The sequence below is a fragment of the Rhodococcus sp. T2V genome, from assembly GCF_029269925.1.
In the GTDB taxonomy this organism is placed as follows: Bacteria; Actinomycetota; Actinomycetes; order Mycobacteriales; family Mycobacteriaceae; genus Rhodococcus_F; species Rhodococcus_F koreensis.
Window position 1 is genome coordinate 1 of the sequence record NZ_JARJBD010000039.1, and the last position, 56,201, is coordinate 56,201.

At 67.6% G+C, this 56,201-nt stretch carries 52 protein-coding genes and 1 tRNA gene (1 of these 53 running past the window's edge); 24 read left to right on the forward strand and 29 right to left on the reverse strand.

The features are described 5' to 3' along the window. Window positions 1-73 precede the first annotated feature (73 nt). Window positions 74-910 carry a class I SAM-dependent methyltransferase gene (locus tag P3H15_RS28400; RefSeq protein ID WP_276140295.1) on the reverse strand — a complete coding sequence of 279 codons (837 nt, stop codon included), beginning with the start codon at window positions 908-910 and terminating at the stop codon, window positions 74-76. Window positions 911-1,013: 103 nt separating this feature from the next. Beyond that, entirely contained in the window at window positions 1,014-3,716 is a 2,703-nt protein-coding gene (locus tag P3H15_RS28405; protein WP_276140296.1) for a LuxR family transcriptional regulator, read from the reverse strand. 122 nt (window positions 3,717-3,838) lie between these two features. Here P3H15_RS28405 and P3H15_RS28410 point away from each other — a divergent pair, with 122 nt between their 5' ends. Further along, on the forward strand, window positions 3,839-5,770 hold the full coding sequence (locus P3H15_RS28410) for a 2-oxoacid:acceptor oxidoreductase subunit alpha (protein ID WP_276140297.1): 1,932 nt from the start codon (window positions 3,839-3,841) through the stop codon (window positions 5,768-5,770). A gap of 5 nt (window positions 5,771-5,775) precedes the next feature. After that, complete coding sequence (locus P3H15_RS28415) at window positions 5,776-6,843, forward strand: 2-oxoacid:ferredoxin oxidoreductase subunit beta (RefSeq protein WP_276140358.1); 1,068 nt, start codon at window positions 5,776-5,778, stop codon at window positions 6,841-6,843. Here the strand turns inward: P3H15_RS28415 and P3H15_RS28420 are convergent. The 7 genes from P3H15_RS28420 to P3H15_RS28450 all read right to left on the reverse strand — a co-directional run bounded on the left by P3H15_RS28420 (window position 6,819) and on the right by P3H15_RS28450 (window position 14,962). Then, complete coding sequence (locus tag P3H15_RS28420) at window positions 6,819-8,171, reverse strand: aromatic acid/H+ symport family MFS transporter (protein WP_276140298.1); 1,353 nt, start codon at window positions 8,169-8,171, stop codon at window positions 6,819-6,821. The two genes, P3H15_RS28415 and P3H15_RS28420, sit on opposite strands and share 25 nt — an antisense overlap. 61 nt (window positions 8,172-8,232) lie before the next feature. Next, window positions 8,233-9,027, reverse strand: coding sequence for a 1,6-dihydroxycyclohexa-2,4-diene-1-carboxylate dehydrogenase (locus P3H15_RS28425; protein WP_276140299.1), 795 nt, complete (start codon window positions 9,025-9,027; stop codon window positions 8,233-8,235). Next, window positions 9,024-10,559 (reverse strand): benzoate 1,2-dioxygenase electron transfer component BenC, encoded by a 1,536-nt coding sequence (gene benC, locus P3H15_RS28430; protein ID WP_276140300.1) that lies wholly within the window; start codon window positions 10,557-10,559, stop codon window positions 9,024-9,026. Before benC ends, P3H15_RS28425 begins: the two co-directional genes overlap by 4 nt. 35 nt (window positions 10,560-10,594) lie before the next feature. Beyond that, on the reverse strand, window positions 10,595-11,104 hold the full coding sequence (benB, locus tag P3H15_RS28435) for a benzoate 1,2-dioxygenase small subunit (RefSeq protein WP_276140301.1): 510 nt from the start codon (window positions 11,102-11,104) through the stop codon (window positions 10,595-10,597). A gap of 14 nt (window positions 11,105-11,118) precedes the next feature. Then, window positions 11,119-12,495: a benzoate 1,2-dioxygenase large subunit gene (benA, locus tag P3H15_RS28440; protein WP_276140302.1), complete on the reverse strand. Its 1,377-nt coding sequence runs from the start codon at window positions 12,493-12,495 to the stop codon at window positions 11,119-11,121. Window positions 12,496-12,759: 264 nt separating this feature from the next. Further along, window positions 12,760-14,376, reverse strand: coding sequence for a 4-hydroxyphenylacetate 3-hydroxylase family protein (locus P3H15_RS28445; RefSeq protein WP_276140303.1), 1,617 nt, complete (start codon window positions 14,374-14,376; stop codon window positions 12,760-12,762). Between the two features lie 25 nt (window positions 14,377-14,401). Further along, window positions 14,402-14,962, reverse strand: a complete 561-nt coding sequence (locus P3H15_RS28450) for a flavin reductase family protein (protein ID WP_276140304.1) — start codon at window positions 14,960-14,962, stop codon at window positions 14,402-14,404. A gap of 166 nt (window positions 14,963-15,128) precedes the next feature. Here P3H15_RS28450 and P3H15_RS28455 point away from each other — a divergent pair, with 166 nt between their 5' ends. After that, the gene (locus P3H15_RS28455; protein WP_276140305.1) at window positions 15,129-16,067 is read left to right on the forward strand and encodes an AraC family transcriptional regulator; all 939 of its coding nucleotides are present in this window, start codon (window positions 15,129-15,131) and stop codon (window positions 16,065-16,067) included. Window positions 16,068-16,077: 10 nt separating this feature from the next. Here the strand turns inward: P3H15_RS28455 and P3H15_RS28460 are convergent, their stop codons facing one another. Together P3H15_RS28460 and P3H15_RS28465 are read right to left on the reverse strand one after the other, a co-directional pair. Beyond that, window positions 16,078-17,562 carry a multicopper oxidase family protein gene (locus tag P3H15_RS28460; protein ID WP_276140306.1) on the reverse strand — a complete coding sequence of 495 codons (1,485 nt, stop codon included), beginning with the start codon at window positions 17,560-17,562 and terminating at the stop codon, window positions 16,078-16,080. 52 nt (window positions 17,563-17,614) lie between these two features. Beyond that, window positions 17,615-18,562: an acyl-CoA thioesterase gene (locus P3H15_RS28465; protein WP_276140307.1), complete on the reverse strand. Its 948-nt coding sequence runs from the start codon at window positions 18,560-18,562 to the stop codon at window positions 17,615-17,617. Between the two features lie 233 nt (window positions 18,563-18,795). Between P3H15_RS28465 and P3H15_RS28470 the strand changes: the two genes are divergently transcribed. Then, window positions 18,796-19,335, forward strand: a complete 540-nt coding sequence (locus P3H15_RS28470; RefSeq protein WP_276140308.1) for an intradiol ring-cleavage dioxygenase — start codon at window positions 18,796-18,798, stop codon at window positions 19,333-19,335. Between the two features lie 14 nt (window positions 19,336-19,349). On the opposite strand, the gene P3H15_RS28475 is transcribed toward P3H15_RS28470, so the two are convergent. Beyond that, window positions 19,350-20,120 carry an IclR family transcriptional regulator C-terminal domain-containing protein gene (locus tag P3H15_RS28475; RefSeq protein WP_276140309.1) on the reverse strand — a complete coding sequence of 257 codons (771 nt, stop codon included), beginning with the start codon at window positions 20,118-20,120 and terminating at the stop codon, window positions 19,350-19,352. Between the two features lie 206 nt (window positions 20,121-20,326). Between P3H15_RS28475 and catA the strand changes: the two genes are divergently transcribed. The 3 genes from catA to catC are packed head-to-tail and all read left to right on the forward strand — an operon-like array spanning window position 20,327 to window position 22,617. After that, window positions 20,327-21,169 (forward strand): catechol 1,2-dioxygenase, encoded by an 843-nt coding sequence (catA, locus tag P3H15_RS28480; protein WP_276140310.1) that lies wholly within the window; start codon window positions 20,327-20,329, stop codon window positions 21,167-21,169. Between the two features lie 29 nt (window positions 21,170-21,198). Next, on the forward strand, window positions 21,199-22,320 hold the full coding sequence (locus P3H15_RS28485; RefSeq protein ID WP_276140311.1) for a muconate/chloromuconate family cycloisomerase: 1,122 nt from the start codon (window positions 21,199-21,201) through the stop codon (window positions 22,318-22,320). A gap of 15 nt (window positions 22,321-22,335) precedes the next feature. Further along, window positions 22,336-22,617: a muconolactone Delta-isomerase gene (gene catC, locus P3H15_RS28490; RefSeq protein ID WP_072947638.1), complete on the forward strand. Its 282-nt coding sequence runs from the start codon at window positions 22,336-22,338 to the stop codon at window positions 22,615-22,617. Window positions 22,618-22,683: 66 nt separating this feature from the next. On the opposite strand, the gene P3H15_RS28495 is transcribed toward catC, so the two are convergent. After that, window positions 22,684-23,871 carry an ROK family protein gene (locus P3H15_RS28495; RefSeq protein WP_276140312.1) on the reverse strand — a complete coding sequence of 396 codons (1,188 nt, stop codon included), beginning with the start codon at window positions 23,869-23,871 and terminating at the stop codon, window positions 22,684-22,686. A 151-nt stretch (window positions 23,872-24,022) separates the two neighbouring features. Between P3H15_RS28495 and zwf the strand changes: the two genes are divergently transcribed. The 5 genes from zwf to P3H15_RS28520 all read left to right on the forward strand — a co-directional run bounded on the left by zwf (window position 24,023) and on the right by P3H15_RS28520 (window position 30,874). Continuing rightward, window positions 24,023-25,501, forward strand: coding sequence for a glucose-6-phosphate dehydrogenase (gene zwf, locus P3H15_RS28500; RefSeq protein ID WP_276140313.1), 1,479 nt, complete (start codon window positions 24,023-24,025; stop codon window positions 25,499-25,501). Further along, on the forward strand, window positions 25,498-27,351 hold the full coding sequence (edd, locus tag P3H15_RS28505) for a phosphogluconate dehydratase (RefSeq protein ID WP_276140314.1): 1,854 nt from the start codon (window positions 25,498-25,500) through the stop codon (window positions 27,349-27,351). Before zwf ends, edd begins: the two co-directional genes overlap by 4 nt. Before the next feature lie 10 nt (window positions 27,352-27,361). Further along, a complete protein-coding gene (gene eda / locus P3H15_RS28510) occupies window positions 27,362-27,988 on the forward strand; it encodes a bifunctional 4-hydroxy-2-oxoglutarate aldolase/2-dehydro-3-deoxy-phosphogluconate aldolase (RefSeq protein ID WP_276140315.1) in 627 nt (208 codons plus the stop codon). Between the two features lie 28 nt (window positions 27,989-28,016). After that, window positions 28,017-29,195 carry an ROK family transcriptional regulator gene (locus P3H15_RS28515; RefSeq protein ID WP_276140316.1) on the forward strand — a complete coding sequence of 393 codons (1,179 nt, stop codon included), beginning with the start codon at window positions 28,017-28,019 and terminating at the stop codon, window positions 29,193-29,195. Between the two features lie 227 nt (window positions 29,196-29,422). Then, window positions 29,423-30,874 (forward strand): sugar porter family MFS transporter, encoded by a 1,452-nt coding sequence (locus P3H15_RS28520; RefSeq protein ID WP_276140317.1) that lies wholly within the window; start codon window positions 29,423-29,425, stop codon window positions 30,872-30,874. Between the two features lie 36 nt (window positions 30,875-30,910). Here P3H15_RS28520 and P3H15_RS28525 read toward each other — a convergent pair whose 3' ends face one another. Continuing rightward, the gene (locus P3H15_RS28525) at window positions 30,911-31,642 is read right to left on the reverse strand and encodes a FadR/GntR family transcriptional regulator (RefSeq protein WP_276140318.1); all 732 of its coding nucleotides are present in this window, start codon (window positions 31,640-31,642) and stop codon (window positions 30,911-30,913) included. A gap of 167 nt (window positions 31,643-31,809) precedes the next feature. Here P3H15_RS28525 and P3H15_RS28530 point away from each other — a divergent pair, with 167 nt between their 5' ends. The 3 genes from P3H15_RS28530 (at window position 31,810) to P3H15_RS28540 (ending at window position 34,876) form a co-directional block, all read left to right on the forward strand. After that, window positions 31,810-33,204: a GntP family permease gene (locus P3H15_RS28530; RefSeq protein ID WP_276140319.1), complete on the forward strand. Its 1,395-nt coding sequence runs from the start codon at window positions 31,810-31,812 to the stop codon at window positions 33,202-33,204. Between the two features lie 33 nt (window positions 33,205-33,237). After that, complete coding sequence (locus P3H15_RS28535; protein ID WP_276140320.1) at window positions 33,238-33,789, forward strand: gluconokinase; 552 nt, start codon at window positions 33,238-33,240, stop codon at window positions 33,787-33,789. 115 nt (window positions 33,790-33,904) lie between these two features. Then, window positions 33,905-34,876 carry an alpha/beta hydrolase gene (locus P3H15_RS28540; protein WP_276140321.1) on the forward strand — a complete coding sequence of 324 codons (972 nt, stop codon included), beginning with the start codon at window positions 33,905-33,907 and terminating at the stop codon, window positions 34,874-34,876. 47 nt (window positions 34,877-34,923) lie between these two features. On the opposite strand, the gene P3H15_RS28545 is transcribed toward P3H15_RS28540, so the two are convergent. Next, the gene (locus tag P3H15_RS28545; protein WP_276140322.1) at window positions 34,924-36,420 is read right to left on the reverse strand and encodes an MFS transporter; all 1,497 of its coding nucleotides are present in this window, start codon (window positions 36,418-36,420) and stop codon (window positions 34,924-34,926) included. Window positions 36,421-36,484: 64 nt separating this feature from the next. On the opposite strand from P3H15_RS28545, the gene P3H15_RS28550 reads away from it, so the two are divergent. After that, complete coding sequence (locus tag P3H15_RS28550) at window positions 36,485-36,865, forward strand: MarR family winged helix-turn-helix transcriptional regulator (protein WP_072947675.1); 381 nt, start codon at window positions 36,485-36,487, stop codon at window positions 36,863-36,865. A gap of 4 nt (window positions 36,866-36,869) precedes the next feature. Here P3H15_RS28550 and P3H15_RS28555 read toward each other — a convergent pair whose 3' ends face one another. From P3H15_RS28555 to P3H15_RS28595, 9 genes are all read right to left on the reverse strand, one after another. Next, the gene (locus P3H15_RS28555) at window positions 36,870-37,673 is read right to left on the reverse strand and encodes a transglutaminase family protein (protein WP_276140323.1); all 804 of its coding nucleotides are present in this window, start codon (window positions 37,671-37,673) and stop codon (window positions 36,870-36,872) included. A 49-nt stretch (window positions 37,674-37,722) separates the two neighbouring features. Then, window positions 37,723-38,562, reverse strand: a complete 840-nt coding sequence (locus P3H15_RS28560; protein ID WP_276140324.1) for an alpha/beta hydrolase — start codon at window positions 38,560-38,562, stop codon at window positions 37,723-37,725. Between the two features lie 70 nt (window positions 38,563-38,632). Further along, window positions 38,633-40,231 (reverse strand): NAD(P)/FAD-dependent oxidoreductase, encoded by a 1,599-nt coding sequence (locus P3H15_RS28565; RefSeq protein WP_276140325.1) that lies wholly within the window; start codon window positions 40,229-40,231, stop codon window positions 38,633-38,635. Between the two features lie 40 nt (window positions 40,232-40,271). Further along, on the reverse strand, window positions 40,272-41,495 hold the full coding sequence (locus P3H15_RS28570) for a cytochrome P450 (protein ID WP_276140326.1): 1,224 nt from the start codon (window positions 41,493-41,495) through the stop codon (window positions 40,272-40,274). A 104-nt stretch (window positions 41,496-41,599) separates the two neighbouring features. After that, window positions 41,600-41,676, reverse strand: a tRNA-Met gene (locus tag P3H15_RS28575). Between the two features lie 61 nt (window positions 41,677-41,737). After that, window positions 41,738-42,376, reverse strand: coding sequence for an LON peptidase substrate-binding domain-containing protein (locus P3H15_RS28580; protein WP_037230959.1), 639 nt, complete (start codon window positions 42,374-42,376; stop codon window positions 41,738-41,740). Next, window positions 42,376-42,849: a DUF309 domain-containing protein gene (locus P3H15_RS28585; protein WP_276140327.1), complete on the reverse strand. Its 474-nt coding sequence runs from the start codon at window positions 42,847-42,849 to the stop codon at window positions 42,376-42,378. Before P3H15_RS28585 ends, P3H15_RS28580 begins: the two co-directional genes overlap by 1 nt. 16 nt (window positions 42,850-42,865) lie before the next feature. Continuing rightward, entirely contained in the window at window positions 42,866-43,615 is a 750-nt protein-coding gene (locus P3H15_RS28590; RefSeq protein ID WP_276140328.1) for an ESX secretion-associated protein EspG, read from the reverse strand. Continuing rightward, complete coding sequence (locus P3H15_RS28595) at window positions 43,612-44,832, reverse strand: hypothetical protein (RefSeq protein WP_276140329.1); 1,221 nt, start codon at window positions 44,830-44,832, stop codon at window positions 43,612-43,614. The genes P3H15_RS28590 and P3H15_RS28595 overlap by 4 nt, the downstream gene beginning before the upstream one ends. Window positions 44,833-45,313: 481 nt before the next feature. Here P3H15_RS28595 and P3H15_RS28600 point away from each other — a divergent pair, with 481 nt between their 5' ends. Beyond that, window positions 45,314-46,600: an ISL3 family transposase gene (locus P3H15_RS28600; protein ID WP_276140330.1), complete on the forward strand. Its 1,287-nt coding sequence runs from the start codon at window positions 45,314-45,316 to the stop codon at window positions 46,598-46,600. Window positions 46,601-46,607: 7 nt separating this feature from the next. Here the strand turns inward: P3H15_RS28600 and P3H15_RS28605 are convergent, their stop codons facing one another. The 4 genes from P3H15_RS28605 to P3H15_RS28620 form a co-directional block, all read right to left on the reverse strand. After that, window positions 46,608-47,018 (reverse strand): DUF3558 family protein, encoded by a 411-nt coding sequence (locus P3H15_RS28605; RefSeq protein WP_276140331.1) that lies wholly within the window; start codon window positions 47,016-47,018, stop codon window positions 46,608-46,610. After that, window positions 47,015-47,356, reverse strand: a complete 342-nt coding sequence (locus tag P3H15_RS28610) for a hypothetical protein (protein ID WP_072947700.1) — start codon at window positions 47,354-47,356, stop codon at window positions 47,015-47,017. Before P3H15_RS28610 ends, P3H15_RS28605 begins: the two co-directional genes overlap by 4 nt. A 91-nt stretch (window positions 47,357-47,447) precedes the next feature. After that, entirely contained in the window at window positions 47,448-48,791 is a 1,344-nt protein-coding gene (locus P3H15_RS28615) for an HNH endonuclease signature motif containing protein (protein ID WP_276140332.1), read from the reverse strand. 92 nt (window positions 48,792-48,883) lie between these two features. Beyond that, window positions 48,884-49,483 (reverse strand): TetR/AcrR family transcriptional regulator, encoded by a 600-nt coding sequence (locus tag P3H15_RS28620; protein ID WP_276140333.1) that lies wholly within the window; start codon window positions 49,481-49,483, stop codon window positions 48,884-48,886. Window positions 49,484-49,623: 140 nt separating this feature from the next. Here P3H15_RS28620 and P3H15_RS28625 point away from each other — a divergent pair, with 140 nt between their 5' ends. The 6 genes from P3H15_RS28625 to P3H15_RS28650 all read left to right on the forward strand — a co-directional run bounded on the left by P3H15_RS28625 (window position 49,624) and on the right by P3H15_RS28650 (window position 55,064). Beyond that, on the forward strand, window positions 49,624-50,769 hold the full coding sequence (locus tag P3H15_RS28625) for an acyl-CoA dehydrogenase family protein (RefSeq protein WP_072947707.1): 1,146 nt from the start codon (window positions 49,624-49,626) through the stop codon (window positions 50,767-50,769). Window positions 50,770-50,810: 41 nt separating this feature from the next. Continuing rightward, the gene (locus P3H15_RS28630; protein WP_095862391.1) at window positions 50,811-51,572 is read left to right on the forward strand and encodes an SDR family NAD(P)-dependent oxidoreductase; all 762 of its coding nucleotides are present in this window, start codon (window positions 50,811-50,813) and stop codon (window positions 51,570-51,572) included. A 44-nt stretch (window positions 51,573-51,616) separates the two neighbouring features. Further along, window positions 51,617-52,312 (forward strand): TetR/AcrR family transcriptional regulator, encoded by a 696-nt coding sequence (locus tag P3H15_RS28635; protein WP_276140334.1) that lies wholly within the window; start codon window positions 51,617-51,619, stop codon window positions 52,310-52,312. 123 nt (window positions 52,313-52,435) lie between these two features. Beyond that, window positions 52,436-53,245: an SDR family oxidoreductase gene (locus tag P3H15_RS28640; protein WP_276140335.1), complete on the forward strand. Its 810-nt coding sequence runs from the start codon at window positions 52,436-52,438 to the stop codon at window positions 53,243-53,245. 67 nt (window positions 53,246-53,312) lie between these two features. After that, on the forward strand, window positions 53,313-54,071 hold the full coding sequence (gene fabG / locus P3H15_RS28645) for a 3-oxoacyl-ACP reductase FabG (RefSeq protein WP_206013288.1): 759 nt from the start codon (window positions 53,313-53,315) through the stop codon (window positions 54,069-54,071). A 3-nt stretch (window positions 54,072-54,074) separates the two neighbouring features. Beyond that, window positions 54,075-55,064, forward strand: coding sequence for an NADPH:quinone oxidoreductase family protein (locus P3H15_RS28650; protein ID WP_276140336.1), 990 nt, complete (start codon window positions 54,075-54,077; stop codon window positions 55,062-55,064). Here the strand turns inward: P3H15_RS28650 and P3H15_RS28655 are convergent. After that, on the reverse strand, window positions 55,061-55,519 hold the full coding sequence (locus tag P3H15_RS28655; RefSeq protein WP_276140337.1) for an SRPBCC family protein: 459 nt from the start codon (window positions 55,517-55,519) through the stop codon (window positions 55,061-55,063). The genes P3H15_RS28650 and P3H15_RS28655 overlap by 4 nt on opposite strands. Window positions 55,520-55,638: 119 nt before the next feature. On the opposite strand from P3H15_RS28655, the gene P3H15_RS28660 reads away from it, so the two are divergent. Continuing rightward, window positions 55,639-56,201, forward strand: partial view of a TetR/AcrR family transcriptional regulator gene (locus P3H15_RS28660; protein ID WP_276140338.1) — the 5' portion only. The gene runs 58 nt beyond the window's last position; 563 of the gene's 621 nt are visible here — the first part of the coding sequence; its start codon is at window positions 55,639-55,641; its stop codon lies off the right edge, out of view.

Consider the following 56,201-nt stretch of genomic DNA (forward strand, 5'->3'; position numbering starts at 1 on the left):
CGGTTACGCCCCGAACCGCCGTCCCGGCCAGGTCGGCTTCACCCAGCACGCCTGACCGGCGCGTGGTTGCTCGCTACCACTTCCGCGCGGTGAGCAGGAGGTACTCCCAGTTCATCACGGTGCTGTCGGTGCCGTGGTCGAAACGCCGTGCAAGGTCGGCGAGTTCGTGGTCCAGCTCGGCCACCCGGGCGGGGTCGTCGGCGATGTACCGATACGCCGCGATGGTCGGACCGTAGCGGGTCTTGAAGTAGTCGCGGAAGTCTTCGGGTGTCCGGAACTGATCGATGCGGACGGTGTGCCGCGTTGCCACGACGTCGGTCACCCGATGGCCGAACAACGCCCGGACGTGGTCCTCGCGACCCCACAGCGGCGGCGGCTGCGCGCCGGGAGGGGGCGGGGGTGCGTACGGTTTCATCGTCGCGAACATCTGGCCGATGAACCCCTCGGGGGTCCAGCTGAGCAGTCCGATCGTTCCGCCCGGCCTGCAGACACGGACGAGTTCGTCCGCGCTCTCCTGATGGTGCGGGGCGAACATGACGCCGACACAGGACATCACGGTGTCGAATTCGTTGTCGGCGAACGGCATCGCCTCGGCGTCGGCTTCGCGCCACTCGACCTCGGCGCCGAGTTCGGCGGCCCGGCGGCGTCCGGCGTCGAACAGTTCCGGGGTGAGGTCACCGGCGACGACGCTCGCACCGGACAGCGCCGCGGGGATGGCGGCGTTGCCGGAACCGGCCGCGACGTCGAGGACACGGTCACCGGGCCTGACCCGGCTCGCCCGGACCAGGGCGGGGCCGAGGCCGGCGATGATGTCGGTGGCCAGGGCGGGGTAGTCGCCGAGGGCCCACATGGCGCGGTGTTTGGTCTTCAGGTCGCGGTCGGCTCGTACTGCGTCGATCGTGTGATCCATCTCGGTACTCCGGAGGGTCGGCTGCTTCGGTCGAGATCCAGCCTGGCCGGTCGGCGGTGCCCGGAACAGGCACCCTCGGGGTGGGTTCCCGCCACCAGGGACGTCACTCCTGGTCGCGGAACTGCGCCGCGAGTTCGCTGCGTGAGCGGATGCCGAGCTTCGCGTAGACGCGGGTCAGGTGGTACTGCACGGTCTTGACGGACAAGAACAGCTCGCCTGCGGCCTCCTTGTTGCTGGCTCCGCCGGCGACGAGTTCGGTCACCGCCCGTTCCTGCGGGGTCAGTTCCTCGAGCGTGAACCGGCTGCGTTTGACGTTGAGGCCGCCGGCCTTCAGTTCGCGGTCGCACCGCTGCACGTAGGAGGCGGCGCCGAGCGCGGAATAGCCTTCGCGGGCGGCCTGCATGACGGCGTCGGCTTCGCGCCGTTTGCCTGCCCGGCGCAGGGTCTGGCCGTACGCGAAGTTCACCCGGGCGCGGTCGTAGGGGAGGGGCAGGGTGTCGAGTTGGGTCAGCGCATTCTCGAACACGTCTCTGGCGGTGTCGATGTCGCCGCGCGCACCGGCGATGCGACCGCGGGCGTAGCCGAGACGCGCCATCGCGGACCGGTGCCCGCGTTCCGCGGCCCGTTCCTCGTGCGGGGTGAGGAAGGCGTCCGCGGCGTCGACGTGCCCGGCCATCACGAGCGCGTTCGCGTACACGTCGGGCCACTGCCAGAAACCGGGCTCGTCGACGCCCTCCCGGGGTTCGAGACGGGTGAGGGGTTCCAGCGCCCTGATGACGGCGGCGTAGTCGGCCTCCACTTCGGCGCACTGGGCGCGTGCCAGGGCGGACGGGATGAACATCATCGGGTAGTCGTGCGAACTCGCGGCGGCGAGCCGGAGATGCTCGTGTGCGGCCGGCCAGTTCCCGCGCAGCGCGTGCGTCTGCGCGCCGGTCCAATGCACCAGGGGCCGGAGGAGATCGAGCGTGGCATCCTCGAGTTGGTGCGCGGCACGGTCGACGGTGGCGATGGCGCCGTTCCAATCGCCGAGCGCGAATTGTGTTCGCGCCAGCCAGGCTTGCGCCCACAGCGAGATGCGGGTGGAGCCCATCCGGAACGCCGTCGGCACGGCGCTCTCGAGTTCCTGGCGTGCCGATTCGGGATCGTCCAGCGCCAGGTCGAGCCAGCCCCGCGCCATGTCGAAGCGCTGGGACTGGGCGCCGAGGGCGATCTTCGCGGACAGTGTGTCGTAGTGTGCCCGCGCCTCCGCGATCCGGCCGGTGGCGGCGAGTCCGAGCCCCATGATCGCCGCGGATTCGACGGCCGACGGATCGGCCGAATCTACGAGAGCGACTGCCCGGGAACCCCATTCGACGAGGTCCGGTCCGTGCCAGCGGGCCAGCGAGTCGAGGACGCGCCGCTGGCAGATCAAGGCGGCGGTGGCCGGATCGGTTTCCGAGTCGCAAGCAGTCCAGGACTGGGTGAGCAGCGCATCGGCCTCGGCGCGACGACCGCGTTGGATCGCGAGGTAGCCGAGCACGGCGTCGCGCAACGGGCTCTCCGGGAAACTCTCGATCTCCGGAGCGAAAGCCACTGCCTGGGACAGATTTCCGGCGCCGAGGAGGGCGTCGACGGCGCGAATCAGCCGCTGCTCGCGTTCCCCCCGGTCCGCGGTGAGGCGGCTCGACTTGATCAGTGCGTCCGCGACCGCCGACCACGCCCCGACCGTCGCCCTGCTCGCGGAGTACCGGTCGAGTGCGTCCGCGAGCGCCGGGTCGGCGAACGGGGCGGCCGCGGCGCGGTGGTCCAGGCGCCTGCCCTCGTCCTCGACGATCCGCGCGGCGTGATCGTGCAGGTCGCGCCGTCGGATCGGCCCGAGGCTGTGGTACACGGCGGCGCGGGTGAGTGGCGACGGGAAGGTCAGCACGGTCACGCCGCGGTGCTCACCGGCGGTGAGGAGGCCTGCCCGGTGAAGTTCGTCGAGCGCATCCACCGGGTGTTCGATGCCGGCGAGTGCGGAGGCGTCGGCGAATCTCGGATCCCCGGCCAGGACTGCGGCCGCTTCGGCGAGCGCACGGGCGTGCGGTGAGGCCTCGGACAGCTGCGACCGTACCTTCGCCGCGAACGTGTGCGGCACCGGGAGGATCGCCTGCCAGCGTCCCCACAGAACAGGATCGACCTCCTGGAGGAGTTGCGTGAGGTGCCGCGGGTTCCCGGCCGTGTGCTGGACCAGCTGGTGCGCGACCGGGGTGGGAAGGTCGACGTGCGCGAGGCTGCTCGCGAGGGCGCGAGCGTCGGACGCATCGAGTGGGCGGACACGAACCCGATGGCGACTGTGCCGCTCGAGAACATCGAGGACGTCCGCGGGAACACCGTCGGGCGGATCCGGGTTCGTGACGAGGACGATCACGGCCGGGCGGTCGAGCAGATGCACGGCGGAGGTCAGCGACTGCAGCGACTCCAGATCTGCCCAGTGCGCGTCGTCGACCACGACGACGAACGGCGCGTCACCGGCGCGGGGAGCCACCGCCGTGACGAATTCACGGGCGACGTCGAGAGGTTCCTGCGACGTGACGGCCGCACCCAGTAGCTGTTCGGCGACTCCGAAGGGACGGCTCGACGCCCACGGGGCACACACCGCGGAGAACACGGGCACGTCGGAATGCGCGGCGAGGAAGCGTTCCACCAGAGTGGTCTTGCCGATGCCCGGCACGCCTTCGACGACCACGACGACGGGCGCACTCTTGGCGGTCTCGTGCAGGGCCGCCTCGAGTTCGGCGAGCTCGCGGGAACGTCCGACGAACTCGATAGTCCCTGGCTCACTCACGTCACTCACCGTATCGCGACGCGCTATTTCGGCGTCTTCCTGGCGAAAATTGGGAACGCTTGTAACGTGAGGTGAGAAGCTGCTGGTCAGAGCGAACACGAGTCGAAGGATTCGGTGAATTCATGACGGAGGCGAACTCCACGAAGCTGGAGCGGGTGGCGATCCGCTTTGCCGGAGACTCGGGCGACGGTATGCAGTTGACCGGCGACCGGTTCACGTCGGAGGCGGCGGCGTTCGGCAACGACCTCGCCACCCAGCCCAACTTCCCCGCCGAGATCCGGGCGCCGCAGGGCACGCTGCCCGGGGTGTCGTCGTTTCAGATCCAGATCGCGGACTACGACATTCTCACGGCCGGGGACCGCCCGGATGTCCTGGTCGCGATGAATCCGGCGGCGTTGAAGGCGAACGTGGCCGATCTGCCGCGCGGCGGCATGATCATCGTGAACACCGACGAGTTCACCAAGCGCAATCTCGCGAAGGTCGGGTATGCCACGAGCCCGCTCGACGACGACTCCCTCGAGGACTACGTGGTGCATCCGGTGGCGATGTCGACGCTGACGGCGGGCGCGGTGGAACCGGCCGGGCTGAGCCGCAAGGACGGCGAGCGGGCGAAGAACATGTTCGCGCTCGGGCTGCTGTCCTGGATGTACAACCGCCCCACCCACGGCATCGAACGGTTCCTGCAGATCAAGTTCGCGCAGAAGCCGCAGATCGCGGAGGGCAACCTGCTCGCGTTCAAGGCCGGGTGGAACTACGGGGAGACGACGGAGAGTTTCGCGACGACATACGAGGTGTCGGCGGCGACGCTCCCACCGGCCACGTACCGCCAGGTCACCGGGAACACGGCCCTGGCCTACGGGGTGGTGACCGCGGGGCGGCTGGCGTCGCGGGACGTCTTCCTCGGCACCTACCCGATCACCCCGGCCTCGGACATCCTGCACGAGCTGAGCAAGCACCGGAATCTCGGCGTCACCACGTTCCAGGCGGAGGACGAGATCGCCGGGATCGGCGCGGCGCTGGGCGCGTCGATCGGCGGCGCGCTCGGTGTCACGAGCACGTCCGGGCCCGGGCTGGCGCTGAAGAGCGAAGCGATCGGGCTGGCGGTGATGACGGAGGTTCCGCTGCTCGTCATCGACGTCCAGCGTGGCGGACCGTCCACCGGTCTTCCGACGAAGACCGAGCAGTCGGACCTGCTGCAGGCGATGTACGGGCGCAACGGCGAATCGCCGGTGGCCGTGATCGCACCGTGCTCACCCGCGGACTGTTTCGACGCGGCGGTCGAGGCCGCCCGGATCGCGTTCACGTACCGCACCCCGGTGCTGTTGCTGTCGGACGGTGCCATCGCGAACGGAAGCGAACCGTGGGCCGTCCCGGACGTGTCCGCACTGGACCGGATCGACCCCGGCGTCGACACGGCACCGCCGGTGGACGGCGAGTTCGCACCGTACGTCCGCGACCGGGAGACGCTCGCGCGTGCCATGGCGGTGCCGGGAACTCCCGGGCTCGAACACCGCATCGGCGGTCTGGAGAAGGCCGACGGCAGCGGCGACATCTCCTACGATCCCGCCAACCACGACCTGATGGTCCGGTTGCGCCAGGCCAAGATCGACGGAATCGCCGTTCCCGACGTGATCGTCGACGACCCGTCTGGGGAGGCCGACCTGCTGCTCGTCGGGTGGGGAAGTTCGTACGGGCCCATCGGCGAGGCCTGCAGGCGTGCTCGCCGTGAGGGCAAGAAGGTGGCCCATGTGCACGTGCGCAACCTGAACCCGCTACCCGCGAACCTCGGTGCGGTGCTGCGCAGTTACGCGACCGTCGTCGCCCCGGAGATGAATCTGGGACAACTCGCGATGATCCTCCGCTCACGGTTCCTCGTTGACGTGCAGTCGGTGACCAAGGTGAAGGGCCTCGCCTTCCTCGGCGACGAACTGCACGAGGTGATCGACTCCGCGCTCGCCGGGACGTTGCGGGAGCACGAACTCGCGAAGACCTCCGACGCGCTCGCGTCGGCGACCTATCGATCGACCGGACCCCGGCAGGAGGAGTCGGCGTGACACGGATGATCAGTCGGGTCGGTACGGATCTGGGCCTGAGCGCCACCGCGCACGTGCCCCGAACCGACGAACCGCAGAAGGCCAAGGACTTCACGTCGGACCAGGAGGTCCGCTGGTGTCCGGGGTGCGGAGACTACGTCATTCTCGCGACGATCCGAAGCTTCCTTCCCGAGTTGGGACTTCGGCGCGAGAACCTGATGTTCGTCTCCGGCATCGGATGCTCGAGCCGGTTCCCGTACTACCTGGACACGTACGGTCTGCACTCGATCCACGGCCGCGCGCCCGCCATCGCGACCGGTCTCGCGGTGACCCGGCCCGACCTGTCGGTGTGGGTGGTGACCGGCGACGGCGACGCGCTGTCGATCGGCGGCAACCATCTCATCCACGCCCTGCGCCGGAACGTCAACCTGACGATCCTGCTGTTCAACAACAGGATCTACGGGCTGACCAAGGGCCAGTACTCCCCGACGTCGGAGGTCGGGAAGGTCACCAAGTCGACGCCGCTGGGGTCGGTCGACCACCCGTTCAACACGCTGTCCCTCGCGCTGGGCGCCGAGGCCACGTTCGCGGCCCGAGCGATGGACTCGGACCGCAAGGGGCTGACGGAAGTGCTGCGGCAGGCGGCGGCCCACCGCGGCACGTCCTTCGTGGAGATCTACCAGGACTGCCCGATCTTCAACGACGGCTCGTTCGACGTCCTGCGCAAGGACGGTTCGGAGCAGCGCCTGATCCCGCTGGTCCACGGTGAGCCGATCGTGTTCGGGGGTTCAGGCGAATACTGCGTCGTCCAATCGGGTTTCGGTCTGAAGGTGGTCGCGACCGACGACGTCGACCGGGACGAGATCGTGGTGCACGACGCCCACACCGACGACCCCGACTACGCCTACGCACTGTCGAGGCTGTCCGATCAGGATCTCACGCACACCGTGACGGGTGTGTTCCGCAGCGTCGCGCGGGACACGTACGACGACATGGTGCGCCTGCAGAACGAGATCGCGCGGGAGACGGACCCGGTCGACGACGGTTCGCTACAGCGGTTGCTGACCGGTCACGACACCTGGACGGTGGAGTAGGTCTCCTCGCTCGTGTTCGCAACCGCATTCCGTTGGCGCGGGACGAAGAACGTCACGATCCCGCCCAGGACGGCGATGCCCGCGAAGACGTAGAACGCCACCTGGCTGCTGATGCCGGCGCTGATCAGCGCGCCCCCGATCAGCGGGCCGAAGATGCCGCCCAGCCGGCCGAATCCGGCGCACCAGGCCACCCCGGCGCCGCGCGCGGACGTCGAATAGTAGTTGGAGACGAATCCGTAGATCAGGACCTGGGTGCCGATGGTGCCGACTCCGGCGACGGCGACGGACGCGAGGAGCACTGGAAGCGGGAAGCCGAGAGTCAGGAGGATCAGGGCCAGCGCGGCGAGACCGAACGTGGTGGCGACGACGCGTTGCGGTCCGATGCCGTCGGCCACCTTCGAGGCGATCAGGCCGCCGAGGATGGCGCCGCCGTTGAGGACGAGCAGGAACGACAGCGACCCCTTCGCGTTGAACCCGGCGTCCTCCATGATCTTCGGAAGCCACGTGTTGAGCCCGTAGGTGAGCAGCAGGCCGGAGAAGCTCATCAGGCCGAGAAGCGCGGTGCCCCACACGTAACGGCGCGTCGCGAGTGCCGCGAAGCCGACCTTCTCGACCGACGCCCGGTCTGCGGCGATCTCTTCGGCGCCGGGCATCGGGATACCCGTCCGTTCGGAGACGCGACGGGCCTTGTCCTCCTGCCCGCGGGCGACGAGCCACTTCGGTGACTCCGGCAGTTTCGCGAGCGCCAGCGGAAGGAGGATCACGATGGGCAGGGCGCCGATCCAGAAGAGCCCGCGCCACCCGATCGTGTCGCGCAGGACGATCGCGAGGAGGGAGGCGAGCACTCCGCCTGCGGGGACGCCGCTGTAGACGATCGCGTTGTACAGGTTCCGCTTTCCGGGAGGGGCGAACTCCGCCACCATCGCGCCCGCGGTGGCGACGAGGCCCCCGACGCCGATGCCGGTGAAGAACCGCAGCAGGCCGAACATGGTGACGTTCGTGGCCAGCGCGGCGAGTCCCATGCCCACGGAGAACCATGCGATGTTGACGAGCATCATCCGGCGCCTGCCGAGGTAGTCGCCCACCGCGCCTGCGGTGAGTGCGCCCACCATGACGCCGATCAGCGCGTACGAGCCCAGTGCGCCGGCCTGCTGGGCGGAGATCTCGCCGAGCTGGCCGGGATCGTTCATCAACGTCGGGAGGATGGTGCCGTACACGACGAGGTCGTAGCCGTCGAAGATGATCGCGATCGTGGCGATCGCGACGATCCAGGTGACGGCGCGTCGGTGTCTCGGACTTGCCCAGGTGCCGGGGGTGGATTGAGTCATGGTGATCTCCGCTCGGTGGGTGTGACGGGGAACCGGGATCGAGGCGCGCGAGACTGCGGGGTCAGCCGAGGTCGCCACCGGCGACGGGCAGGACCGAGCCGGTGATGTACGAGGCCTCGTCCGAGGCGAGGAAGACGATCGCGGCGGCCTGCTCGTCGAGCGTGCCGTACCGCTTCATCAGCGACGAGTCGACCGTCTGGTCGACGATCTGCTGGTACCAGGCCCTTTCCTGATGGGTGTCCGCGCCGGGGCCGCGGGGAACACGGCGCGCCGGCGCCTCGGTGCCGCCGGGAGCGGTGGCCACCACGCGGATTCCGTACTGCGCCGCTTCGAGCGCGAGTGAGGCGGTGAGGGCGTTGACCCCGCCCTTCGACGCCGCGTAGGGCACGCGGTTGACGCCCCGGGTGGCCACCGACGACACGTTGACGACGGTGCCCGCCTGCTGTGCGATGAGGTGGGGGAGGACGGCACGGCAGGTCCACAGGGTCGGGAACAGGGAGCGCTGCACCTCCGCCTGGATCTGCTCGGCGGTGTAGTGCTCGTACGGTTTGGCCCAGATGGTGCCGCCGACGTTGTTGATCAGCACGTCGAGCCGGCCGTGCTGCTGCCGCGCCTCGTCGATCGCCGCCTCGGCGTCGGCGAACTGCTCCAGGTCGGCGGTGATGCTGTGCGCGTCGGTGCCGTTCTCGCGCAACCCCTTCGCGACGTCGTGGACGAGGTCGGCGCGGTCGATGAGGATCAGCGACGCGCCCTCCGCCGCGAGTCGGGTCGCGACCGTCAGCCCGATGCCCTGCGCTGCGCCGGTGACCGCGACGACCTTGCCGTCGAATCGGTGCGGAGTGACGAATCCGCTCATGCGACGGCACTCCTCTCGATGGCGCGGCACATGGTGGCCTTCGCGTGCGCGCTGTGGCTGACGATCAGGTCGTGGGCCGCGGCCCGGTCACCCCTCTCGAACGCGGCGACGATGTCGAGGTGGTCGTGCTGGATGTGCTCGTCCACCCAGTCCGCGGTGCGGAGCACCTTGGTCATCAGCTGGGTGACCTCGAGGCGGTTGTACGCCTCCAGCAGTACGTCGTTGGCGGTGCAGCGGAACAGGAACTCGTGGAACGAGGCATTGGTGTCGGTGAACGCGCCGGCGTCCGTGAAATGGTCGTTGTCGATCGATTGGCACGAGGTCTCGGCGAGGATCCGGTACTCGGACAGCTGCTCCGGGGTCATCCGGCCGATGGTCAGTTCCATCGCACCGAGTTCGAGCGCCATGCGGGCGTCGAACTGCGCGTCCGACTCGGACAGCGGCTGGTGTTCCTCGCCGATCTCGTACTCGGGGGCCGCCGGGGCCGCGTCCGCCGGCGGTGCGGATGGCTCGGACCCGCTCGGTGTCGCCGCATTGTTGAACTTCTCGAAGTAGAAGTTCGCCGGCGTGACGCCCTCCGCCTTCAGGTGGTCGCGCACCGCCTCGACCATCGGCGGCGGACCGCACAGGTACACGTCCACGTCGCCGTCGTTCAGGTGCGCGGGTTCGAACAGGCCGGTCACGTACCCCTTGTTCGGCGCACTGCTCGCCGGGTCGGACACGCAGTAGTCGAACGTGAACTGCGGCAGCGACTTCGTGTACTCCTCGAGCTTGTCCAGTTCCACCAGGTCCGCGTCGGACGACACACCGTAGATCAGGTGCACGGGGTGGTCGGCGGCGTCGGCGCGCATCTTGTCGAGGATCGACAGCAGCGGGGCCAGCCCGGTGCCGCCGGCGAGCAGCAGCGCGCGGCGCTTCTGCTCACGCAGGAAGAAACTTCCCATCGGGCCGGTGAACTCGAGTGCGTCGCCGACCTGGGCGCGGTCGCGGAGGTACTCCGACATCAGGCCGCCGTCGGTGATCTTGACCAGGAACGACAGTTCCTTCGACGTGGGTCCGGTGCTGAACGAGTACGAGCGCGTCGCCTCGGTCCCGGGAACGGTGATGTTGACATACTGCCCCGGCAGGAAGACGAGGTCGTCGCGGTTCGCGAGGTCGATGGTGAACCCGATGGTGGTGTCGGAGAACTTTCGGATCTCCGTGATCGTCGAGGTGAACGTGCCCGCCGCCGTCTTGGCGACGTCCGAGGTGGTCGGGATCTGCAGCACCAGATCGCTTTCCGGCATCATCTGGCACGGAAGGCAGTAGCCCTGCTCTGCCTCGTCGTCGGTGAGCGCTTCCTCGATGTAGTCGCCGCCGTCGTACGTGCCGGACTCGCAGAGCGACTTGCAGGTGCCGCACGCCCCGTCCCGGCAGTCGAGGGGAATGTTGATGCGTGCGCGGTAGGACGCGTCGGCGACCGTCTCGTCGCCGTCACACTTGATGAAGCGGGTGATCCCGTCCTCGAAACTCAGTGCAACTTGGAAAGTCATGGAAAACAGCTCGATTCGCGAAGAATGGGAGGAGATCAGATGTGATAGATGTCGACCACGTGGTGGATGTAGTCGTTCTTGAGCACGACCTTCTTCTTCAGGATCAGAGGCTGCTCACCGGAGAAGTCGATCGTGTAGAACGAATTTCCGAAGTACGTGTCGACCGTGTTGTACCGGAAGTACAGGGTGAACCAGTTGAACCGGACGTCCACGACGTCGCCGCGGCGCTCGATCACCTCGACGTTCGAGATGTTGTGCCCGGTGCGCGGTTCCGGGAGGCTCGTCGCGCTCGACCGGTCGGTCTTGATGCGGAACACCCGGTCCTCGATGCCGCCACGGTTGGCGTAGTAGATCAGGGAGATCTCGGTCATCGGGTCGGTGGTCAGTTCACCGTCGTCGGCCCACGCCGGCATCCAGAACTCGGAGTCGGGGTGATAGCACTCGATCCACTTCTCGAACTCGCGGTCGTCGAGGTAGCGGGCCTCACGGTAGAGGAACTGCTCGATGTCGTGCTGGGTGACGGTGCTTTCGGCTACTGCAGTCATGGTGATCGTCTCCCTCAGCGGTTGTTCGCGGCAACGTCGGCGTCGAGTGCCTTGGTGAGCGCCTGCACCCAGTAGCCGTGCTGGATCGGGTAGAGGCCCTCGTCCTCGGTCTTCACACCACTGGAGATGGGGTTGATGCCGATCTTCTTGGCGTCCTCGTCGGGGCCCCGGAGTTGGTGGGTGACACCGCGGCTGAGGTCGTTGAACGGTGCGGCGCCGGCCTGGTACGTCTTCTGGCAGGAGCGGAACTCCTCGAGATCGTCCGGGGTGGCCATGCCGGTGGCGTTGAAGAAGTCCTCGTACTGGCGGATGCGGGCGGCGCGCGCCGTCCGGCTCTCACCCTTGGGGGCGATGCAGTAGATGGTGACCTCGGTCTTGTCGACGGAGATCGGACGGAAATGCCGGATCTGCGAACCGAACTGGTCCATCAGGTACACGTTCGGGTACAGGCACAGATTGCGGGACACCCCGATCATCCAGTCGGCGCGGTCCTCGCCGTACTCGGCGACCAGTTCCTCGCGGCGCTCGTTGAGAGGACGGTTGGCGGGGTCGGCCCACTTGGTCCACAGCAGCAGATGGCCGTTGTCGAACGAGTAGTAGCCGCCCTGCTGCTTCGACCACTTGCCGGCGTCCATCGCCTTCGTGGCGTTGGTGGACTCACCGGATTCGCGCCGCGACGTGGTCGCCGCGTAGTTCCAGTGGGTGGCGGACACGTGGTAGCCGTCGGCGCCGTTCTCGGTCTGGAGCTTCCAGTTGCCGTCGTAGGTGTAGGTGGACGCACCGCGCAGCACCTCGAGTCCGTCGGGGGACTGGTCGACGATCATGTCGATGATCTTCGTGGTGTCACCGAGGTGTTCCTCGAGCGGCGGGACGTCGGCGTTGAGGCTGCCGAACAGGAATCCGCGGTAGTTCTCGAACCGCGCGACCTTGGTGAGGTCGTGGGAGCCGTCCTTGTTGAACTGCTCCGGGTAGCCGGCCTCACGCGGGTCCTTGACCTTTAGGAGCTTGCCGGAATTGTTGAACGTCCAGCCGTGGAACGGGCAGGTGAACGTGGTCCGGTTGTCTGTCTTGCGCCGGCAGAGCATCGCGCCGCGGTGGCTGCACGCATTCACCAGGGCGTTGAGTTCGCCCTCCTTGTTGCGGGAGATCACGATCGGCTGGCGGCCCATGTACGTGGTGAAGTAGTCGCCGACGTTCGGGATCTGGCTCTCGTGGGCCAGGTAGATCCAGTTGCCCTCGAAGATGTGCTTCATCTCCAGTTCGAACAGGTCCTCGTCGGTGAAGACGCTTCGTCGCACCTGGTAGCGGCCGGTTTCCGCGTCCTCGATGAGTGCGTCGGCCAGCTTGGCGCGCACGTCCTCGGACGGCGCTGAGTACAGGGTTTCAGTCATGGGATCCTCCAAGATCTCCGGGGGCTTGCGCCCTGCGGGGGCGCCCGGGTCCGGCAATGGATTCCACTCTTGCAGCCTGTGCGCTGCATCACACTAGGCATTTACCGAGTACTGACTAGGACGTGTTCGGCATGCGCACGCATGCCGCGATCGGACGGCAGGACCCCGGACGCGCAGACGCACCCCTTCTCCGTGTCCGCACCCGAATTCGAGAACTATTTCGGGTGCGGTTGCGGAGAAAGGGTGCGTCTGTGGGTCGATCGGTTACTTGTTGCCGAAGTACGAGACGTCGTCGTTGCCGATGAGGTCGGGCACCGTCCAGCCGTCGAGGTCGTACTCGGCGAGGCACTGCTCGGCGAGGCCCTTCATGGAGGTGACGTCGCCGCGGTTCTCGGCGGCGAACAGCAGCTCGGCCTTGACGTTTTCGTGGTTGCCGGAGTAGTTGCGCTCGTACAATTCGTGACGGCCACCGAACTCGCTGCCGATCGAATCCCACAGGGCCTTCATGATCTTCACCCGCTCGACGGCGGTCATGCCGTCGGAGCCGCGAACGTACTTGTCCAGGTACGGGCGGACGTCGGGGCTCTTGAAGTCGCGTGCGCTCGAAGGGAGGTAGATCAGGCCGGACGCGACGTCCTGCTCGATGATCTCCTTGATCCGCGGGTAGCCCTGGATCATGAACATGCGGTACGTGAGACCGTACTCGAGCTTGGGGATGACGGTGTCGCCGATCCACGGCTCGGGGTTGCGTGCCATCGATTCGGTGAGTGACCAGAACAGGTTTCGCCAGCCGATGACTTCACCGACGCGGGTCTGCACACCGCGGAATCCGCCGGCGCCGGTGGCGTCGAGGGCCTTCATCAGCATGCCGGCGATGAAGTCGAGCTTCACCGCGAGACGCGTGCAGCCCTGGAACGTGAAGCGGGGCAGGAACCCGGACTGCGGGAAGAAGCCGTTGATCTTGTCGACGTCGCCGTACATGAAGACGTTCTCCCACGGCACCAGCACCTTGTCGAAGATGAAGATGGTGTCGTTCTCGTCCATCCGGCTCGACAGCGGGTAGTCGAACGGGGAGCCCATCACGGCCGCGTTCTGGGTGAACGAGGACCGGCAGATCAGCTTCACGCCCGGCGCGTCCATCGGGACGGTGCAGATGAGCGCGAATTCCTTCTTCTTGATCGGCAGCCCGTAGTGGGCGATGAAGTTGTAGTTGGTGATCGCGGATCCGGTGGCCACGACCTTCGCGCCGGAGACGATGAGGCCGGCGTCGGTTTCCTTCTCCACCTTCATGAACACGTCGCCGACCTCGTCCGGCGGGAGCTGCCGGTCGACGGGCGGGTTGATGATGGCGTGGTTCCAGTACAAGACCTTTTCCTGCGATTCCTTGTACCAGCGCTCGGCGTTGTCCTGGAACGGCGAATACAGTTCCTTGTTGGCGTGCAGGGTGCCGAGGAACGAGGCCTTGTAGTCGGGGGAGCGACCCATCCAGCCGTACGTCATGCGTGCCCAGGTGGCGATGGCGTCGCGTTCCTTCAGCAGGTCGTCCGAGGAGGTGGGGGCCTTGAAGAACGGCATCGTGACGCCGCCGTTGCCGGTGTCGGTGGAGGTGGTGACCTTGTCGACGTGCTCACCGGTGTGCATCGAGTCGTACAGGCGGGCGGTCATCCGGATGGGGTTCCGGAACGCCGGATGCGTCGTGACGTCCTCGACGCGCTCGCCGTGCAGCCAGATCTCGCGGTCGTCCTTGAGGGACTCGATGTACTCGTCACCGGTCATCGGGCGGGTGGCGAAGTTCGCGGTGCGGTTGGCTTCACAGTCCGCGGCAGGGTTGACCTTCGTCGGGTCGAGCGTGGTCTCGGGAGCGCTTTCGGTGGTGGTCATGGTCGGTCCTTTCGGATTCGGCAAATCAGTGGACGGGCTGAAGGTGGAATGGGGTGAAGGAGGTGGTGGAGTCGAACCATCCGCTGTTCGGATCGTCCATCGATCCGTTCCACGCGGCTGACGCCGACGGGGAACCGAGGTCGTGGAACGTGCTCCGGTAGAACAGCAGTGGATCCTTGCCGCTCGATTCGGCGGCCACGATCTCACCGATGAAGATGATGTGGTCGCCGCCGTCGTACTCCGCCCACGGTTCGCAGGACAGCGTGGCGGCGGCGCCGCAGAGGACGGGGGCCGTCGGTCCGTCGGCCCACACGGGTTCGGGGGTCTGCGGGCGTCCGGCGAAATGCATCGCGGTGTCCACCTGGTCCGCGGCGAGGATGTTGACGGCGAACGGCGACTTGCTCAAGTAGTTGCAGGCCTTCGACTTTCGGGTCAGGGTGATCTGGCACAGCCTCGGCTCGATCGAGACGGCGGTGAAGGCGGTGACCGTCGCTCCGTGCGGCAGACCGTCGGAGTTGGCGCACGTGATGACCGTGACTCCGCTGGCAAACTGCCCGAAAATGTTCCGGAGTTCGCGCTGCTCCATGTTCGGAGCCTCCCTTCCTGTCCGGGGCGCTGTTGAGGTACGGAGAAACGTACGACCGCGGGAACGGGGCGTCGATCCGCTGAGCGCGGAGGTGATCCGCTTTGCGCGGCGAGTTGAGGCGGGGGCCTCGATTGCATTGCGAAGTGTGCGCGGTCACACTGGTGCCATGTCGGCCACGTCGAAGATTTCCCGCCCCGAGGACTGGGACGAGGCGTCGCACGTCGTGTCGGACGTGTACTTCCCGCACACCCTCACGCCGCTGAGCAGGTCGAAGGCCACCAATACGGTCGCGGAGGCCGTGGAGTTGGGCCCGGTGAAGATCACGCACATCGGCTGGGGTGCGGACGTGTCGATCCGGTCCGACCACCCCGGCGCGTACGCCGTCAACGTCCCGCTGTCGGGGCACCTCGAGTCGGTGACCGGCAGGAACGAGGTGCTGTCGGCGCCGGGTTCCGGGACGATCTGCCCGCCCGACACGTCGACGCTCATCACCAACTGGAGCGAGGAGTGCTCGATCATCGGGGTCCGCGTCGACCGGGACCACCTGCACCGGGAAATGTCGCGGATCCTGGCCCGGCCCGACATCCAGCTACCCCCGCAGATCGATGTGACCACCGAGAACGGCGCGAGTTGGCTCGCTCTCGTGCGGTCGCTGCTGAAGCAGATGCTGGAGTCGGACGGGGTGCTGAACAACGCGCTCGTCGCGGAGCAGTTGTCGGGGGCGGTCACCACCGCGCTGGTGCTCGCCGCCGTCCCGGACGACGGGGCCGGGGTGGGATGCGCGCGTCCGCGGATCGTGAAGCGGGTGGTCGACGAGATCCACGCCGACCCGTCCCGCGCCTGGACGGCGGCCGACATGGCCGAGGTCGCCGGGGTCAGCGTGCGCCGGTTGCAGGAGGGGTTCCGCGACTACGTCGGGGTGAGCCCCCGCGACTACCTGCTGGACGTGCGACTCGAACGCGTCCATGACGACCTGCTGCGCGCGAACGGTGCACAGACCGTCGCCGACGTCGCGATGCGGTGGGGTTTCACCCACACCGGCCGGTTCGCGGCGGCGTACCGCCGCAAGTACGGCGTGGCGCCGTCGGAGGCGCTCCGGGGCTGACGGCCCGGGCTCAGCCGACGTAGGAGAAGATGGTCGCCATGCCCGCGGCGAGGTGATAGTCGTTGTGGCAGTGCGTGATCCACTGGCCAGGATTGGTCGTGTCGATGTCGGCGGCGACGGTCTGGCCGGGGAGCACGATCACGGTGTCTTTCCGCGGTCCGGAGCCGTCCATCCGGGCCACCGCGAACGTGTGCCCGTGCAGGTGCATGGGATGCCACATCATCGTCTTGTTCGTGTAGACCAGCCGTACCCGCTGATCCGAGTGCACCGTCAGGGGTGTGTGGTCGGGATACGCCTGGCCGTTCACCGTCCACGAGTACGCCTTCATGTCGCCGCCGAGCGACGCCTCCAGGGTGACGGCCGGGTCGAGAACCGCTAGCCGCGCGGCCTCGGTGGCCCGCAGGTCGGCCACGGTGAGCGGCGGTGCCGCGAGTTCGGCGGGGATCACAGTGGGCGCGGGTGCCGCGCCGCCCCCGGTGCGGACCACCGCGAATCCCTGCGCCCCTTTCCCCTCGGCGACCGCGACCAGCGGGAACACCCCTTCCTGCAGGGTGACGACGGCGTCGTACCGCTCGCCCATGCCGATCAGCACCGAATCGGTGTCGACCGGGTCGACGGGGAAACCGTCCGTGTCCGTGACGGTCAGCCGGTGGCCACCCAGCGCGACCCGGAACGCCGTGTCGTCGCCGGCGTTGATCAGCCGGATGCGGGCGCGTTGCCCCGCTCGGGCGGTGAAGACCACCGGGTCGGCGGGAGTTCTGCCGTTCACGAGATACACCGGATACCGCACGTCGCCGGCGTCGCCGCCGAGCGCGGCCGACGTCATGTCGGGGCCCGATGCCATCCGCCCGCCGCGCAGCTCGTCGAAGACCTGCGTCGGCGTGCGATCGGTCAGCCAGTCGGACAGCACGACGACGAACTCGGCGTCGTAGTTCGCGGGTGCTGCGGGGTCGTCGACGATCAGCGCCCCGTACAGCCCGCGGCCGCGCTGGAGATCGCCGTGCGTGTGATACCAGTACGTTCCCGGGTCGGGCGGGATGAAGTCGTAGACGAATTCGTCCCCCGCCGGGATCGGGGCCTGCGTGACGTCCGGGACGCCGTCCATGTCGTTGCGGATGGCCAGCCCGTGCCAGTGCACGGTCGTAGGGTCCGGGAGCTGGTTGCGACACCGCACCTGGACCCGGTCGCCGACGTTCGCGCGCAGGACCGGGCCCGGCAGTTGCGTGTTGTACAGCCACGCCGCGGTGCGCGTGCCTGCAAGGTCGACGTCGGACTGCGCCGCGGTCAGCTCGTAGGCGACCGGACGGCCGCCGGGGAACCGCCGCGACTCGGCCTCGGCGAACGCCCGCACCTGCGGTGAATCCGGTCCGATCGCCGCCTCGGTGTTCTCGCTGCGGGCGCAGGCCGCGGTGAGTCCGAGCAGCGCGGCTCCCGCGCCCCACTGCAGCACCCGCCGCCGGGACAACTGCGCGTCGAGTGGACGGTCGCCGGGCATCCCCCGCTCCTTTCCGCGGGTAGACCTTTTCCCGTGACGCTACCCGGGCGGGTTACGCGAGGGCGCCGATTCGCGCCCGGTCGCGGAGGGCGATGAGTTCGCGGGCGTGCGCCTCCAGCTTGCGATCCTCGTCGGACTGCGGAACCCACTGCCGCGCAGCCGTGGCCGCGCCGTCGTCGTCGACAGCGGCGACGACGGTGAGGCAGTGGGTGGTGAGGTTCATTTCCCGGGTGCGCGGATCGCCCGACCGCACGTGCACCGAGATGTGCATGGTCTGCGCGCCCGTGTGCAGCAGGCGGGCGTCGACCTCGACGACGTGCCCGATCTGGATCGGGCGGTAGAACCGGACACCGCCGGCGTACACGGAGACGCACGGGGTGCCGTTCCATGACGTGCCGCACAGGTAGGCGGCCTCGTCGATCCAGCGCATCACGGTCCCGCCGTGCGTCTTGCCGCCCCAGTTGACGTCGGTGGGCGCGGCCAGGAAGCGGGTCAGCGATTCCGGTGCGGTGCCCGCGTCGGTGTAGCTCTGCTTGCTCATCGCCTCTTCGATGTCGGCCCGCAGGCCGATGCGCATGACCGCCTCCTCGGACTCGGCGTGGTCGGCGGCGGTGACGGGCTTCCACGGCGGCACGGTCGTCGGCTTTCCGGAGTCGTCGACGGCCACGAAGATGATCAGGCAGTTGCTGGCCTCGGTGAACTGGCCGGTCCGCGGGTCGGCGGACGAGACCGTGCACTGGATGTGCATGCTGGAGCGCCCGGTGTGGACGAGGCGCGCTTCGACCTCCACGAGATGTCCGGACTCGATGGACCGGGTGAATTTGATGTTTCCGACGTACGCGGTGACGCAGTAACTCCCGCTCCAGCCGACCGCGCAGGCGTACGCGGCCTTGTCGATCCATTCGAGGATGCGGCCGCCCTGGACTGCGCCTCCGAGCGTCGCGACCTCGGTGGGTGCGGCGAGGAAGCGGAGGGTGATGCTGCGGGGAGGGGTGCTCATCGATGTGTTCCTCGGGTATTCGACGTGGCCGGCGCGAGGGCGCGCACCGGGCGACGGCGAAACGTCGTTGTCCGCCGGTGGCCGGGAAATTATCCCACAGTTGCCCCGTACCGGCCCGTCCGCGATGTGAACGGCGCGCAGTTGACGAACGCCTGTGACTGCGCGCACACTCGATCACGACCGCACAGCGTTCCCTGTGTACGCACAGCGTGCACGAGTGATCGGATCAGGTGATGACTTCGACGTCGACGACGACCGCACCCCGGGCGGACCGGGCCTGCCTTGACTACGTGGACCGGGAGTTCTACCTCCCCGCGCAGCGGGTGCTGCCGTGGACCGCGAACCTCGCGGCACTGCCCGGCGAACCCGGAACGCCGCTGCGGATGACGGGCGTCGTCCGGTCCCGCACCGGCGAACCGCTGTCGGGTGCGGAGATCGAGATCTGGCACGCGGACGCCGACGGATGCTATTCCGGGTACTCCGTGGAGATCCTCCGCAACAACCTGCGCGGCATCGTCGTCACGTGCGCGGGTGGTCGCTTCGACATCTCGACGGTGCAACCCGCGCCGTGCGAATTCTCCAGCGCCCGAGGCGATGCCGACGTGGGGCACCTCAACGTGATCGTGCACGCGCGCGGGTTCCGCCCGCTCGCGACGAGGCTGGTGCCTGCACCCGGCGCGTCGAGGGAAGTGGGCGGTTCCGCCGTCGAGACGCTCGTCGACGTCGGTGCCGGCGGAGTGGTCTCCTGCGACTTCGTGCTCGATCCGATCTGATCGGTGTGCCGCCGTCAGCCGGCGTAACCCATGTCCGCGCTCAGGGCGGCCGCGGCGGCGAGGACGCACGGAACGGCCTGTTCACGGAACTGCGCCGGAGTGTTGCGCGCGGACGACGTGGAGCACGCGACCACGCCGACCACCGTGCCGCCGGCGTCGCGGACCGGTGCGGCGAGCGAGATCAGCCCCTTCTCCAGTTCCTCGGCCGTCAGGGCGAAGCCCTGCTCTCGGACCTTCGCGAGTTCGCGGTCGAGTTCGGCCGCGGAGCCGATGGTCTCCGGCCCCAGCTTCTGGAACGTGGACTCGGCGACCACCCGCTCGACGACATCGGTGGGAGCCCAGGCGAGGAGGGCGCGGCCCATGGACGTGGCGTACGCGGGGACGCGGGTGCCCACGGAGACGTTGATGCTCATGATCCGCCGGACGGGGACGCGCGCCGCGTAGACCACGTCGGCGCCGTCGAGCACGCCGAGCGACGCGGACTCCTGGGTCTTCTCGGCCACCTCGAGCAGCCGGGGCATCGCGGCCTCGATGAGCGCATGCGACTCCGAGTAGTGCTGTCCGATGCTGAGCACGCGAGGGGTGAGCGACCACCGGCCTCCCGCCCCCGCGACGTACCCCAGCTTCTGCAGGGTGAGCAGGATCCGGCGGACGGCGGGGCGCGACAGTCCCGCTTCGGTCGCGAGTTCGGCGAGCGTCGGGTTCGGGCGCTGGGCGTCGAAGGCCAGCAGCACGGCGAAACCGCGCTCGATGCTCTGGATGTAATCGCGATCGCTCTCGGTCATTGCGGCCTCCACCAGCGATTCGTGTGCTTCTTCGGACTCGGGGTTGACATTTCAATGTGACTGCGCGCACAGTAGTGGTGTACGCACAGCGTGATGTTAGTACGCACAGCGTACAGAAGCAAGGCCTTCCGGCGTGTGAACACCCACCGCGTCGCCCAGAACTCGATACCAGCCCTGTCCGAATTCCTTCAGCCCGAGGAGAAACGATGACCACCACCGAGAGCCCCACCGCAGCCGGATCCGGCTCCGCCGCCACCGACAAGTTCAAGGCCGAGCGCGTCAGCGCCGACACCTCGCCCGAGCGGCTCGCGGCGATCGCCAAGGACGCCCTCGGCGCGCTCAACGACGTGATCCTGAAGCACGGCGTCACCTACCCCGAGTACCGCGTGTTCAAGCAGTGGCTCATCGACGTCGGCGAGGGCGGCGAATGGCCGCTGTTCCTCGACGTGTTCATCGAGCACTCCGTCGAAGAGGTCCTCGCCCGCTCCCGCAAGGGCACCAAGGGCAGCATCGAAGGCCCGTACTACATCGAGAACTCGCCGGAACTGCCGTCCACGTGCACCCTGCCGATGCGGGACGAGGACCGGAAGATCACCCCGCTCGTCTTCGCCGGCCAGGTCACCGACCTCGACGGCAACGGTCTCGCCGGCGCGAAAGTCGAACTGTGGCACGCCGACAACGACGGCTACTACTCGCAGTTCGCACCGCACCTGCCCGAGTGGAACCTGCGGGGCACGATCATCGCCGACGACGAGGGCCGCTACGAGATCACCACGATCCAGCCTGCGCCCTACCAGATCCCGACCGACGGCCCGACCGGCCAGTTCATCGAGGCCCAGAACGGCCACCCGTGGCGTCCCGCGCACCTGCACCTCATCGTGTCGGCGCCCGGCAAAGAGTCGGTCACCACGCAGCTGTACTTCAAGGGCGGCGAGTGGATCGACAGCGACGTCGCGTCGGCCACCAAGCCGGAACTGATCCTCGACCCGAAGACCGGCGACGACGGCAAGAACTACGTCACCTACAACTTCGTGCTCGACCCCGCGTGACCCGTTCCACCCGTACAGAAAGTGATCCGATGACCGACCTGTCGATCGTCTCCGTCGAAACGACGATCCTCGATGTGCCGCTGGTGCGTCCCCACAAGTTCGCGACCACGTCGATGACCGCGCAACCGCTCCTGCTGGTCGCGGTCGAGACCGCGGGCGGCGTGACCGGCCACGGCGAGGGCGTCGTCCCCGGCGGCCCCTGGTGGGGCGGCGAGTCGGTGGAGACGATGCAGGCGATCATCGAGAAGTACATCGCCCCGGTCCTACTGGGGCGGCGTGTCGACGAGATCACCGGCATCATGTCGGACATCGAAAGGGTGGTCGCGAACGCACGTTTCGCGAAGGCCGCCGTCGACGTCGCGTTGCACGACGCCTGGGCGCGCAGCCTGGGTGTGCCCGTGCACACGCTGCTCGGTGGCGCCTTCCGAAAAGGTGTCGACGTCACCTGGGCTCTCGGCGCCGCACCCGCCGAGGAGATCATCGAGGAGGCACTGGGCCTCGTCGAGTCGAAGCGGCACTTCAGTTTCAAGCTGAAGATGGGCGCGCTCGACCCCGCCGTCGACACGGCGCGGGTGGTCCGGATCGCCCAGGCCCTCGAGGGCAAGGCCGGCGTCCGGATCGACGTCAACGCCCGATGGGACCGGCTGACCGCGCTGAAGTACGTGCCCCGCCTCGTCGACGGCGGCGTCGAACTGATCGAGCAGCCCACACCCGGTGAGCAACTCGAGGTCCTCGCCGAGCTGAACCGTCTCGTCCCCGTCCCGGTGATGGCCGACGAGAGTGTCCAGACTCCGCACGACGCGCTCGAGGTCGCCCGCCGCGGCGCCGCCGACGTCATCGCGCTCAAGACCACCAAGTGCGGTGGGCTCGCCAAGAGCCGCGAAGTGGTCGCCATCGCGAAGGCCGCCGGAATCGCCTGCCACGGAGCCACGTCCATCGAAGGCCCGATCGGGACCGCGGCGTCCATTCAGTTCGCCTGCGCCGAGCCCGGCATCAACTTCGGCACCGAACTGTTCGGGCCCCTGCTGTTCAGCGAGGAACTGCTGCAGGAACCGCTCCGCTACGCCGACGGCCAGGTGTCCCTGCCCGAAGGCCCCGGACTCGGAGTCGAACTCAACATGGACGCAGTCAAGACCTGGACCAGGAACTGAGGAGGACACCACCCGATGGCACTCTTTCACGTGCGCATGGACGTCGCCATTCCCCGCGACCTCGACCCGAAGGTCCGGGACGAGACGATCGCGAAGGAGAAGGCCTACTCGCAGGAGCTCCAGCGCTCCGGCAAGTGGCCCGAGATCTGGCGGATCGTCGGTCAGTACAGCAACATCAGCATCTTCGACGTCGAGTCGGCCGACGAGCTGCACGAGATCCTGTGGAACCTTCCACTGTTCCCGTACATGAAGATCGAGATCATGCCGCTCACCCGGCACGGTTCCGACGTCAAGTAGGCCTCCGGCCCGTGCGTGGTTGACGAGTCTCTGGACTCGTCAACCACGCACAGGCGGCGGAGCCGCCTATTTCTGCTGCGCGAGCAGTTGGTCCACGGCGCGCACGCTGAGGACGTGGTCGAGTGCCATGGTGGCGCTGCCGACGACGCCCGACAATTCCCCATGCGTCCAGGGGAGGATCTGAAGCTGTTGGGTGGCGACGGCGATCGCGTTGCCGTACAGGGTTTCGCGTAGCCCGGCGACGAACGTGTCGTACGCCTGCGCCATATCGCCCCCGACGATCACGACCTCCGGGTTGAGGAGGTTGATCGCCCCCGACAGGACCTCGCCGATCTGGCGCCCGCTCTCGCGGATCATCCGCCGGGCCTCGGCGTCGCCGGCGAGGGCGAGGGTGATCACGTCGCGGATGTGCGTCACTTCGCGTCCCTGCTCCTGCAGGTTGCGGACCAGCGCCCACCCGCCGGCGACGGCCTCGATACATCCCACATCACCGCAGCGGCACACCACCCCTTGTGCCGCTGCGGTTTTCGTGTGCCCGATCTCGCCCGCCGCGCCCAGGGCACCCCGCTGCAGCACGCCGCCGGACACGAGTCCGGCGCCGAGGCCGGTCGACGCCTTGATGAGCAGCATGTCGGCGAAGTCGCGGCGTTCCCCGCGCCGCTCGGCCAGGACCATGACGTTGGCGTCGTTGTCGACGAAGACGGGCGCGTCGGTGACGTCGGCGAGGAACGGCTGCAGCGGGACGCCGTCCCAGCCCGACATCATGGGGGAATTCAGGCTGCACCCGCGTTCGGTGTCGACGGTGCCGGGGAGACTGATCCCGATCCCGACCGTCCGCCCCGCGGTCTCGCCCAGGCCCTCGCGCAGCGCGAGGAGACGCCTCGCGATGACGGGCATCAGCTCGGCCGGGCTCGTGCCGATTTCCTGCTCCACGTCCTCGGCGACGATGACGTCGCCTGCGAGGTCGCAGATGGCCAGCTGGGTGCGGCTCCGGCCGATGGCGGCCGACAGCACCACGCCGGCCTGCACGTGAAACGAGAGTTTCACCGGCGGGCGTCCGCCGGTCGACACACCCTCTTCGCGTTCGACGACGAGTCCCGATGCCTGCAGTGACGACACCCGGGCCGCGACGGCCGTGCGGGACAGCCCGGTGAGGTTGCCGATCTCGGTGCGGGTGGTGGCTAGCCCTGCGCGAATGAGGGCGAAAACGTCGCCACCCGTCGCCGGGGAGGTCGTCGAGCGAGGCGTCCGCATGCAGGCCATTCAACCAACCGGACACGCGTCTGACAACGTAAGGTTCAGATCTTTGTTCGTCAAAATACTTAAGTCTGTATTGATCAAAAGCCAAAGGTCGCCTACTCTCGTCTGTGATGGCCCACACATCCGGCTTTCAGAGGGAGATGACATGTCACCAGCGACCACCGTGGAACCGTGCGATTTCGTCGTGTTCGGCGGCACCGGCGACCTGGCGGTTCGTAAGCTGCTTCCCGCGCTCTACCTGCGCGACAGGGACGGTCAGCTGCCCGCCGAAACCCGCGTGATCGGTGCCTCGCGAGCCGGTCTCGACACCGACGGCTACCGCGACAAGGTGCGAGGAGAACTCGCGCGGTTCGTCTCCGGCGATCAGCTGGATTCGGACACCTGTGAGCGATTTCTCAATCGCCTCGAATACGTCACCGTCGACGTCGCGGACCCGGCGAACTGGGCGGGCCTGCAGGACTGTCTCGCCGACCGGGACGGCGCCATCCGGGTGTTCTACCTGGCGTGCGCTCCCGGCCTGTTCGGGCCGATCTGTGAGAACCTCGCCTTGAACGGTCTCGCCGACGCGCAGTCCCGCGTCGTGCTGGAGAAGCCCATCGGCCACGACCTCGCCTCGGCTCGCGCCGTCAACGACGCGGTCGGCGCAGTGTTCGAGGAATCGCAGATCTTCCGCATCGACCACTACCTCGGCAAGGAGAGTGTCCAGAACCTGCTGGTCACTCGATTCGCCAACACGTTCCTCGAGCCGCTGTGGAACTCCTCGTCGATCGACCACGTGCAGATCAACGTCGCCGAGTCGCTCGGTGTGGGCAGCCGCGGCGGCTACTACGAGTCGGCGGGCGCGCTGCGCGACATGCTGCAGAACCACCTCCTGCAGCTGCTCTGCCTCGTCGCGATGGAGCCGCCTACCTACGTCGACCGCGAGACCGTGCGCGACGAGAAGCTGAAGGTACTCCAGGCCCTCAAGCCGATGAGCCCGCAGGACGTCGAACGCTGCACGGTCGCAGGCCAGTACGGCCCCGGGCTCGCCGACGGGAAGGCCGTCCCCGGATACCAGGACGACGTCGAGAACCCGGACAGCACCACCGAGACGTTCATCGCCGTCAAGGCCGAGATCCAGAACTGGCGGTGGGCCGGCGTGCCGTTCTACCTGCGCACCGGCAAGCGCATGGACCGGCGCTGCTCGGAGATCGTGGTGCAGTTCAAGCCCGTCCCGCATCCCATGTTCCCCGGCAGCGAAGGCCACAGCGAACCCAACCGCCTGGTCATCCAGTTGCAGCCCCACGAGGGCATGCGTCTGCACATGACGGCGAAGGAACCCGGCCCCGGCGGTATCCGCCTCAAGCCGGTGTCGCTGGACCTCAACTACATCGAAACGTTCAAGCGTCCGTCGCCCGACGCCTACGAGCGGCTGCTGATGGACGTGGTCCGGGGCAACCCGACCCTGTTCATGCGCCGCGACGAGGTGGAGGCCGCCTGGGAGTGGGTCGAGCAGATCCTCGTCGGGTGGGAGAAGTCCGAGCGTGGACCGCGGCGTTACCCGGCGGGCACCAACGGACCCACCGACGCGACCATCCTGATCGAGCGCGACGGCCGCGCCTGGCACGAAGGAGTTACCGCATGACCGACGCGCCCACACCCACCGCCGACGTACACCCCGTCCTCGCTGCCGTCACCGAACGCATCATCGAGCGCAGCAGGCCCGAGCGCACGATCTACCTCGACCGCATCCGGCAGGCCGCCGACCGCGGTCCGGCGCGCGGCAAGCTGGCCTGCGCGAACCTGGCGCACGGCTTCGCGGCGTCCGGCCCGGCCGACAAGAAGGCGCTGCGCGCGTTCGTCAAGCCCAACATCGCAATCGTCTCGTCGTACAACGACATGCTGTCGGCGCACCAGCCGTTCGAACACTTCCCCCGGCAGCTCAAGGCCGCGGTCATGGAGGCCGGCGGCATCGCCCAGTTCGCGGGCGGCGTCCCCGCCATGTGCGACGGCATCACCCAGGGCCGCGACGGCATGCAGCTGTCGCTGTTCAGCCGCGACGTCATCGCGATGGCGACGGCGATCGGACTGTCCCACGACATGTTCGACGGTGCCCTGATGCTCGGTGTGTGCGACAAGATCGTGCCCGGAATGCTCATCGGCGCACTCGGATTCGGCCACCTGCCGACGATCTTCGTGCCCGCCGGGCCGATGACGTCCGGTTTGCCCAACAACGAGAAGTCGCGCGTCCGCCAGCTGTACGCGGAGGGCAAGGCGGACCGCGAGCAACTGCTCGACGCCGAGGCGGCGTCGTACCACGGTGTGGGCACCTGCACGTTCTTCGGCACGGCCAACTCCAACCAGCTGCTCATGGAGGTCATGGGCCTGCACCTGCCCGGATCCAGCTTCGTGAACCCGGGCACCCCGCTGCGGGAGGCCCTCACGTGGGAGGCGGGAAAGCGCGTCACCGGTCTCACCTCGCTCGGCGACGACTACACGCCGGTCGGTGAGGTCGTGGACGAGAAGGCCGTGGTCAACGGCTGCGTCGCACTGCTCGCCACCGGCGGGTCGACCAACCACACGATGCACCTCGTGGCGATCGCCCGTGCCGCAGGCATCACCCTCACGTGGGACGACCTGTCGGAACTGTCCGCGGTGGTGCCGCTGCTCGCCCGGATCTACCCCAACGGCTCGGCGGACGTGAACCACTTCCACGCGGCGGGCGGCCTCGGCTACGTCGTGTCGTCGATGCTGGACGCGGGACTGCTGCACGAGGACGTGAAGACCGTCGTCGGCGCCGGACTCCGCCGGTACACCGAGGAGCCGAAGCTGTCCGGCGAGGGCGTCGAATGGCAGCCGGGCACCCGAATCAGCCTCGACACCAGCGTGTTGCGCGGACCGGAAGATCCGTTCGACGTCAACGGCGGCCTCAAGATGCTCACCGGAAATCTGGGTTCGTGCGTGATGAAGACGTCGGCCGTCCACCCGGACCACCGCGTGGTGACCGCCCCGGCCCGGGTGTTCGACGATCAGCTCGACTTCCTCGCCGCGTACGAGGCGGGCACGCTGACCGGCGACTTCGTGGCCGTGCTCCGGTACCAGGGGCCGCGCGCCAACGGCATGCCCGAATTGCACAAGCTCACACCGGTGCTCGGAGTTCTGCAGGACCAGGGCCGCAAGGTCGCGCTGGTCACCGACGGCCGGATGTCCGGTGCGTCCGGGAAGGTGCCCGCGGCCATCCACCTCACCCCCGAGGCGGCGGCGGACGGACCGCTCGCGCGGGTGCGGGACGGCGACGTCCTCACCGTCGACGCCGTGACCGGCGCCGTGAACGTGCACGTCGGCGACGAGGAACTGGCCGCCCGCCCGGCGACCGGTCGTGCGCCCGGTGCCGACGAATGGGTCGGCACCGGCCGCGAACTCTTCGCCGGCCTGCGTGCCGCCGTCGGACCGGCAACCCAGGGCGCCAGCGTTTTCCACCCCCAACCCGTCTAAGGAGTATTCAGTGACGAACAGCCCCTCCCTCCTCGACCGCGTCCCGGTCATCCCCGTCGTCGTCGTGGACGACCTCGGCGACGCGGTGCCGGTGGCCCGCGCGCTGGTGGCCGGCGGCATCCCGATGATCGAACTGACCCTGCGGACGCCGTGTGCCCTCGACGCCATCAAGGCGATCGCGAGCGAGGTGCCGGAGATCTGCGTCGGCGCGGGCACGATCGTGGAACCGGTGCAGGCCGCGCAGGCGGCCGACGCGGGAGCGCAGTTCCTCGTCTCCCCGGGCAGCACCGAAACCCTGCTGAAGGCGATGACGGACACCGGACTGTCGCACCTCCCGGGCGCGGCGACGGTCTCCGAGGTGCTGTTCCTGCTCGAGCACGGCTACCGCGAACTCAAGTTCTTCCCCGCGGAGGCGTCGGGCGGCGCGAAGTTCCTCGGCTCGATCCACTCACCCGTTCCGGCCGCGCGGTTCTGTCCCACCGGCGGCATCTCGACGTCGAACGTCGGCGACTACCTGTCGCTGCCCAACGTCGGCTGCGTCGGAGGATCCTGGCTCACGCCCGCCGACGCCGTGAAGCAGCAGGACTGGGACCGGATCAGCGGACTCGCACGTGAGGCGGCGGCACTCGCCCGATAGCGCGTGACGCGGCGCGGTACGGTGAATCGTGCGCGACAGTGACAACGGTGATTCCCAGCGGCCGGGTTCTCAGTCCTCGCTGAAATCCGCCAACCAGCACCGTGTGGTCCGCGCGCTCCAGACATCGGGTGAGCTCACCCAGGCGGAGATCGCGCGTCGCACCGGATTGGCCCCCGCCACCGTGTCCAACATGGTCAAGGAATTGACCGCGGCCGGGATGGTCGCCGTGCCGGGCGGCGACCACCCCGGTCAGCGCGGCCGGGCGGTGCGGCTGACCCGCCGTATGGGCCTCGCGGTCGGGATCGACTTCGGGCACCGCCATCTCACCGTGGCCGTCGCCGACATGGCACACGAGGTGCTCGCCGAGGAGCGCGTCGAACTCGGTGCGGGTCACCGCGCGGAGGACGGCGTGGTGCAGGCGGGCGCCCTTCTCGACGCGGCCCTCGATCGACTCGGCTGCGACCGCACGTCCGTCCTCGCGGTCGGCATGGGTCTGCCCGCACCGCTCGAGACCGACACGGGCGAGGTCGGCGGCCCGTCCATCCTCCCCGGCTGGGTCGGTGTCGACGCGGCCGCCATCGCGTCGGAGTATCTCGGCACCGCCGTGCACGTCGACAACGACGCGAACCTCGGTGTGCTCGCCGAACACATGTGGGGCGCGGGCCGCGGCACCACCGACCTCGCCTACATCAAACTGTCCGACGGTGTGGGCGCAGGCCTCGTCCTCGACGGCCGGCTGTACCGCGGAAGAGGCGGCACCGCAGGCGAAATCGGCCACCTGACCCTCGACGAGTTCGGGCAGGTGTGCCGCTGCGGCAACCGCGGCTGCCTCGAGACCCTCGTCGCCTCGCACGTCGTGATCGGGCTGCTCGCCCCGAGCCGCGGTCCCGATCTGAGCATCGCCGACATCGTCGCGATGGCCGAGCGTGGCGACGCCGCCTGCATCCGGGTGCTCGCCGACACCGGGCGCCACGTGGGTGTCGCGGCAGCGAGCCTGTGCAACCTCGTCAATCCTGAACGACTCGTCATCGGCGGCGAACTCGCGCTGGCCGGTGAACTGCTGCTCGGGCCGATGCGTGAGGTCGTCGGCCGTTATGCGGTGCCCAGCGCGGTCCGCTCCCTGGACATCCGCGTCGCCGAACTCGGCCCCCGCGCTCAGGTGCTCGGCGCCGTCGCACTGGGTCTGCGGTCCGCGCTTCCCGCCTGACTGTTTGCCGCTGAATTCCCGCTCCGCGTCAAGGGGTGAGGTCTGAGCTCTTCGCGCGCCAGATGTTCATTAGTGAATGCAAATCGGACAAACACGTCTTTGTATGTTCATGTCTTGACGATTCGTGGTTTCGTTGCCTACTGTGTTCCACACCACAACGACTGCGCACTCTGCGCAGGCCTCGGCCCGATCCGAGTGTCGATCACCCCTTGCTCACGAGGAGTCCCATGACTGAAAACGTCCTGTTGCCCGGCGCGGAATCGCCCGGCGACACCGCAGAGGGCACTTCGGTTCCCGTCCGGATCGCGGTCGTCGCCGCACTCGGCGGCCTGCTGTTCGGCTACGACAGCGCAGTGATCAACGGCGCCGTGTCGGCGATCGAGGGCAAGTTCCAGGTCGAGTCCGCTCTCCTCGGATTCGCGATCGCCTCGGCGCTGCTCGGTGCCGCGGCGGGAGCGATGCTGGCCGGGCGGATCGCCGACCGGTACGGACGCCTCGTCACGATGCGGGCCGCCGCGGTGATGTTCCTGCTGAGCGCAATCGGCACCGGATTCGCGGCCAACGTCGAGATGCTGGTGGCGTTCCGGATCGTCGGCGGCATCGGTGTGGGTCTGGCCTCGGTCATCGCCCCCGCCTACATCGCCGAGATCTCGCCCGCCCGGGTGCGTGGACGTCTCGGGTCGCTGCAGCAACTCGCGATCGTCACCGGCATCTTCGTCTCGCTCCTGGTCGACTACGCCCTCGCCGCGCTCGCCGGCGGATCGCAGGAAGAACTGTGGTTCGGGCTCGAGGCCTGGCGGTGGATGTTCCTCGCGATGTGTGTGCCCGCACTCGCTTACGGTCTGCTGTCGCTGACGATTCCCGAATCCCCCCGCTACCTGATCGCTCAGGGGCGCATCGCCGAGGCCCGTGGCATCCTCGCGGTCCTGCTCGGCGGGAAGGGCCTCGACCTCAAGATCGAGAGCATCCGTTCGACGCTGGCCCGCGAGACGCAGCCGTCAATCCGTGACCTGAAGGGCTCCGCGTTCGGCCTGATGCCGATCGTGTGGATCGGTATCGGACTCTCGGTCTTCCAGCAGTTCGTCGGTATCAACGTGATCTTCTACTACTCGAGTGTCCTGTGGCAGGCCGTGGGCTTCGACGAGGGCAGCTCCCTGCAGATCACGGTCATCACGTCGGTGGTCAACATCGCCACCACCCTCATCGCCATCGCCTACATCGACCGGGTGGGCCGTCGGCCGCTGCTCATCATCGGCTCCGCCGGCATGGCCGTCACGCTCGCGACCATGGCGTTCATCTTCGGAACCGCGTCCACCACGGTCGTGAACGGTGTCACGACGCCGCAGTTGACCGGGCTGCAGGGGCCGATCGCGCTCGTCGCCGCCAACCTGTTCGTGGTCGCCTTCGGAATGTCCTGGGGCCCCGTCGTGTGGGTTCTGCTCGGTGAGGCGTTCCCCAACCGCATCCGCGCCGCCGCCCTCTCGCTCGCCGCGGGCGCCCAGTGGGCGGCGAACTGGCTGATCACCGTGACGTTCCCGTCCATGAAGGACTTCTCGCTCGGAATCTCGTACGGCTTCTACGCCGTGTGCGCGGTGCTGTCGCTGGTCTTCGTGCTGCGCTGGGTCAAGGAGACGAAGGGCGTGGAACTCGAAGCCATGCACTCCGATTCGGTCGTGTAGGCCTTCCGTACCACCACGAAGACGCCCGCGAGGATCTCACTCGCGGGTGTCTTCGTCGTCCTTCATCTGCTCGACGGCCGTCGCGGATTCGCTCACGATCGCGCGCATGGCCGACTCCGCCGCGTCCGCGTCGCCCATCTGGATGGACGACGCCACCACGCCGTGCAGGCGAATCGCCTCGGTCTCCGCGACGTGCGGCATCAGCGAGTGCCGGGTGCGGCCCTCGAGCACCTCCACGACGATCTGCGACATCGCACGCAGCAGGGGATTGCCCGACGCGGTCAGCAGTGTGCGGTGAAAGTCGGAATCGTGGGCCAGGTACGCGTCCGTGTCCGCCGCGCGGGACGTCGCCGACATTCCGATGACGGCCGCCGTCAGCGCCCCGCACTGCTCCGGCGTCGCCCGGGTCGCCGCGAGACGCGCGGCGAGCGGTTCGATGCCCGACCGCAATTCGCTCAGGCTCGACAGCTGGTCGAACCGCTGCGGTCCGGCGAGTTTCCAGCGAATCACGCTCGGGTCCAGTGAATTCCAGTGCTCCTCGCCCAGCACGGTGATCCCGACGCGACGGCGGACCGCCAGAAGTCCGAGGGATTCGAGAACCCGGACCACCTCGCGGACGACGGTGCGGGAGACGGAGTACTGGGTGACCACGTCGTCGGCGGAAATGCGGGTGCCGGGTGCCAGGGCTCCGGCCACGATGTCGCCGCCGAGTCGATCGAGCACCGTTTCGTGCAATTGCCGGTACTCGGCGCCCTCTGCGTTGGTCATCCGCCGATGGTCCCACGGTTTCCCCCACTGAACACACGTTGGCGCACCCTTCACGCTCTAAGTAGTACTTAATTATCCATGGGCTTGAAATCGTATGGTTTATGAGGCACAGTGACCTGAGTCACGAACAACGGCCATGCCAACACCGATCTCCCTGGAGCAACAGAATGAGTACCGCGTCACTACTCGCAGCGGCCGACAGCGCCGGCACCGACGCGCAGCTGATCACGGCCGCCGTCGTCGGCGTCGCCGCCATCATCGCGCTGATCACCTGGCTCAAACTCCACCCGTTCCTCGCACTGTCGATCGGCGCCGTCGGCGTCGGCATCGGCGCAGGTCTCGGCGCCACGGACTCGGTGAAATCGTTCGTCGAGGGCTTCGGCGCCACGATGGGCAGCGTCGGAATCCTGATCGGCTTCGGTGCCATGTTCGGCAAGCTGCTCGCCGATTCGGGTGGCGCCGACCGTGTCGTCGACACGCTCGTCGGGCGCGCCGGACCGCGGACGCTGCCGTGGATGATGGCACTGGTCGGCGCGGTGATCGGCCTGCCGATGTTCTTCGAGATCGGCCTCGTGCTGCTGATGCCGGTCATCATTCTCGTCGCGCGCCGTTCGGGACTGTCGCTGATGCGCATCGCGATTCCCACCCTGGCAGGACTGTCGGCGATGCACGGTCTCGTCCCGCCCCACCCCGGGCCGCTGGTCGCGGTGGCGGCGCTCGACGCGAACCTCGGACTCACCCTCGCGCTCGGCGTCGTCGTCGCGATCCCCACCGTCATCGTCGCCGGACCGCTGTTCAGCAAGCTGGCCGCCCGCTGGGTGGACGTGCCCGTCCCCGAGCTCTACGTCACCGTCGAAGACCGGGAGGGCGCCGAAGCCGCCGCGGAGCGTCGCCGCCCCAGCTTCGCGGCCACCCTGTCCGCCATCCTGCTCCCGGTCGTCCTGATGCTGGGCAAGGCTGTTGCGGACGTCGTCGCCGCCGGCTCGGAGTCGCCCGCGAAGGCGCTGCTCGACTTCCTCGGAACGCCGGTCGTGGCCCTCGGACTCGCGGTGCTCGCCGGAATGCTGCTCCTCGGCCGGGGCGGCGGCATGGACCGCAACGCCATCGCGGCGTCGCTGGAGAGTTCGCTGCCCCCGATCGCCGGAATCCTCCTCATCGTCGGCGCGGGCGGCGGATTCAAGCAGGTCCTGATCGACACCGGCATCGCCGACGTGATCGCCGAAGCGATCAAGGGCAGCGCACTTCCCGTCCTGTTCCTCGCCTGGCTCGTGGCCGTGCTGATCCGTGTCGCCACCGGATCGGCCACTGTCGCGACCGTCACCGCGTCCGGCATCCTTGCGCCCGTCGCCGCCGAGCTGACGTCCACGCACGTCTCGCTGATGGTGCTCGCGATCGGCTCCGGCTCGCTGTTCCTGTCGCACGTCAACGACGCGGGATTCTGGCTCGTGAAGGAATACCTCGGGGTCACGGTGGTGCAGAACCTGAAGACGTGGACGGTGATGGAGTGCATCATCTCCGTCACCGGTCTGGCCGGTGTCCTCGCGCTGAGCGTGTTCATCTAAAGGGGGTCGAGAATGTCGAGTGAGGTTGGTGAGATGCACGTGAGTACGCGCGAACCGGTAGGACGCACGCCGCAGACCGCGGATCCCGTCCTGGTGCTGATGGGCGTGTCCGGCTCCGGGAAGTCGACGGTCGCGGGAATCATCGCCGGCGCGATGGGCTGGGACCTGCAGGAGGGCGACGCGCTGCATCCACCGGCGAATGTTGCGAAGATGGCGTCGGGGCAACCGCTGACCGACGAGGACCGCTGGCCGTGGCTCGATCTCGTCGCCGGGTGGATCCGGGACCACACCGACAACGGTCTTCCCGGGGTCATCACCTGCTCGGCGCTCAAGCGCAGCTACCGCGACGTGCTGCGCGGCGACAACGTCGTGTTCGTGCATCTCGCCGGGTCGCGGGCGCAGATCGGCGAACGGCTGACCGCCCGGCTGGACCACTTCATGCCCCCGTCGTTGCTGGACACGCAGATCTCGACGCTCGAGCCGATCGAACCCGACGAGGACGCCATCGTGGTGGACGTGGGCGGATCGCCGACGCAGGTGGCGTCGGAGATCATCGCTCGACTGGAGCAGCGGCTCGGCCGGTGAACTTCCGGTAATCGGACGGCAATTCAGTCGAAGTCGCTCGGTGACGGGCGGCTTCGACTTACCGTGGCGTGAGGTCTGTTCAGTTAGCTGGACGCGTCCGACAACGGAGGGCAGTATGCGAACGCGTGGATCGATCGTGTGGCACTGGGATGTCAGTGGGCGGGCGCGCATGACGTTCTGGTTCGCCAGGGCTTTCGTCAAACCGCTGTTCACGATGTGGCCGACGACGGACCGCGGCATCGAACTACTCGCGGCTCTCGACGAGTTGATCGACCGGCTACCCAAGCCGAAGGGACTCGACATCGAGGCGATCTCGCTCGGCGGGGTGCCGTGCGAGAAGATCACCCACCCGCGGCCCACCGTCACCTCGATGGACGGCGCCACCATCCTCTACTTCCACGGCGGCGGATTCGTGTTCTGCGGGCTCGCCACCCACCGGGCGCTGTGCGGACTGCTCGCCGCGCGGTCGGGTGCGCCCGTCGTCTCGGTCGAGTACCGGCAGCTCCCCAATGGGGCGATCGGGGCGTCGCTGGTGGACGCCATGACCGCATACACCGAGGTGCTGAAGGTCTGCGACGACCCCAGCAGGGTGATCGTCGCGGGGGATTCGGCGGGCGGGTACCTCGCGATGAAGGTCGCCGAAGTCGCCGCGCTGCGGGGCATCACCCGGCCGGCGGCCGTCATCGGATACTCCCCGCTGCTCAACCTCGACCTCGAGGATCACGACCCCGATTTCATGAAGCGCGACGCGTACCTGCCGATGTCGCAGGTGGCGAAGCTGAAGGACCGCTGGCTGGCCGGGCCCGACCAGATTCCCGGCGCCCAGTCGCCCGTGAACGCGGATCCCGCACTGTTCCCGCCGGTCTTCCTCACCGCCGCCGAGTACGAGATCATGCGGCCCGACGTCGAGATCATCACCGACCGGTTCGATCGAGAGGGACGGCAGATCGAGACCCACATCTGGAGTGGACAGATCCACGCGTTCCCGGTGATCGGCAAGGTGCTGCGGGAAAGCCGCACGATCATCGGGCTCACTGTCGACTTCGCGTCCCGCGCACTCACGGAGCCGAAGCGGCACTCGGCCTGAACGGCAGAACGGGTGGGCCTGTGCCCACCCGTTCCGCCGTCCGCGGACTATGCGGGGTTGAGCACCCTGCGCAGCAGCGGTGACACCGTGATCAGCAGTCCCAGCAGAGCGACTCCCGTGACGAGCACGAGGCCGGAGTGGAACTGGTGGAATCCGGCGTCGCTGATGCCGGTGGCGGTGTGTGAGCCTGCGGTGACGAGCGCGGTGGTCAGCGCCAGCACGAGCGCGGCACCGACCTGTGCGGACGTCTGCACGAGCCCCGACGCGAGCCCCTGCTCGGAGTCGTCGACACCCGACGTGGCCTGGGCCATGATCGATGTGAAGCCCAGCGCGAAACCGACGCCCAGCAGCACCACGCTCGGCAGGATCGCGATCGTGTAGTTCGGCTGATCGCTCCCGGCGAAGAGGAACCACAGGTAGCCGAGACTCAGCGACGTGAGTGCCGCGATGATCATGCGGGCAGTGCCGAACGCGTCGATCAGACGGCCCACGAACGGCGATCCGAAGGCCACGATGATGCCCGCGGGGAGAAGCCCCAGCGCCATCTCCAGCGGCGACCAGCCGAGCACCGACTGCAGGAAGATCGTCATCATGAACTGGAAGCTCAGGTAGGAGCCGAACAGCGCGACGATGCTGAGGTTCGCCCGCACGATCGAACCGACCCGCAGAATGCTCAGCCGCACGAGCGGGTGCGCGACCCGGTTTTCCACGACGAAGAACGACGCCAACAGGGCGGTGGCCAGTGCGAACGAGCCCAGCGTGAGCGGATCGGCCCAGCCGCGGGCCGGCGCCGACACGACGGTGTAGACCGCGAGCAGCATGCCCGACACCAGCGTGGCGGCTCCGACGATGTCGTGTCCGCCTGTGTCGGCGGCACGGTCGCGGGGGATCAGGGCGGCGCCTGCGACCAGGGCGAGCACCGCGAACGGCACCGGCATCAGGAACGTCCAACGCCACCCGGCGCTGGTCAGCAGCCCGCCCAGGATCAGTCCGGACGAATAGCCGCTGGCTCCGAAGACGGAGAAGATCGACAGCGCCCGGTTGCGGGCGGGCCCCTCCTTGAACGTGGTGGTGAGGATCGACATCGCGGTCGGCGCGGTGAACGCGGCGGCGAGTCCCTTCACGAAGCGGCTCGCGATGAGCAGCGTGCCGTTGTCGACGAGTCCGCCGACCAGGGACGCGATCGCGAACACGGTCAGCGCGATCAGGAAGACGCGGCGGCGTCCGAGGAGATCGGCGGTGCGTCCGCCCAGCAGCAGCAGACCACCGAATCCGAGGACGTATCCGTTGATGATCCATTGCAGCGAGGTGGTCGACAGCCCGAGTTCGGTTCCGATGGAGGGCAATGCAACACCCACCATCGAGACGTCGAGACCGTCGAGGAACATCACGAGGCACAGCACGGCCAGGACGCCCCAGAGGCGGGGAGTCCAGGCCTGGTCGGTCGACGGGGCGGTGGTGGCGCCCGACGAGATGGCGAGGTCCGGGGTGGCATCGCTGATAGTCACAGGGAGAATGTAGATGCACGTGCAATCAATGCGCAAGCACTAATTTCGTTTGCATTTAATTCGCTTGCACGTTTTTCGTGCGCGCGCTAGGGTGCGGATCATGAGCTCAGAAGCGGACCTGCGCGGCACGTGGCGGCTGCTCGCGAGCCGATACAACTCGATCGCCTGCGAGTTGGATCGTGAGATGCAACACGCGCACGGCCTGAGCATGAGCGATTTCGAGACACTCGACCGACTGATGGACACCACCTGCGACCGGCCACGGATGCAGGACCTGGCGGCCGAGATGTACCTCAGCCCCAGTGCGCTGTCCCGGAGCGTGGCCCGGCTGGAGAAGGCGGGCCTGGTCGCCAGAGCGCTGTGCGAGGCGGACCGGCGCGGCGTCTTCGTCGACGTCACCGACGCCGGCCGCGAGGTACACGCCGACGCCAAGAAGATTCAGCTGGGCGTACTCACCGAAAGACTTTCGGAAGCAACCTGATTCGTCACGTCAACGAGGTGGGTGTCGCATAGTCGTCGGACGGGAACTCGCCGTCGACGACGGCGGTCACCACCGTGTTCTCGAGCGTGATCGCCCCGCCGTGATTGTCCAGGAACGCGGTGTCCGCGGCGTCGCGCCCCGTCGCGATCCGCAGCAGTGCCGAACGCGGGGCCAGCCGGGTGGCGTCGACCACCCGCCACTCGGAATCGACGAACGCCTCGACGACGGCGTGGAAGTCCATCGGATTGCACCCCGGCGCATACACCGCCGCCAGCCGTGCCGGGATGGTGACGGCCCGCAAGAGCGCCACCGTGAGGTGGGCGAAGTCACGGCACACCCCGGCCCCGGACAGCATCGTGTCGACGGCGCTGTCGGTGGATCTGCTCGACCCCGCCTGGTACAGCAGCCGTGACCCCACCCACGTGGTGATGTCCTGCAGCAGTTCCGGGTGCGGCTTCGACAGGTTGAACTCCCCGCCGGTGAAACCGAAGAACTTGTCCGCCTCGGCATATCGACTCGGGCGCAGATACTTCGACAGGTCGTAATCGGTGACGGGAGGCGAATCGGCCTTGCCCGTAACCGAAGCCGAGTACTCGACGTGCAGCGCGCCGCGTGGGCTGTCCAGCAGGTGGACGCGAGTACCGTGCTCCGCCACCATCTCTCGTGCCTCGACAGGGCTACCGTCGAGGGTGAACGTCAGCGACTCCGACAGCTCCGAACCGGGGGTCCGGGCCACCGCGATCTTGAATTCGAGACTGGTGGGGTCGGTGACCTCGATGTCGAGAGTGGCGGTGACGTGACGTTTCATCCGCCCATCCTGGCATCCCTCGCCCGGGGGTGCAGAACCCCCGGCGGAGTCAGGCCTGAACGCGCGGCCGCAACCACTCGACGAGATCGTCGAGCACCTCCTCGTTCTCCGGTTCGTTGAACACCTCGTGGAACAGGTTTTCGTAGATCTCCACCGTGAGATCCTCCGAACCGACGTACTCCGCGATGAGTTCCGTGCCGTGCACGCTCGCGAGCCCGTCGTCCCGCCCGTGCTGCAGCAGCAGGGGAACCTTCAACGACGGCAGACGCTCCGGCAAATGCTCGGCAGCGAGAATCATTCCGCGCGCAATCCCCGCAGGCACCTTCCCGTGGTGGACGAGGGGATCCTCCTCGTAAGCCGCCACGACCGCCGGATCGCGGGACACCAGCTTCGCGTCGAGTGACTCGACGGGCACGCCGGGGAGGAAGCGGCCCACCAGCTTGCCGATCTCGACCACCACGCGCGGTGTCCCGCTCGTCACGTCGACCGCGGGTCCGGACAGCATGAGTGCCTTCAGGTCCTGCTGGTGGTCGAGAGCATACGTCAGTGCGATGGAACCGCCCATGCTGTGCCCGAGGAGGAACCGGTCGGTGCCCGGCCAGTCCGTCGACGCGATGCCGAACAGCTGGTGCAGGTCGTCGGTGAATTCGCGCCAGTCCTTCAGATGGACCCGTTTGCCGCCCGACCGCCCGTGTCCGCGGTGGTCGGGCGCGTAAATCGCCAGGTCGAGTTCGCCGAGCCGCTCGATCACGTGGTCGTAGCGCCGGGCGTGCTCGCCGAAGCCGTGGCACAGCACCAGCACGCCGCGCGGGCGCCGCTCGGGAAGCCACACGTCGTAGACGATGGGAATTCCGCCGACGCCGGCGAAGGACGATTCTCGATGCTGCATGATGCCCCTTCGTGGTCCGAATTCGACGACTCAGATCATTGCACGGTGAGGTACCCCGACAAGCGGAAAATTAGGGGATCGGTCCCTTCGACAACAGGTCGATCACGGCGCGGGAGGTGCGTCGCCGCAGCCATCCACGCGGTCCGTCCTCGCCGAGCGCGGCGCGGGCGGCGTTCAGGCCCGACACCCCGTGCACACCGCCGCCCGGGTGCGCCGACGCGCTTCCCAGGTACAGGCGCTGAACCGGGGTTTCCGAGCGGGAGATGCCCGGCCCGGGCCGGAAGACCAATTGCTGATGGAGTTGCGCCGTCCCTCCGTTGACGGCGCCGCCCACGAGATTCGCGTCGGCCGCCTCGAGATCCGACGGGCGCTGGACGACGCGCCCGACGACCCGATCCGCGAAACCCGGTGCGTGTGCCTCGAGGACGTCGTCGACCCGCGCGGCCAGCAGGTCGGCAGACGCGTTGTCGATGATGTCGCGCGGTAGATGCGTGTACGCCCAGGCGCTTTCGGTGCCCTCCGGTGACCTGCTGGGATCGGCGGTCGTCATCTGCCCGAACAGCAGGAACGGGCGGGCCGGGACGGTGCCGGTGGTCAGGTCGGCCATCCACCGGACGAGGCCGTTGTCGTCGGCACCGAGGTGGACGGTCCCCGCACCGCTCAGGCTGGGCGAACGCCACGGAATCTTCTGCGACAAGGCGTAATTGACCTTCAGCACCGGCGTGTCCCATTCGAAATGCTCGAGATCGGCACGCACCCGGGCGGGGACGGCATGGTCCGGCAGCAGCGAACCGTACAGCGCGGGCGCCGAGACGTCGGCGATCACCCCCCGGCGTGCCGTGTAGCGGGCACCCGACGCCGTCCGCACGCCGACGGCGCGACCGGACCGAACGTCGATCCCCGTCACCGCGTCGCCGTAATGGAAATGCGCGCCCGCGTGCTCGGCCCGGCGTACCATCGCGGCCGACAACTCGCCCGCGCCGCCCACCGGGACGGGGTACCCGCCGTCCTGGGCGAGCATCGTCAGGATGTACCCCATGACGCCGCTGCCCGGTGCGTCCGGAGGGGTGTCGGCGTGCATCGCGTTGCCCAGCAACAGCAGTCGTGCCGCCTCGCCCCGGAACAGTTCGTGCGCCATCCGCCGTGCAGGAAGGAGGAGGAATCGGGCCACCCTCAGCGACTCGGCGGTGCCCAGCCGGCGCAGCAGGGCGCTCGGGCCCCGCACAGGAGGGAACGGGCTGAACAGGATGTTCAGCAGCGGTTCCTTGATGTGGTGCCACTGCTCGACCAGCGCCGTCCACGCGACGCCGTCGCCGGGTTGCCTGCGTTCGAGGTCGGCGGCCGTGTCGGCCGGGTCGGGATGAATCACCGGCGCGTCCTCGTCTGCAGCGGAGCGGGCGTGCCCGACCGCGCGGGGCGCGTGACTCCACCGCAACCCGTGCGACTCGAGGTTCAGCCCGCGCAGCGCGGGGGACACGGTCGACAGGGGATAGAACGCGCTGAACAGGTCCGACGTGAAGCCGGGGACGAGTTCGGCCGACCTCACCGCGCCGCCGGGTGTCGGCTGCGCCTCCACGACCGCGACGTCCCAGCCCGCATCGGCGAGTGTCGCGGCCGCGACGAGCCCGTTGGGACCGGATCCGATGACCACTGCGTCGACGTTGCTCACCCGACCAGGCTGTCAGAAAAGACAGCGCTCCGCTCGATGCTCAGAGGGACGACGGCGTGAACGTCACCGGCAGATGCTTCAGCCCGTTGATGAAGTTGGAGCGCAGCCGCTGGGCAGGTGCCGTCTGCTCCATGTCGGGCATCCGACGCAGAATCTCACTCAGCATCACCTTCATCTCGGCGCGAGCGAGGTTGGCGCCGAGACAGAAATGGTGACCGCCGCCGCCGAACGCGATGTGCTGCGAGTAGTGGCCGGTGGGGCGGTCGATGTCGAACGTGTACGGATCGTCGAACACCGCCTCGTCACGGTTCCCCGACATGTGCCAGATGACCACGCGGTCGCCCTCGGAGATCCCGACGTCGTGCAGCACCGTGTCCCTGGTCGCGGTCCGGCGGAATTGCATCACCGGGGTGGCCCACCGCAACCCCTCCTCGATCAGGGCGTCGAGCTTCGACGGATCCTCGAGCACCTTCCGGCGCTCCGCGGGATGATCCATCAGCGCGAGCTGGGTGTGCGAGATGGCGTTGCGGGTGGTCTCGTTGCCGGCGACCGCGAGCAGCATGAAGAACATGTTGAAATCGAGTTCGCCGAGCTTCTCGCCGTGGACGTCGGCCTGGATGAGAGCGGTCGCGATGTCGTCGCGCGGGTGCCGCTTGCGCTCCTCGAACATCTCCAGGCTGTAGGCGAACATTTGTCCGGCCGCCGCGCGTTCCTGACCTTCCTCGAGGTGGAATTCGGGATCGGACGAGCCGATCATTTGATTCGTCAAGTCGAAGATCAGCTTGCGGTCCTCCTGGGGCACGCCGAGGAAATCGGCGATCGCCTGCAGCGGCAGCTCGGACGCGACGTCGACGACGAAATCGCACTCGCCGCGCTCGATCACCGCGTCGACGATGCTCGTGGCGCGCTGCGCGAGAATGTCGTGCAGCTGGCCGATGCGGCGGGGCGTGAAGCCCTTGCTGACGACCTTCCGCAGCGCCGTGTGGTCCGGTGGGTCCATGTTCAGCATCATCAGCTGCTGGCCCGCCAGGTCGTCGGGGGCCAGGTCGTCGATATAGGTGGCGCCCCGCCACGACGAATACGTCTCGGCGTCCCGGTTCACCGTCACGATGTCCGCATGCCGGGTGACGCACCAGAAGGGGGCGCCGCGCTCGTCGAGGTGCCGGTAGACGGGAGCCTCGCGCCGCAACGTGGCGAACATCTCGTGGGGCACGCCCTGCACGAAGGTGTCCGGGTTGTAGAGATCGACGTCGGCGAGGTGCACGGTCCCTCCTGAGGCCTCACGTACGAGAATACGTTCTAGTCCTGGAGGATGTGAGGACAACGAAAACGGCCCCGGAGAAGTGAATCTCCGGAGCCGTTTCCACTTGGTAGCGGGGACAGGATTTGAACCTGCGACCTCTGGGTTATGAGCCCAGCGAGCTACCGAGCTGCTCCACCCCGCGTTGCATTGACAACACTACACCCTTCCCGGAGTGCTCTTGACCAACCCCGGGGAGGGCTAGGTCACATCAGCCGGAACTGGACCATTTCGATGGCGTTCTCGATCGCCTCGGAAACCTCCCGCAGGCGCTCGTCCGCGCCGGCCGCAGCGAGGATCTGCAGGCGGTCGGCGTCGCCCATCGGAATGTAGGTGGCGATCTCGTACAGCCGCGTGCCGAGCGACCCGCGGAACCCGCCGATGACCGGAACGTCGGGCGGGACGTTCCCGGTCTCCGTCGCGAGACGTCGGAGGAGGCCGTACAGGAATTCGAGTCGCTCGATCAGCGACGGGAATTCGTAATCCGCCGTCTGGGTGCCGGTGTTCTCGTCCGGCCACACATCCACCTCGGCGATCGGATACGGGTTGTCCGGCAACCACTTCGACACCTTGATACGTTCCTCGGTGCGGCAGAACAACTCGTACCGGCCGTCGCCGATCGACGCGTGGGATTCGATCCGCGCGATCGTGCCCACATCGTGGCGCACGTCGCCGCCGCCCACCTCGTTGCCGCGAGCAATGAGCACGACCCCGAATCGCGGACCGTCTGGTGCGTCCAGGCAGTCGCGGACCAGTTCCTGATAGCGGGGTTCGAAGACGTGGAGGGGGAGCTGCTGACCGGGCAGCATCGTCGAGCCCAGCGGGAACATGGGGAGCAGAGTCATCAGGGGATTCTCAATCGGGGTACGGGCGTCGCCGGCAACGGGTCGACGCGATCGATCTCGTCCGTGAGGTGGTCCGACCACGTCAGGAGGCCGGCGATGTCGAGGCCGTGTGGCGCCTCCACCTCGTAATGCCGGATCCGGTCGTGGCCCTGGCGCAGCAGCGACCGCGCGCCGGTCTTGTTGCCCCGCATCAGGTGGGTGAGACCCACCGCGAGCTGCGCGAGGCCCTGCCACAGTTCCCGCTCGTCCTCGGGCGCGATCTTCCACGTGCCCTCGAGGATTTCGTGGGCGTGGAACGGCATGCCGTGGTCGAGTAGCCGCTGAGCCTCGGTGATCGCCTCGTCGGGCGGTAACCGCAGGTCGTCGGGGACGCGCGGCACACCCTCGGCGTCGTGAGGCAGGGGCCGGCCGAGTTCGTCGCGGGGGCGTGCGTTGAGCGGCTTCCCCGAGCCGTCCCTGTCCCGATCGGTCATGGGACAAGGGTAACGCTCAGCCGCGGGTCGGCGAAGGGTTGGCAAGCGCCGCAGCCACGCGTTTCGACAACTCGTCGCGAACCACCCGGACCGTCGCCGACCGCAGGTGAACACGATCGTCCTGGTGATAGAGGTACCGGCCGTCCTCTTCCACGTCGATCCAGGTCAGTTCGCCCAGAACGGGCTCGTCGAGTCCGCTGCGCGCACCACGGATGCAGATGTAACCGATCCCGGTCCGTGGTCGGCCGACGATCCGTCGCAGCAGGGTGCCGTCGGTGGGCCGGGCGTTCTGCAGGACGGACGTCGTCGCGCTTCGGCTCTGGATGTCGTCGGGGTGCGCGGTCAGTGACGGGGTTCGTCCGGGAGCGCAGTCGGGCAGGTCGTCGAGGAGTCGGGCAGTGAACTCGTCGACGCTCTCGGCGCCCGCGTCGATCCGGATGTCGCCGCGTCCCGGTTCGCCGCGGAGCTGTTCGGCGACGACGGCGACCCGGCCACGGATGCTTCCCCTCCGCCGAATCCCGGAGTCGAGTTCGGGGGAGGGGGCAAGCACCGTGACGGACACGTGCGGGTTCCGCAGCGCCTGGATCGCCGCGACCAGCTTCGGTTCGTCGAGCGCGGACCGCCACTGCTGGAGGTCGCGTTGCTGGATCGCGTACTGGTCTTCCGTTGCCGCGGCGGACCGGTACTTCAGCGGGTACGGCATGCGGTCGAGATCGGTTGCCTCCCAAAGACACATGAATTGGGCTGACGTCAGCCGCCAGTTCATGCGCCGATCACCGGCGGTGCGACGGGGTCGAGTTTACCGATCAGGTCGTTGCCGTTGTCGACGGTGATGAGGTAGCTCGGCGTCTGATGCTCCGTGTCGCCCTCGCTGTTTCCGCCTGCCCGGCCGGGCGCACCCATCATGCCGGGCGCCATACCCATCCCGGGGCGACTCATGCTCGGCTTCACCGGCGTCGCCGCTGCGGCAGCGGCCGCCGCCCCGGCACCCGCTGCGGCACCACCCGACGGGATCCGGCCACCCGGAACCACACCGCCCGAGTTGGACTCGGAGTCGCGTTTGTCGTTCTTCCGGCGCGTGCTCGATGCCGAACCCCCGACGCCCGAACCCCCGACGCCCGAACCCCCGACGCCCGAACCCCCGACGCCCGAACCACCGGCGATTCCGCCATAACCCGTTCCGCCCGCGCCGTTGCCCGACTGCGAACCTGCACCGGCCGTGTTCTGCGCATTCGCAGCCGCAGTCTGTGCGGCCGAACCGGATCCGGCACCGGCACCGGCGCCCTGATTGGCAGCGGCCTCGGCATTCGCTGCAGACGTCGTCGCCGCATCATCCCCAGTAGACTCCCCGTCCCCAGGGGTCTCACCATTCACAGACGCATCGCCGTTCCCCGACACGGAGGAGGTGCTGCTGTCGGAGGTCCTGCTGTCGGATGCGTTCCACGGATTTGAACCCTGTGTAACCGATCCGTACGTACTCGGCACGCCGCCGGGGCCGCCGTCGCCAGATGGGGTGTAGGGCTCCGGCAACTGCGGGACATTCGTGCCGACGTCCCGGTAGTTCGGCACGTAGATCGCCTCCAACCTCCGAACCGCCTCGAGACGTGCGGCTTCCCTCTCAGTCTCGGACCTTTCGGCCGCAAGCGGGCTCAGCGGGAGTTGAGACAGGACACCTTCGGTGCTGGCCGGCTGAGGCACAGAGGCTTTCACATCCGCAGCCGCACTGCTCAGGATGTCGAGCTTGACGGCAATTGCCGCGATGCTCGATGTCAGCTGGCCGCTGGTTGCAGCGAGTTTCTCGGTAGCTTGCGCCGCGGCATCCGCCGCCGCACCCTCCCAACGTTCGGAGATCGTATTTCGGAGGATTGCGAACCCGAACGCCAAAGGGAGCGCATTCGAGATGCTGTGACAGGCCTGGGCGAGTTGACCGATGGCGTCGGGAACCATGGTCTGCGCCTTTGCGTACATTTCTTCGTGATCCATACCGTGGAAGCTCTCCATGGTGCGGATGTACGGTTCGTCTGTTCCTGATCCTGCGGTTAGCTTTTCCGCCGAGTTCTGTAAGCCCGTGCGGCGTTGCTCGCCTGCTCCATTCGGACTTATCGAGTCGAGGATCGTGGACACAACATCATTGGGCGGCACGGCTTAGCCCTCCTTCGGAATGTAGCGTTCGAAGATCCGGGCGGTGTCCTCGAAGCCTGCGCACCATTCGGATTCGGGAGCGGGCCCAGCGTGGTCGGGGAAGATGCTTCGCGTTAATCCGAACATGCCGTATGAAGTTTCCATGCTGAGATCGCACGAATTTCTGACTTCAGGATTGAACTTCAGAAGCGCTCGACGACCGTTAATCTGGCTCTTCGCGGTAGCGCGTGAATCTTGGTTGGTGTCGTAAGACGTTGAAGGCCCGTGGGTCTGCTGTGATTCGTGTTGTCGAGACACAATCGCAGATGAGGACCCACGAGCCATGGCTGAGCCTATCGGCTCGCGGCGTGATGCCGCGAGTGCCTTGTTCAACCTGTCCGGATACCGGGTGATCGCGGTCGGTGAGGAACCGACCATCGGCCGCTGGGTGGACATCGAAGTCAGTGGTAGGCCTTTCTGTCCAGCCTGCGGAGCAGCGGGGAGCAAGGTGCATTCGTCGAGGTCGCAGCGGGTTCGCGACATTCCGGTGGCGGGCGAGGTGACGGTGATCTGGCGCAAGCGACGGTGGTTCTGCGTCACCGCGACGTGCCCGAAGCGGACGTTCTCCGAATCGACCGAGCAGGTGCCGCCGTACGCGCGCTCGACGATGCGGCTGAGGGAGGCCCTGGTCACCGCGGTGACCGGGGCCGGACGTGCCGCCAGCGAGGTCGCGGCCTCGTTCTCGGTGTCATGGTGGCTGGTCCAGGCAACGCTCACCGCTGCTGCGGCGTTGATCGACGATGTGGACACCCTCGTGGTGCGCAGGGTCGGGATCGATGAGCACCGCTTCCGGCGGGTGCGCTACTTCCGGTTACCCACGGGCAAGTGGCGGCGCTACGAGCCCTGGATGTCCACGGTCGTCGATCTCGACACCGGCCGGGTACTCGGCGTGGTCGACGGCCGCGACAACAAGGGTGTCGGTGCGTGGCTCGCTGCGCGACCTCAGGCCTGGCGCGACCGGATCGAGGTGGTCGCGATCGATCCCTCCGCGGCATTCGCGAAAGCGATCGCCGCCAACCTGCCGCACGCCGCCATCAGTGTCGATGCGTTCCACCTCGTGAAACTGGCAAACGACATGGTAACTACTGTGCGGCAACGTCTTTCGCGACAACAGAAGAACAGGAGAGGCAGGTTGGTCGATCCGTCGTGGGCGAACCGACGGCTCCTGTTACGCGGTGCGGACACCCTTTCGCCTCGCGGCTGGGCGCGTCTGCGGGCCACGTTCACCAGCGATGATCCGACCGAGGAACTCGCCGCCGCCTGGGGCATCAAAGAACAACTCAGGCGCCTGCTGGCCTGCTCGTCGCTGACCGACGCCCACCAGGAGAAGATGCGGCTCGGCCACTACGTTCAGGTCGCGGACATGCCCGAAACCGACCGCCTCTGGGCCACGATATGCCAGTGGTGGCCGGCGATCGAAGTCCTGATCGTCACCGGTGTCACGAACGCGAAGACCGAGGCCGCGAACACGGGAATCAAGAACATCAAACGCATCGGTCGCGGATTCAGGAACGCGAAGAACTACCGGGCCCGTATTCTGCTCACCAGTGTCGCCCACAGTGCGGCATGAACACATCTCACAGCGGACGCACTTTCACGCGGAACCGCGAAGGGCCGTTAATCTCGATCGGTGTGGCATGGTCCTTGGATTTTTCTTGCTCTTCAGCCCAGCTGATATTCCCTGACAACGCATTCATCCCGAAAAGGCCGTCGACGGAATCGTACGAACAGCCTAGGAAGGTATAGCTCCCCGCAGGGAAGTCGGCGTTCTTTTCACTGCTTGCGTCGTACCCTGCCTCCAACAGGGCTTCGTCGGGAATGTCGAGGCACGGATCGAAGGCAACCTGAGGGCGAGTCGATTGGTCGACGTGGCGTGGAATTCGGGTGGATGACGTGTGGGGATCTGTTTCTGTCGTCGCGGACGCCGTGCACCCAACCAGAGCTATGGCGGTCGATGCAATGCCGATCCACAAAAGAGGCTGCCTCATGCTGGTGTGTCCTCCTGTATGGCACCGAGGGCTTCTCGGATTGCGCTGTCGGCGTCCCCGAAGGCTTGACCGCCGGCCGCGAATGTGTCGCGCATCAGAATGATTGCGTCACGAAATTGACTAAGCCGCTGGTGCACCGACCCAGCGTCGCCTGTGAACTTCGATTGATAGCCATTCTGCAGCTCTTGCGCAGAGGTGAATCCGCCGAACCCGGTGACCATGCGAAGGCTGTCCGCTTCCTTTATCGCATCTCTCACCTGCTCCAGCATCGTGTTGCACACGCCGACACACTTCTCAATGGCGTCATCTTCTAGACGCAGTGTTTTGCTCATTCCCATCCCCCCAGTGCTCGACAGGACCCCCTCGGCCGCGTGCGGAAATGCTACCGCACGGGTGTGTCACTCGGTCTAGTGCGCAGCGCTGCAATGTTCAGGCTGCGTTGAGGAATTCGATGAGGATGCGTTCGACGGGTGAGTCGGTCTGAAGCTCGTGGAATGGCAATGGTTTCGGTAGTGGTGGTGCTGTCGACCGGTACCGGTGTCCGGTGGGGGTGTAGACCTCGATGTGGTGCAGTCCTCCGGGCACCTGATGAGGGGTGGCTTTCCATCCTGCGCCTTGTTTGGCGTAGTTGCAGGCTGCGCACAGACCGGCGCCGTTGTGCGCGGTCGTCGGGCCCTCGCTTTCGCGGGGTCGGATGTGGTCGTGGTGCCTGATCGGGGCATCGCACCAGGGTGTCCGGCAGGTTCGATCGCGTAGATCGATGAGCCTCGCCAACCCGGCGGGGAAGCAGCGGGCCTGGGACTCGGTCGCGGTCAGCGCTCCCGACTGCGGGTTGGCGTACAGACGGCGCAGGTTCACCCGCGTCGCATCCCCGGTGTCTGGATCGATCGCGGCCTGGACTGCCTCGGAAATCCAGTGCCCCGCCAGTTCGGCGGGCACAGGCCCGTATCCCTGCACGTGGGCGGGTTCGGATCCGTTGTCGAGGAGGGCGCGGTCGGAGATCACCAGGTTCACGGTGATCGGCGGTGTCGTCGCCGTGTGGTGTGTGCCGGTGACTCTGGACACGAGGAGGTCGGCCATGATCTGCGACCGCGTGCGTTCGTCGCCCGCGGCGAGGATCGAATCGGCGTCACGTGCGAGGGTGGCGTGCACTGCCACGCCTTCCGCGACGGGTAGCAGGGCGCTGACGTAGGCCATGGTGTCCGGGGCGGGACGGGAGGTGACCCGTCGATCCGACACGGCCTTGCGCGCCCGCCGCACCACGGCCTCGGCGTCGAATTCCGCGGCGGCCGCGCGAACTTTCGCGCACACCGCCTGGTCGCCGAGCCCGTCCAACGTTGCCGGGTCGCCGCACAGCAGGTGGTCGATCGCTGTGCGATCTTCCCGAGTCAGGCATGCCGTTTCGCGGACGAGGATCGTTGCTCGCCACTCGCTGAGTACCCCTCGCTCGAGCAGGGCCAAGGTGCAGGGCATCTCGTGGACGAGAGCGATCGCCATGCCGAGGTGGCGACCACCGCGAAATGGTGAGTCCCGGCGTGCCAGCGCCACCTGGTTGGCGATTCCGCGCCCGCGCTGCGGCAGCGGCACATTGCGGTTCGCTCGTTCGGCTCGGATGGAGGCGTCGAGGTCGGCGGTCACCCGGGCCTGCACGCCGGCGCAGGCGGCCTTCACTTCTTCCAATGCCCGAAGTACATCGATGCGCGTCGCATCGTCGATATCCCGATCGAGTTTCGGCACCTCGGCCAGAAACGCGATTACCGCCCCTGCATCCACCCCGACCCCCCACGACTGTCGAATCCCCCGAATCGAACGTATGTTCTATCTTAACCCGGCCAGGGGACCCCGGCAATACCCAAATGCGCTACCTACGCTGCGCCGACCAGTCGCATGGCGAGGCCGGCGTAGAGGTCCGCGACCGCCTCGGGTTCGGTGTAGGCGCCTGCGGGAAACCAGCGGCAGATGTCGACGCATAGTGACATGAGGGCGAGGGTCACGCCTTCGCCGTCGGGGACGGTGAATTCGCCGGATGCCGCTCCGGCGTCGACGACGGAGCGGACGATGTGGGTGATGTCGCGGCGCAGTTTGACCACGTCGCGGTAGTGCTCGGGCGTGAGGGCGTTGAGTTCGTACTGCACGACGCGGGCCTGTGCGTGGTGGGTGGCCTGCCAGCTCGCGAACGCGCCGATCAGTGCCTGCAGTCTCGTCGAGGGTGCCGCGTCTGGGAGGTCTGCACTCACGACGACGTCGAGCGCGGCGGTGTGGCCTTCGTAACTGATCGCGAAGAGCAGTTCTTCCTTGGAGCGGTAGTGCGGGTACATCGCGGCCGGGCTCATGTCGAGGCGGGCGGCGATCTCGCGAGTAGTGGTGCCTCCGTATCCGCTGGTAGCGAACGCGTCGACGGCTGCAGCTCGGATGCGGGCGGCAGCCTTGGACGGGCTGATCACCTGGCTGGGTGATTCGCTCATGTCTTTCTCCATCCTCGGCTGCGCGGCTGTTGACAATACCGCGTCACCCCATCAGTATAAGCAAGCGCTTAGAAAATAAGCAGACGCTTACATGCTCGAAGCGTGAACCAGTCAAAGCTCGACATCCAGAAGGAGCGGTCATGCGACGCACCCTGTACGGCCCCGATCACGAGGCATTCCGCGAATCGGTCCGGGAGTTCGTGAACCGCAACCTGCTGCCGGTGGCAGACAAGCTCATCGCGCAACGCTTCATCGACCGCGAGATCTGGCTCGAAGCGGGCCGCAACGGCTTCCTCGGCCTCGAGGTCCCGGAGGCGTACGGCGGAAGCGAGGCCGGCGACTACCGGTTCAACGCAGTCCTCGGGGAGGAACTCGCACGCGCAAGCGCCGCAGTGTCGTCGAGCTTCGGCATTCACGCCGATGTCGTCGCGCCGTACCTCGTGCAGCTCACGACCGAGGAGCAGAAGCAGCGCTGGCTGCCCAAGTTCTGCACCGGAGAACTGCTCACCGCGATCGGCATGACCGAGCCTTCCGGCGGTTCCGACCTCGCCTCGCTCAAGACGACCGCGGTCAAGGACGGCGACGACTGGATCATCAACGGTTCCAAGACGTTCATCACCAACGGCTACAACGCCGACCTGGTGATCGTCGCCGCGCGCACCAGCCCCGAGAAGAAGTCCAAGGGCATCACGCTGTTCGCCGTCGAGACGGGCATGGAGGGCTTCGAGCGCGGACGCAAGCTCGACAAGGTCGGCCAGCACGAGTCCGACACCGCCGAACTGTTCTTCGAGAACGTGCGTGTGCCGTCGACGAACATCATCGGTGAGATCGACCGCGGTTTCATCCACATGATGGAGATGCTGCCGCAGGAGCGTGTCGGCGCCGCCGTCTCGAACATCGCGCACGCCGCGCCGATCCTCGAGGAGACGATCCAGTACGCCAAGGACCGCAAGGCATTCGGGCAGCCCATCGGGTCGCTGCAGTGGAACAAGTTCCTTCTCGCCGATCTCGTCACCCGTGTCGAGGTCACCCAGGCGTACGTCGACAACTGCGTTGCCGCACACGCCGACGGCGAGCTGACGGCAGTGGACGCCGCGAAGGCCAAGTGGTGGACTGCTCAGGTGCAGAACGAGGTCCTCGACCACTGCGTGCAGCTGCACGGTGGCTACGGGTTCATGACCGAATACCGTGCCGCGCGTGCGTGGATGGATGCCCGTGTCACCAAGATCTGGGCCGGTTCCAACGAGATCATGAAGGAACTGATCGGCCGCGACCTCGGCCTCTGAGTCCGCACCCCGACAGCCCGACGACAAAGGAGTCGCTTCGTATGTCCGTTCTCGACAAGTTCAGCTTGACCGATCGGGTGGTCGTCGTGACCGGTGCGTCGTCGGGCCTCGGGGTGGCGTTCGCGCAGGCCGCGGCGGAGGCGGGCGCCGACGTGGTGCTGGCTGCGCGCCGAACCGACCGTCTGGAGAAGACCGCGGAACTGGTTCGGGCCGCGGGACGTCAGGCGTTGTGCGTCGCGACGGACATCGTCGACCCGGCGCAGGCGCAGAACATGATCGACGAGGCGATGGAGAAGTTCGGCCGCGTGGACGTTCTCGTCAACAACGCGGGCGTCGGTACTGCCGTTCCCGCGACGAGGGAGACGCCGGAGCAGTTCCGGCAGGTCGTCGACATCAACCTGAACGGCTCCTACTGGGCGGCGCAGGCGGCGGGCAGGGTCATGAAGCCGGGCAGCGCGATCGTGAACATCGCGAGCGTGCTGGGCCTCACGACCGCGGGGCTTCCGCAGGCCGCGTATGCCGCGAGCAAGGCCGGGGTCATCGGTCTGACCCGCGATCTGGCGCAGCAGTGGGGTGCCCGCAAGGGCATCCGCGTGAATGCGATCGCTCCCGGATTCTTCGAGACGGAGATGACGGACCAGTACCAGGACGGGTACCTCGAATCGATGAAATCGCGTCTGGTTCTCGGTCGCCTCGGTGACCCGGAGGAGCTGGCCGCGACTGTGGTCTGGCTCGCGTCGGACGCCGCGGCGTACGTCACCGGTCAGACGATCGCGGTGGACGGCGGCATCACCATCACCTGAGCGCCGGGTTGGGCGGGGCTGCGGTGCTGGCGTATAAGTAGGAAATGACCACGCGCACCGTCCATGAAGAGTGGGACGACCAGCCCGCCCCGTCGATGGCGGCCACCGATCTGCTGCGGGAGCCTCCGGCGACCCCTCGCGGTGCACGTACGCGCGCGGCGCTGGTGGCGGCTGCGCGGACGGTGTTCGAGCGGTCCGGGTACCTCGACGCCAGGCTTACCGACATCACGAAGGAAGCGAACTGCTCGACGGGGTCGTTCTACACCTACTTCGACAACAAGGAGCAGGTCTTCGCCGCCGTGCTGGAGGTGGCGCAGGAAGACATGATGCACCCGGGCATGAAGCGGGTGCAGGACACCGACGACCCCTACGCGGTGCTGGAGGCGAGCAACCGCGCCTACCTGGAGGCCTACCGGCGCAACGCCAAGCTGATGGGGCTGCTCGAGCAGGTGGCGCACATCGACCCGGCGTTCGCGGACCTGCGGCGTCAGCGGGCCGACGCGTTCATCGCGCGCAACGCGCGGGGGATCGCCGAGCTGCAGGCGCGGGGTATCGCAGACAGGGAACTGGACCCGATGCTGGCGTCGCGGGCATTGTCGGGGATGGTCAGCCGGCTGGCGTACAACGTGTTCGTGGCCAGCGTGAACGGGACCGACGGCACTCCTGTCGACTTCGACGACGTGGTGTTCACGACGACGCGGATCTGGGCGAACGGACTGAGGTTCCCCGAGCGGAGCTGAGCTCTCGCCGGCGGCGTGAGCGTGTGGGACACTTCGGTCCACAAAACTGAATCCGACACCGGGTTCAGGTGATTTCTGTGGAAGACTGGGGTCACGTCCGTGTCCCCTCGAGGGAGGAATCTCGTGCAGGTTGCGCAGAAGGTCGCCGTCGTCACCGGTGGCGGAGGTGGAATCGGCAGTGCACTCGCGGAGCGGCTCGCCGCCGAGGGTGCCAAGGTCGTGGTCACCGACCTCGACGGCAGCGGGCTGGAAACGATCGTCCGGAGAATCGACGCCGAGCATCCCGGCGCTGCGCTGGCAGTGCAGGCCGACGCGTCCGACGACGCTCAGATCGCGTCGGTCATCGACGCCGCGGCGCAGGCCTTCGGGCCCGTCGACCTCTACTTCGCCAATGCGGGTGTCGCGGCAGGCGATCAACTCGAACCCGACGACGCCGTGTGGGACCTCGCCCTCGACGTGAACGTCCGCGCGCACATCCGGGCGGCCCGCCGCCTCGTTCCCGGCTGGATCGAGCGCGGGGAGGGGTACTTCGTCAGCACCGCCTCTGCTGCCGGGCTGCTCACTCAGATCGGTTCCGCCCCCTACTCGGTGACCAAGCACGCCGCCGTCGGGTTCGCCGAATGGCTGTCGGTCACCTACGGCGACAAAGGCGTCCGCGTCAGCTGCCTGTGCCCGATGGGCGTCAACACCACACTGCTCACCGACGACGCCGCCCTGTCGGCCACCGCCGCACGCGCCGTCACCGCCGCGGGCTCGGTGCTCGAGCCGGCCGAGGTGGCCGAATGCGTGCTCGCCGCAATGGAAGCCGAGCAATTCCTGATCCTTCCGCACCCCGAGGTGCTGGAAATGTACCGGAACAAGGGCGCCGACTACGACCGATGGATCCGGGGCATGCGCCGCTACCAGGCGTCGCTCCTGGCCCAGCCGTCCTGACCCGACCGAGAAGTGAACTACCGACATACCGTACGAAGACCGAGAACAACCAGCATGGAGGAAACAAGTGAGCCAGGAACGTAGAACCGCCATCGTCACCGGGTCGGCCAGGGGCATCGGCGCCGCCGTCGCGAAGCGGCTGGCGAGCGACGGGTACGCCGTCGCCGTGCTCGACCTCGACGAGGCCGCATGTGCCGGCACCGTCGACGCGATCAAGGCCGCGGGCGGCGAAGCCCTGGCGGTGGGCGCGAACGTCGCCGACGAGGCGTCCGTCGCCGCGGCAGTCGAGCGGGTGGCCAATGAACTGGGCGCCCCGACGATCCTGATCAACAACGCCGGAATCACCCGCGACAACCTGCTGTTCAAGATGACCGTCGACGACTGGGACGCCGTGATGAACGTGCACCTGCGTGGCGCGTTCCTGATGTCGCGGGCCGTGCAGAAGCACATGGTGGACGCCAAGTTCGGCCGCATCGTGAACCTGTCGAGCACGTCCGCGCTCGGCAACCGCGGTCAGGTCAACTACTCGGCCGCGAAGGCGGGCATGCAGGGCTTCACCAAGACCCTGGCGTTCGAACTCGGCAAGTTCGGTGTCACCGCCAACGCGATCGCGCCAGGGTTCATCGAGACCGAGATGACGGCCGCGACCGCCGAGCGGGTGGGTGTCGGCTTCGAGGACTTCAAGAAGGCGGCGGCGTCGCAGATCCCCGTCAACCGTGTCGGGCAGCCCGAGGACATCGCGCACACCGCGTCGTTCTTCGTCAGCGAGGGCGCCGGATTCGTGTCGGGTCAGGTCGTCTACGTCGCCGGTGGACCGAAGGACTGATCGATGAAGGCGTGGCGTGTACACGAACTGGGTCAGCCGAGGGACGTCCTGACGTTCGACGACATCCCCGACCTTGAGCCGAAGCCCGGAGAGTTGCTGGTCAAGGTGCTTTCCGCGGCCGCCAACTTCCCGGATGTGCTGTTGTGCCGCGGTGAGTACCAGATCAAACCGCCGCTTCCGTTCACTCCCGGTGTGGAGCTGTGCGGCGAGGTGGTCGAGCTGGGAGAGGGCGTCACCGGGTTCGCCGTCGGCGATCGGGTGATCGGCATGCCGAGCCTGCCGAACGGCGGATTCGCGGAGCTGGCCGTCATGTCGGCGGCCACCGCGTTCCCCGCCCCGGAGGCCCTCGACGACGCCGAAGCGTCGGCCCTGTCGATCGGGTACCAGACGGGATGGTTTGCGCTGCACCGCAGAACGCAGATCCAGCCCGGCGAAACCCTGCTCGTGCAGGCCGCGGCAGGTGGAGTGGGCAGCGCGGCCGTGCAACTGGGCAAGGCGGCAGGCGCCAAGGTGATCGGCGTCGTCGGCGGGCCCGAGAAGGCGGCCTACACGCGGGAACTCGGTGCCGACCTCGTGATCGACCGGCACAGCGAGGACTTCGTCCAGGCTGTGAAGGACTTCACGGACGGCCGCGGTGCGGACGTCGTGTTCGATCCGGTGGGCGGCGACTGCTACACGAAGTCGACCAAGTGCATCGCGTTCGAGGGGCGCATCATCGTGATCGGGTTCGCGAGTGGCACCATCCCGTCACCCGGGTTGAACCACGCGCTGATCAAGAACTACTCGATCATCGGGCTGCACTGGGGCCTGTACAACGCGTACGACCCCGCCGCCATCCGGGAGTGTCACGCCGAGCTGACGAGAATGACGGCGGCCGGCGAGATCACACCGATGATCAGCGAGCGACTCGGGCTCACCGACGTCGCGGACGGCATCGGACGCCTCGGCGAGGGGACGACGGTCGGTCGGCTGGCGTTCCTGCCCGGACGCTAGCGGGCGCGCTTCGCGTACAGCTCTTCGAGGTTGTGCCGCAGGGTGGCCTCGGTGTTCTTCACGGCCGTTTCGACGAACGGTTCGACGATGAGACCGAGGGCCTTGCCGGCGAGGCCGCCGGGGAGTTTGTATGCGAAGTCCACGCTGATCTCGGTCTTGTCCTCACCGTGCGCGGTGAACTCCCAGGTGGAGGAGTTGGCGGCGCCGTCGAGCGACGCCAGGGTGATAACCCGGTCCTGCACCCACTCGGTGACCTCGAGGCGGGAGCGCAGGGTGCTCGGGCCGATGTGTATCGCGGCGTCGAATATCGACTCCAGCCCCTGGTCGAATTCGCCGATCGGACGGAATTCCGAGACTCCGAACATCCAGTCGGGGACCGTCCGGTAGTCGTCGATGTACGCGAAGGCCACGTGGAGGGGCACGGCTGCGATCGCGGAGTGACGGACGTGGATCATCGGGTGGTCCCTGGCTCTCTGTCGGAGAAGGCTGTCGATCTGGGCGACCTCGTTCGACTCTAGTCAACTCCCGCGACCACGGCAGGGGAGCGGCGGGTTCCTGTTCTACCGTAGGACCCATGACGGTAGAGGGCACCCAGCGCGGCAGTTCGTGGCGTGAGTACACCGACCAGGGGTTGTCGAAGGTTCTGGCCGCTGCGCTGGCGGCGTTCGTCGAGAAGGGCTACGACGGCGCGTCGATCCGTGAGATCGCATCGCGGGCCGGCCTCTCGGTCCCCGGTCTCTATCACCACTACCCCTCCAAGCAGGCGTTGCTGGTGGGGCTGACGAATGTCGTGATGCGGGATCTCCTCGATCGCAGTCGCGCGGCGGTGTCCGAGGCGGGCCCGACGCCGGGGGAGCGGTTCGACGCGGTCATCGAGTCGTTGCTGCGGTTCCACATGTTCCGGCGGGAACAGGCCTTCGTCGCGTCCCGTGAGACGCGGAGCATGGAACCGGAGAGCAGGCGGGCGTACATCGCGCTGCGCGACGAGCAGCAGGAGATGCTCGACGACATCGTCCGGGACGGGGTGGCGGCCGGGCATTTCCGGACACCGTTCCCGCAGGACGCGAGCCGCGCCGTGGTCACCATGTGCGTCGCGGTGTCGACCTGGTACCGCGAGGACGGGCCGTTGTCGCCCGA

Bases quoted from the DNA above. Each gene is read 5' to 3' on its own strand.
- benA (WP_276140302.1), bottom strand. From the start codon at position 12,495: ATGACTGAAACCCTGTACTCAGCGCCGTCCGAGGACGTGCGCGCCAAG.
- P3H15_RS28400 (WP_276140295.1), bottom strand. From the start codon at position 910: ATGGATCACACGATCGACGCAGTACGAGCCGACCGCGACCTGAAGACC.
- P3H15_RS28455 (WP_276140305.1), top strand. From the start codon at position 15,129: ATGTCGGCCACGTCGAAGATTTCCCGCCCCGAGGACTGGGACGAGGCG.
- P3H15_RS28620 (WP_276140333.1), bottom strand. From the start codon at position 49,483: ATGAGCGAATCACCCAGCCAGGTGATCAGCCCGTCCAAGGCTGCCGCC.
- P3H15_RS28560 (WP_276140324.1), bottom strand. From the start codon at position 38,562: ATGCAGCATCGAGAATCGTCCTTCGCCGGCGTCGGCGGAATTCCCATC.
- P3H15_RS28600 (WP_276140330.1), top strand. From the start codon at position 45,314: ATGGCTGAGCCTATCGGCTCGCGGCGTGATGCCGCGAGTGCCTTGTTC.
- benC (WP_276140300.1), bottom strand. From the start codon at position 10,559: ATGACTTTCCAAGTTGCACTGAGTTTCGAGGACGGGATCACCCGCTTC.
- P3H15_RS28485 (WP_276140311.1), top strand. From the start codon at position 21,199: ATGACCGACCTGTCGATCGTCTCCGTCGAAACGACGATCCTCGATGTG.
- P3H15_RS28540 (WP_276140321.1), top strand. From the start codon at position 33,905: ATGCGAACGCGTGGATCGATCGTGTGGCACTGGGATGTCAGTGGGCGG.
- P3H15_RS28525 (WP_276140318.1), bottom strand. From the start codon at position 31,642: ATGACCAACGCAGAGGGCGCCGAGTACCGGCAATTGCACGAAACGGTG.
- edd (WP_276140314.1), top strand. From the start codon at position 25,498: ATGACCGACGCGCCCACACCCACCGCCGACGTACACCCCGTCCTCGCT.
- catC (WP_072947638.1), top strand. From the start codon at position 22,336: ATGGCACTCTTTCACGTGCGCATGGACGTCGCCATTCCCCGCGACCTC.
- P3H15_RS28445 (WP_276140303.1), bottom strand. From the start codon at position 14,376: ATGACCACCACCGAAAGCGCTCCCGAGACCACGCTCGACCCGACGAAG.
- benB (WP_276140301.1), bottom strand. From the start codon at position 11,104: ATGACTGCAGTAGCCGAAAGCACCGTCACCCAGCACGACATCGAGCAG.
- P3H15_RS28590 (WP_276140328.1), bottom strand. From the start codon at position 43,615: ATGAACTGGCGGCTGACGTCAGCCCAATTCATGTGTCTTTGGGAGGCA.
- P3H15_RS28580 (WP_037230959.1), bottom strand. From the start codon at position 42,376: ATGACTCTGCTCCCCATGTTCCCGCTGGGCTCGACGATGCTGCCCGGT.
- P3H15_RS28585 (WP_276140327.1), bottom strand. From the start codon at position 42,849: ATGACCGATCGGGACAGGGACGGCTCGGGGAAGCCGCTCAACGCACGC.
- P3H15_RS28425 (WP_276140299.1), bottom strand. From the start codon at position 9,027: ATGAGCGGATTCGTCACTCCGCACCGATTCGACGGCAAGGTCGTCGCG.
- P3H15_RS28625 (WP_072947707.1), top strand. From the start codon at position 49,624: ATGCGACGCACCCTGTACGGCCCCGATCACGAGGCATTCCGCGAATCG.
- P3H15_RS28535 (WP_276140320.1), top strand. From the start codon at position 33,238: ATGCACGTGAGTACGCGCGAACCGGTAGGACGCACGCCGCAGACCGCG.
- P3H15_RS28460 (WP_276140306.1), bottom strand. From the start codon at position 17,562: ATGCCCGGCGACCGTCCACTCGACGCGCAGTTGTCCCGGCGGCGGGTG.
- P3H15_RS28530 (WP_276140319.1), top strand. From the start codon at position 31,810: ATGAGTACCGCGTCACTACTCGCAGCGGCCGACAGCGCCGGCACCGAC.
- P3H15_RS28520 (WP_276140317.1), top strand. From the start codon at position 29,423: ATGACTGAAAACGTCCTGTTGCCCGGCGCGGAATCGCCCGGCGACACC.
- P3H15_RS28420 (WP_276140298.1), bottom strand. From the start codon at position 8,171: ATGACTCAATCCACCCCCGGCACCTGGGCAAGTCCGAGACACCGACGC.
- P3H15_RS28495 (WP_276140312.1), bottom strand. From the start codon at position 23,871: ATGCGGACGCCTCGCTCGACGACCTCCCCGGCGACGGGTGGCGACGTT.
- P3H15_RS28605 (WP_276140331.1), bottom strand. From the start codon at position 47,018: ATGAGGCAGCCTCTTTTGTGGATCGGCATTGCATCGACCGCCATAGCT.
- P3H15_RS28410 (WP_276140297.1), top strand. From the start codon at position 3,839: ATGACGGAGGCGAACTCCACGAAGCTGGAGCGGGTGGCGATCCGCTTT.
- P3H15_RS28635 (WP_276140334.1), top strand. From the start codon at position 51,617: ATGACCACGCGCACCGTCCATGAAGAGTGGGACGACCAGCCCGCCCCG.
- P3H15_RS28610 (WP_072947700.1), bottom strand. From the start codon at position 47,356: ATGGGAATGAGCAAAACACTGCGTCTAGAAGATGACGCCATTGAGAAG.
- P3H15_RS28470 (WP_276140308.1), top strand. From the start codon at position 18,796: ATGACTTCGACGTCGACGACGACCGCACCCCGGGCGGACCGGGCCTGC.
- P3H15_RS28550 (WP_072947675.1), top strand. From the start codon at position 36,485: ATGAGCTCAGAAGCGGACCTGCGCGGCACGTGGCGGCTGCTCGCGAGC.
- P3H15_RS28595 (WP_276140329.1), bottom strand. From the start codon at position 44,832: ATGGATCACGAAGAAATGTACGCAAAGGCGCAGACCATGGTTCCCGAC.
- P3H15_RS28450 (WP_276140304.1), bottom strand. From the start codon at position 14,962: ATGGAGCAGCGCGAACTCCGGAACATTTTCGGGCAGTTTGCCAGCGGA.
- P3H15_RS28475 (WP_276140309.1), bottom strand. From the start codon at position 20,120: ATGACCGAGAGCGATCGCGATTACATCCAGAGCATCGAGCGCGGTTTC.
- P3H15_RS28555 (WP_276140323.1), bottom strand. From the start codon at position 37,673: ATGAAACGTCACGTCACCGCCACTCTCGACATCGAGGTCACCGACCCC.
- P3H15_RS28415 (WP_276140358.1), top strand. From the start codon at position 5,776: ATGATCAGTCGGGTCGGTACGGATCTGGGCCTGAGCGCCACCGCGCAC.
- zwf (WP_276140313.1), top strand. From the start codon at position 24,023: ATGTCACCAGCGACCACCGTGGAACCGTGCGATTTCGTCGTGTTCGGC.
- P3H15_RS28650 (WP_276140336.1), top strand. From the start codon at position 54,075: ATGAAGGCGTGGCGTGTACACGAACTGGGTCAGCCGAGGGACGTCCTG.
- P3H15_RS28630 (WP_095862391.1), top strand. From the start codon at position 50,811: ATGTCCGTTCTCGACAAGTTCAGCTTGACCGATCGGGTGGTCGTCGTG.
- P3H15_RS28655 (WP_276140337.1), bottom strand. From the start codon at position 55,519: ATGATCCACGTCCGTCACTCCGCGATCGCAGCCGTGCCCCTCCACGTG.
- P3H15_RS28465 (WP_276140307.1), bottom strand. From the start codon at position 18,562: ATGAGCACCCCTCCCCGCAGCATCACCCTCCGCTTCCTCGCCGCACCC.
- catA (WP_276140310.1), top strand. From the start codon at position 20,327: ATGACCACCACCGAGAGCCCCACCGCAGCCGGATCCGGCTCCGCCGCC.